54 protein-coding genes (1 of these 54 running past the window's edge) are annotated in these 56456 nt (G+C 64.1%); 19 read left to right on the top strand and 35 right to left on the bottom strand.

The window, feature by feature from the left end:
- The 9 genes from DFK10_RS12510 to DFK10_RS12470 all read right to left on the bottom strand — a co-directional run.
- On the bottom strand, positions 1 to 393 hold the beginning of the coding sequence (locus DFK10_RS12510; protein WP_109389372.1) for a DNA recombination protein RmuC. The gene continues 783 nt to the left of window position 1, outside the view; only the first 393 of its 1176 coding nucleotides appear in the window; the start codon lies at positions 391 to 393; the stop codon falls past the left edge of the window.
- Complete coding sequence (gene mutL, locus DFK10_RS12505; RefSeq protein WP_109389371.1) at positions 390 to 2225, bottom strand: DNA mismatch repair endonuclease MutL; 1836 nt, start codon at positions 2223 to 2225, stop codon at positions 390 to 392. The genes DFK10_RS12510 and mutL overlap by 4 nt, the downstream gene beginning before the upstream one ends.
- Before the next feature lie 66 nt (positions 2226 to 2291).
- Positions 2292 to 3593 carry a M16 family metallopeptidase gene (locus tag DFK10_RS12500; RefSeq protein WP_109389370.1) on the bottom strand — a complete coding sequence of 434 codons (1302 nt, stop codon included), beginning with the start codon at positions 3591 to 3593 and terminating at the stop codon, positions 2292 to 2294.
- Positions 3590 to 4921 (bottom strand): M16 family metallopeptidase, encoded by a 1332-nt coding sequence (locus tag DFK10_RS12495; RefSeq protein ID WP_109389369.1) that lies wholly within the window; start codon positions 4919 to 4921, stop codon positions 3590 to 3592. Before DFK10_RS12495 ends, DFK10_RS12500 begins: the two co-directional genes overlap by 4 nt.
- An 87-nt stretch (positions 4922 to 5008) precedes the next feature.
- A complete protein-coding gene (locus DFK10_RS12490; RefSeq protein ID WP_109389368.1) occupies positions 5009 to 5515 on the bottom strand; it encodes a DUF3035 domain-containing protein in 507 nt (168 codons plus the stop codon).
- A 56-nt stretch (positions 5516 to 5571) separates the two neighbouring features.
- Entirely contained in the window at positions 5572 to 6075 is a 504-nt protein-coding gene (locus DFK10_RS12485) for a signal peptidase II (RefSeq protein WP_109389367.1), read from the bottom strand.
- Positions 6076 to 6090: 15 nt separating this feature from the next.
- Positions 6091 to 7680, bottom strand: a complete 1590-nt coding sequence (gene purH / locus DFK10_RS12480) for a bifunctional phosphoribosylaminoimidazolecarboxamide formyltransferase/IMP cyclohydrolase (RefSeq protein ID WP_109389366.1) — start codon at positions 7678 to 7680, stop codon at positions 6091 to 6093.
- A gap of 22 nt (positions 7681 to 7702) precedes the next feature.
- Positions 7703 to 9412 carry a heparinase II/III family protein gene (locus DFK10_RS12475; protein ID WP_109389365.1) on the bottom strand — a complete coding sequence of 570 codons (1710 nt, stop codon included), beginning with the start codon at positions 9410 to 9412 and terminating at the stop codon, positions 7703 to 7705.
- 119 nt (positions 9413 to 9531) lie between these two features.
- A complete protein-coding gene (locus DFK10_RS12470) occupies positions 9532 to 10800 on the bottom strand; it encodes an RsmB/NOP family class I SAM-dependent RNA methyltransferase (protein ID WP_109389364.1) in 1269 nt (422 codons plus the stop codon).
- 68 nt (positions 10801 to 10868) lie between these two features.
- On the opposite strand from DFK10_RS12470, the gene DFK10_RS12465 reads away from it, so the two are divergent.
- Positions 10869 to 11045: a DUF1674 domain-containing protein gene (locus DFK10_RS12465; RefSeq protein WP_109389363.1), complete on the top strand. Its 177-nt coding sequence runs from the start codon at positions 10869 to 10871 to the stop codon at positions 11043 to 11045.
- Between the two features lie 44 nt (positions 11046 to 11089).
- On the opposite strand, the gene DFK10_RS12460 is transcribed toward DFK10_RS12465, so the two are convergent.
- A complete protein-coding gene (locus tag DFK10_RS12460) occupies positions 11090 to 11449 on the bottom strand; it encodes a dihydrodipicolinate reductase (protein WP_109389362.1) in 360 nt (119 codons plus the stop codon).
- A 59-nt stretch (positions 11450 to 11508) separates the two neighbouring features.
- Positions 11509 to 12324, bottom strand: a complete 816-nt coding sequence (gene dapB, locus DFK10_RS12455; RefSeq protein ID WP_109389361.1) for a 4-hydroxy-tetrahydrodipicolinate reductase — start codon at positions 12322 to 12324, stop codon at positions 11509 to 11511.
- Positions 12325 to 12406: 82 nt separating this feature from the next.
- Here dapB and rbfA point away from each other — a divergent pair, with 82 nt between their 5' ends.
- The 8 genes from rbfA (at position 12407) to DFK10_RS12415 (ending at position 19621) form a co-directional block, all read left to right on the top strand.
- Positions 12407 to 12802: a 30S ribosome-binding factor RbfA gene (rbfA, locus tag DFK10_RS12450; protein WP_109389399.1), complete on the top strand. Its 396-nt coding sequence runs from the start codon at positions 12407 to 12409 to the stop codon at positions 12800 to 12802.
- Positions 12802 to 13542: a phosphodiester glycosidase family protein gene (locus DFK10_RS12445; protein ID WP_109389360.1), complete on the top strand. Its 741-nt coding sequence runs from the start codon at positions 12802 to 12804 to the stop codon at positions 13540 to 13542. Before rbfA ends, DFK10_RS12445 begins: the two co-directional genes overlap by 1 nt.
- Positions 13543 to 13575: 33 nt before the next feature.
- On the top strand, positions 13576 to 14481 hold the full coding sequence (gene truB, locus DFK10_RS12440) for a tRNA pseudouridine(55) synthase TruB (protein ID WP_109389359.1): 906 nt from the start codon (positions 13576 to 13578) through the stop codon (positions 14479 to 14481).
- A 102-nt stretch (positions 14482 to 14583) separates the two neighbouring features.
- The gene (locus DFK10_RS12435; protein WP_109389358.1) at positions 14584 to 15090 is read left to right on the top strand and encodes a DUF1643 domain-containing protein; all 507 of its coding nucleotides are present in this window, start codon (positions 14584 to 14586) and stop codon (positions 15088 to 15090) included.
- 126 nt (positions 15091 to 15216) lie between these two features.
- On the top strand, positions 15217 to 16071 hold the full coding sequence (locus DFK10_RS12430) for a calcium-binding protein (RefSeq protein ID WP_109389357.1): 855 nt from the start codon (positions 15217 to 15219) through the stop codon (positions 16069 to 16071).
- A gap of 138 nt (positions 16072 to 16209) precedes the next feature.
- Positions 16210 to 16479 (top strand): 30S ribosomal protein S15, encoded by a 270-nt coding sequence (rpsO, locus tag DFK10_RS12425; protein WP_109389356.1) that lies wholly within the window; start codon positions 16210 to 16212, stop codon positions 16477 to 16479.
- A 259-nt stretch (positions 16480 to 16738) separates the two neighbouring features.
- Positions 16739 to 18874 (top strand): polyribonucleotide nucleotidyltransferase, encoded by a 2136-nt coding sequence (gene pnp, locus DFK10_RS12420; protein ID WP_109389355.1) that lies wholly within the window; start codon positions 16739 to 16741, stop codon positions 18872 to 18874.
- 75 nt (positions 18875 to 18949) lie between these two features.
- Positions 18950 to 19621, top strand: coding sequence for a L,D-transpeptidase (locus tag DFK10_RS12415; RefSeq protein WP_235866836.1), 672 nt, complete (start codon positions 18950 to 18952; stop codon positions 19619 to 19621).
- A gap of 53 nt (positions 19622 to 19674) precedes the next feature.
- Here DFK10_RS12415 and DFK10_RS12410 read toward each other — a convergent pair whose 3' ends face one another.
- Positions 19675 to 20328 carry a peroxiredoxin gene (locus tag DFK10_RS12410; RefSeq protein WP_109389354.1) on the bottom strand — a complete coding sequence of 218 codons (654 nt, stop codon included), beginning with the start codon at positions 20326 to 20328 and terminating at the stop codon, positions 19675 to 19677.
- A gap of 131 nt (positions 20329 to 20459) precedes the next feature.
- Between DFK10_RS12410 and DFK10_RS12405 the strand changes: the two genes are divergently transcribed.
- The gene (locus DFK10_RS12405) at positions 20460 to 21893 is read left to right on the top strand and encodes an aldehyde dehydrogenase family protein (protein WP_109389353.1); all 1434 of its coding nucleotides are present in this window, start codon (positions 20460 to 20462) and stop codon (positions 21891 to 21893) included.
- A gap of 57 nt (positions 21894 to 21950) precedes the next feature.
- On the opposite strand, the gene DFK10_RS12400 is transcribed toward DFK10_RS12405, so the two are convergent.
- The 9 genes from DFK10_RS12400 to DFK10_RS12360 all read right to left on the bottom strand — a co-directional run bounded on the left by DFK10_RS12400 (position 21951) and on the right by DFK10_RS12360 (position 32290).
- Positions 21951 to 22598, bottom strand: a complete 648-nt coding sequence (locus DFK10_RS12400) for an RluA family pseudouridine synthase (RefSeq protein WP_109389352.1) — start codon at positions 22596 to 22598, stop codon at positions 21951 to 21953.
- Positions 22599 to 22636: 38 nt separating this feature from the next.
- Entirely contained in the window at positions 22637 to 23530 is an 894-nt protein-coding gene (gene rarD, locus DFK10_RS12395; protein WP_109389397.1) for an EamA family transporter RarD, read from the bottom strand.
- Between the two features lie 143 nt (positions 23531 to 23673).
- Positions 23674 to 26115, bottom strand: coding sequence for a GcvT family protein (locus tag DFK10_RS12390; RefSeq protein ID WP_109389351.1), 2442 nt, complete (start codon positions 26113 to 26115; stop codon positions 23674 to 23676).
- A 112-nt stretch (positions 26116 to 26227) separates the two neighbouring features.
- On the bottom strand, positions 26228 to 27115 hold the full coding sequence (locus tag DFK10_RS12385) for a homocysteine S-methyltransferase family protein (protein ID WP_109389350.1): 888 nt from the start codon (positions 27113 to 27115) through the stop codon (positions 26228 to 26230).
- Positions 27112 to 27567: a pyridoxamine 5'-phosphate oxidase family protein gene (locus DFK10_RS12380; RefSeq protein WP_109389349.1), complete on the bottom strand. Its 456-nt coding sequence runs from the start codon at positions 27565 to 27567 to the stop codon at positions 27112 to 27114. Before DFK10_RS12380 ends, DFK10_RS12385 begins: the two co-directional genes overlap by 4 nt.
- Positions 27564 to 30002 carry a GcvT family protein gene (locus tag DFK10_RS12375; RefSeq protein WP_109389348.1) on the bottom strand — a complete coding sequence of 813 codons (2439 nt, stop codon included), beginning with the start codon at positions 30000 to 30002 and terminating at the stop codon, positions 27564 to 27566. Before DFK10_RS12375 ends, DFK10_RS12380 begins: the two co-directional genes overlap by 4 nt.
- Positions 30003 to 30012: 10 nt before the next feature.
- Complete coding sequence (locus tag DFK10_RS12370) at positions 30013 to 30582, bottom strand: helix-turn-helix domain-containing protein (protein ID WP_109389347.1); 570 nt, start codon at positions 30580 to 30582, stop codon at positions 30013 to 30015.
- A 98-nt stretch (positions 30583 to 30680) separates the two neighbouring features.
- A complete protein-coding gene (locus DFK10_RS12365; protein ID WP_109389346.1) occupies positions 30681 to 31133 on the bottom strand; it encodes a GAF domain-containing protein in 453 nt (150 codons plus the stop codon).
- Positions 31130 to 32290, bottom strand: coding sequence for an acetyl-CoA C-acyltransferase (locus DFK10_RS12360; protein WP_109389345.1), 1161 nt, complete (start codon positions 32288 to 32290; stop codon positions 31130 to 31132). The genes DFK10_RS12365 and DFK10_RS12360 overlap by 4 nt, the downstream gene beginning before the upstream one ends.
- A 218-nt stretch (positions 32291 to 32508) precedes the next feature.
- Here DFK10_RS12360 and DFK10_RS12355 point away from each other — a divergent pair, with 218 nt between their 5' ends.
- Complete coding sequence (locus tag DFK10_RS12355) at positions 32509 to 34083, top strand: gamma-glutamyltransferase family protein (RefSeq protein WP_109389344.1); 1575 nt, start codon at positions 32509 to 32511, stop codon at positions 34081 to 34083.
- Between the two features lie 4 nt (positions 34084 to 34087).
- Here the strand turns inward: DFK10_RS12355 and hspQ are convergent, their stop codons facing one another.
- Positions 34088 to 34414, bottom strand: coding sequence for a heat shock protein HspQ (gene hspQ, locus DFK10_RS12350; protein ID WP_109389396.1), 327 nt, complete (start codon positions 34412 to 34414; stop codon positions 34088 to 34090).
- Positions 34415 to 34647: 233 nt separating this feature from the next.
- On the opposite strand from hspQ, the gene DFK10_RS12345 reads away from it, so the two are divergent.
- Positions 34648 to 35235, top strand: coding sequence for a transglycosylase SLT domain-containing protein (locus DFK10_RS12345; protein WP_109389343.1), 588 nt, complete (start codon positions 34648 to 34650; stop codon positions 35233 to 35235).
- 36 nt (positions 35236 to 35271) lie between these two features.
- On the opposite strand, the gene DFK10_RS12340 is transcribed toward DFK10_RS12345, so the two are convergent.
- From DFK10_RS12340 to DFK10_RS12325, 4 genes are all read right to left on the bottom strand, one after another.
- Positions 35272 to 35889, bottom strand: a complete 618-nt coding sequence (locus DFK10_RS12340; RefSeq protein WP_109389342.1) for a LolA family protein — start codon at positions 35887 to 35889, stop codon at positions 35272 to 35274.
- A gap of 171 nt (positions 35890 to 36060) precedes the next feature.
- Positions 36061 to 39003 (bottom strand): DNA translocase FtsK, encoded by a 2943-nt coding sequence (locus DFK10_RS12335; RefSeq protein ID WP_109389341.1) that lies wholly within the window; start codon positions 39001 to 39003, stop codon positions 36061 to 36063.
- A gap of 8 nt (positions 39004 to 39011) precedes the next feature.
- Positions 39012 to 40196 (bottom strand): aminotransferase class I/II-fold pyridoxal phosphate-dependent enzyme, encoded by a 1185-nt coding sequence (locus DFK10_RS12330; protein WP_109389340.1) that lies wholly within the window; start codon positions 40194 to 40196, stop codon positions 39012 to 39014.
- A gap of 124 nt (positions 40197 to 40320) precedes the next feature.
- Entirely contained in the window at positions 40321 to 41649 is a 1329-nt protein-coding gene (locus DFK10_RS12325) for an amidase (protein WP_109389339.1), read from the bottom strand.
- 54 nt (positions 41650 to 41703) lie between these two features.
- Here DFK10_RS12325 and DFK10_RS12320 point away from each other — a divergent pair, with 54 nt between their 5' ends.
- Positions 41704 to 42957, top strand: coding sequence for a UbiH/UbiF/VisC/COQ6 family ubiquinone biosynthesis hydroxylase (locus DFK10_RS12320; RefSeq protein ID WP_109389338.1), 1254 nt, complete (start codon positions 41704 to 41706; stop codon positions 42955 to 42957).
- Between the two features lies 1 nt (position 42958).
- Here DFK10_RS12320 and DFK10_RS12315 read toward each other — a convergent pair whose 3' ends face one another.
- From DFK10_RS12315 to trxA, 3 genes are read right to left on the bottom strand one after another with little or no spacing between them, the layout of a single operon-like run.
- Positions 42959 to 43147, bottom strand: coding sequence for a Trm112 family protein (locus tag DFK10_RS12315; RefSeq protein WP_109389337.1), 189 nt, complete (start codon positions 43145 to 43147; stop codon positions 42959 to 42961).
- Positions 43144 to 43782, bottom strand: coding sequence for an LON peptidase substrate-binding domain-containing protein (locus tag DFK10_RS12310; protein ID WP_109389336.1), 639 nt, complete (start codon positions 43780 to 43782; stop codon positions 43144 to 43146). Before DFK10_RS12310 ends, DFK10_RS12315 begins: the two co-directional genes overlap by 4 nt.
- 41 nt (positions 43783 to 43823) lie before the next feature.
- Positions 43824 to 44738: a thioredoxin gene (gene trxA, locus DFK10_RS12305; RefSeq protein WP_109389335.1), complete on the bottom strand. Its 915-nt coding sequence runs from the start codon at positions 44736 to 44738 to the stop codon at positions 43824 to 43826.
- 121 nt (positions 44739 to 44859) lie between these two features.
- Here trxA and DFK10_RS12300 point away from each other — a divergent pair, with 121 nt between their 5' ends.
- A complete protein-coding gene (locus tag DFK10_RS12300) occupies positions 44860 to 45495 on the top strand; it encodes an SGNH/GDSL hydrolase family protein (protein WP_109389334.1) in 636 nt (211 codons plus the stop codon).
- Here DFK10_RS12300 and DFK10_RS12295 read toward each other — a convergent pair.
- Both DFK10_RS12295 and DFK10_RS12290 read right to left on the bottom strand, forming a co-directional pair.
- Entirely contained in the window at positions 45492 to 46280 is a 789-nt protein-coding gene (locus tag DFK10_RS12295) for an exodeoxyribonuclease III (RefSeq protein WP_109389333.1), read from the bottom strand. The genes DFK10_RS12300 and DFK10_RS12295 overlap by 4 nt on opposite strands.
- A 12-nt stretch (positions 46281 to 46292) precedes the next feature.
- Positions 46293 to 47405, bottom strand: a complete 1113-nt coding sequence (locus DFK10_RS12290; protein WP_109389332.1) for an aminotransferase — start codon at positions 47403 to 47405, stop codon at positions 46293 to 46295.
- An 89-nt stretch (positions 47406 to 47494) separates the two neighbouring features.
- Here DFK10_RS12290 and DFK10_RS12285 point away from each other — a divergent pair, with 89 nt between their 5' ends.
- Positions 47495 to 48889, top strand: coding sequence for a pyridoxal phosphate-dependent decarboxylase family protein (locus tag DFK10_RS12285; protein ID WP_235866835.1), 1395 nt, complete (start codon positions 47495 to 47497; stop codon positions 48887 to 48889).
- A gap of 154 nt (positions 48890 to 49043) precedes the next feature.
- Here the strand turns inward: DFK10_RS12285 and DFK10_RS12280 are convergent, their stop codons facing one another.
- Together DFK10_RS12280 and DFK10_RS12275 are read right to left on the bottom strand one after the other, a co-directional pair.
- Positions 49044 to 50153 carry a THUMP domain-containing class I SAM-dependent RNA methyltransferase gene (locus DFK10_RS12280; RefSeq protein ID WP_109389331.1) on the bottom strand — a complete coding sequence of 370 codons (1110 nt, stop codon included), beginning with the start codon at positions 50151 to 50153 and terminating at the stop codon, positions 49044 to 49046.
- Positions 50154 to 50351: 198 nt separating this feature from the next.
- Positions 50352 to 51038, bottom strand: a complete 687-nt coding sequence (locus DFK10_RS12275; RefSeq protein ID WP_109389330.1) for a response regulator transcription factor — start codon at positions 51036 to 51038, stop codon at positions 50352 to 50354.
- Between the two features lie 160 nt (positions 51039 to 51198).
- Between DFK10_RS12275 and ribA the strand changes: the two genes are divergently transcribed.
- The 3 genes from ribA (at position 51199) to DFK10_RS12260 (ending at position 53600) form a co-directional block, all read left to right on the top strand.
- Positions 51199 to 52281, top strand: coding sequence for a GTP cyclohydrolase II (ribA, locus tag DFK10_RS12270; RefSeq protein WP_109389329.1), 1083 nt, complete (start codon positions 51199 to 51201; stop codon positions 52279 to 52281).
- Positions 52282 to 52345: 64 nt separating this feature from the next.
- Positions 52346 to 53074: a sterol desaturase family protein gene (locus tag DFK10_RS12265; protein WP_109389328.1), complete on the top strand. Its 729-nt coding sequence runs from the start codon at positions 52346 to 52348 to the stop codon at positions 53072 to 53074.
- A gap of 31 nt (positions 53075 to 53105) precedes the next feature.
- Positions 53106 to 53600 (top strand): L,D-transpeptidase family protein, encoded by a 495-nt coding sequence (locus DFK10_RS12260; protein WP_109389327.1) that lies wholly within the window; start codon positions 53106 to 53108, stop codon positions 53598 to 53600.
- Positions 53601 to 53651: 51 nt separating this feature from the next.
- Here the strand turns inward: DFK10_RS12260 and DFK10_RS12255 are convergent, their stop codons facing one another.
- Positions 53652 to 54305 (bottom strand): YggS family pyridoxal phosphate-dependent enzyme, encoded by a 654-nt coding sequence (locus DFK10_RS12255; RefSeq protein ID WP_109389326.1) that lies wholly within the window; start codon positions 54303 to 54305, stop codon positions 53652 to 53654.
- Between the two features lie 236 nt (positions 54306 to 54541).
- Here DFK10_RS12255 and DFK10_RS12250 point away from each other — a divergent pair, with 236 nt between their 5' ends.
- Positions 54542 to 55504 (top strand): porin, encoded by a 963-nt coding sequence (locus DFK10_RS12250; protein ID WP_109389325.1) that lies wholly within the window; start codon positions 54542 to 54544, stop codon positions 55502 to 55504.
- Between the two features lie 288 nt (positions 55505 to 55792).
- On the opposite strand, the gene DFK10_RS12245 is transcribed toward DFK10_RS12250, so the two are convergent.
- Positions 55793 to 56320, bottom strand: coding sequence for a tyrosine-type recombinase/integrase (locus DFK10_RS12245; protein WP_328589376.1), 528 nt, complete (start codon positions 56318 to 56320; stop codon positions 55793 to 55795).
- Positions 56321 to 56456: the final 136 nt, after the last annotated feature.

Raw genomic sequence — 56456 nt, 5'->3', positions numbered from 1 at the left:
CTTGTCGATGGTCTGCAACCGCTGCTGCAATTCGCCGAGGGATTGCGCCGTGTTGCGGGCGGAGTTGGACAGGTTTTGATTCATCGCCTCGGTCACGGCGGCCAGGCGCTGTTCCATAAGGTGCAGGGTCTTCTGCTGTTGCACGGCCTGCGCCTCGGACACTGAGTTGAGCCCGCCGAAAAGCTGCTGCTGCCCGTCGGACAGCGATTGCACGCGCTGGTTCACGCCGCCCATCTGCATCGCCAGGTCGGCCGCCGTGCGCGCGGCCTGCCCGGTGCGCCGCACAGCCGCGATCAGCAGCCATAGCACCAGAAGCACGATGACGGCGCCCGCGATGGCCAGCATCACCGCCGGGTCGCTCAGGGCATAGCTGTTTTCCCCGATCTGGATCATGAGCGTCCGAACAGCCTCTCGATATCGGCCAGTTTCAGCTCCACATAGGTGGGCCGGCCATGGTTGCATTGGCCCGACAGGGGTGTGGCCTCCATCTCGCGCAACAGCGCGTTCATCTCTTCGGCCTGCATCCGGCGGCCGGACCGGATCGAGCCATGGCACGCCACACGCGACAGGATGGCTTCGACCCTGGATTGCACAAGATCGCTGCTCCCCTGGTCGGCCAACTCATCCAGAATGTCTTCGAGCAGCGCCTTGCAATTGACCTCCCCCAGGAGCGCCGGGGTTTCGCGAACGGCAACCGCGCCGCCACCGAAGGGCTCCAGCGTCAGGCCGAACCGGGCGAAGGTCTCGGCATGATCGAGAAGCATCCGCGCGTCGCCCTCGGACATCTCGACGATTTCGGGAATCAACAGGGCCTGCGCGGCCACGCCGTTTTCGGCCATTTGGCGTTTCAGCTTTTCATAGACCAGCCGTTCATGGGCGGCGTGCTGATCGACGATGACCATGCCGGTCTCAGTCTGGGCGATGATGTAGTTTTCATGCACCTGCGCCCGCGCCGCGCCAAGGGGGCGGTCCTGCGGCTCCGCACCGGTCTCATCCTCGACGACTGGCTCGACCCGGGCGGAATAGTCCTGCGCCATGTCGGCGAAACCGGGGCTTTGAGCCGCGTAGCTCGCCGTGCGCGCAGCGGGGGACGGGCGATCCATCTGGTAGATGCGTGGTTCGGTTGGCTCTGGGCGGAACGCGCCCAGGGTCGCCCCCGCCACGGTCGAAGAGGACCGGTGCCCCGCCTCTGCCAGTGCATGCCGCAGGCCGGACACGATCAGCCCGCGCACCGTGCCGGGATCGCGGAACCGCACCTCGGATTTGGCCGGATGCACGTTCACGTCCACGCGGGTCGGATCGACCTCGATGAACAGGCAGGCCGCCGGGTGCCGGTCACGGCTGAGCGTATCCATGTAAGCCGCCCGCAGCGCCCCGATCAGAAGCTTGTCGCGCACCGGGCGCCCGTTGACGAACAGGAATTGCTGCACCGCCGAACCGCGCGAATAGGTCGGCAGGGCGGCATAACCGGTCAGGTGCACACCCTCGCGTTCCGCGTCTATCGGGATGGCGTTCTCGGTGAAGTCCTTGCCCAGGACACTGCGCAATCGTCCCGACAGCGCGTCGAACAGGTCACCGGTCTGGGCATCGGCGCGGAAGCTCACACGATCCTTTCCGGCCGAGACATCACGCAGGATGAATGTGACATAGGGCTCGGACATGGCCAGCCTTTTGACCACGTCGCTGATCGCTTGCATTTCGGCCCGGTCGGTCCGCAGGAATTTCAGCCGCGCGGGCGTGGCGAAGAACAGATCGCGCAGCTCGACCACCGTGCCGCCGGTCAGGGCCGCGGGGCGGACCTGCTGGGCGGCGCCCCCGGACACCGACAGTTCGGCCCCGGCATGACCCGCCGCGCGGCTGCGTATCGTCAGTCGCCCGACCGCCGCCAGCGAGGGCAGCGCCTCGCCGCGGAAACCGAAGGAATGGATATTCAGAAGGTCAGACCCGTCGATCTTCGAAGTGGCATGCCGTGCCAGCGCAAGCGGCAAATCGGCTTCGCTCATACCGACACCGTTATCTGTCACGCGGATCAGCGTCTTGCCACCATCGGCGATCTCGATCTCGATCCGGGTCGCTTGTGCATCGAGCGCGTTCTCGACCAGTTCCTTGACCGCCGAGGCGGGCCGCTCCACGACCTCACCCGCCGCGATCCGGTTGATCGCGGCCTCGTCCAACTGTCGGATCACCGGATGATCGTCGCTTATCTTGCGGTCAAAGGCGGCCATACCGCTAGGGATAGCATAGGCGGCGTCGATTCTGACAGGGGCAAATCACGCCACCGCCCGGTCGGATCAGTCCAGCCCTTCCGGTTGACCCACCACCACGAAATGCAGTCCCTCGGGGTTCAGCAATTCGCCCGCCACGCGGTTGATGTCATCCAGCGTCACTGCTTCGACATAGGCATTGCGGTTTTCCACGTAGTCCGGTGGCAACCCGGTGGCCTGCATGCCCGCAAGTATCCCCGCGATCGCCGCATTGCCGTCGAAACGCAGCGGATAGGCCCCGGTCAGGTAGGTCTTTGCGGCCTCCAACTCCTCGGCGGTGACGCCCTCTTGGGCCATGCGCGCCCATTCGTCCCGGATCACGGCGATGGCCTGTGCGATCCGGTCATTTGCCGACGCGACGGACCCAAGGTAAAGCGCCGCATAGTCCTTGGGCACGAGGTAGGAATAGACGCCATAGGTCAGGCCGCGTTTCTCGCGCACCTCTTCCATCAGACGGCTTTGCACGCCGCGTCCCCCCAGGATTTCATTCAGGATATAGGCCGCGAAGAAATCCTCGTCGTCACGCTCCAGACCCTCGTGGCCGAACAGCGCCACGGATTGCGGGGTTTCGAAATCGATCACGGTGGTGCCGCCATCCAGCCCGAAGGCGACCGGCCCCGGCAGGTCCGGGCCCTCTTCGGGAAGGGCGCCAAGCAGGTCGTCGAGCAAAATGCCAAGCTCCTGGGCGCTGATATCGCCGGCCGCACCGACATGGACACGCGACCGCACCAGCGCGTTGCGATGGGCGGTGATGATGTCCGCGCGGGTCAGGGCAGACACGCTTTCGGCGGTGCCGTTGATGTCCGACCCGTAGGGATGATCACCAAAAGCCGCCGCGTCGAAGGCTGCCCCGGCAATCGCATTCGGGTCGGTTGAATCGCTGCGGATGATAGATTGCACCTGCGCGCGCACACGGTCCAGCGCGTCCTGGTCGAAACGCGGCTCGGTCAGGGCCTTGCGCAGAAGCTCCACCGCCTGATCCCGGTTTTCCGTCAAGAATCTGGCGGTGATCACCACGCTGTCGTCATAGGCGTCGAACCCATAGCTGGCAGCCAGACCTTCCCGCGCGGTCTGGAAAGCACGCGCATCCATGTCGCCCGCGCCCTCTTCCAGAAGGCCCATCATCAGGTTCGTGGCACCCCGTTTGCCAGGTTCGTCCAGCGACGCGCCCCCGTCGATGATGATCTCCAGCGCGGCGAAGGGAATGGATTGCTCTTCGACCAGCCACGCGTCGATGCCGCCGGGCGAGGTCACCTCCTGTATCTCGATCTCGGCGCGTGCGACGAGGGGCGCAACCATCAGGAACAGGGCCAGAATCAAGAGTTTCATTGCAGCACCTCCCGGCTGGGCACGACCCATCCGGTGACGGATCGATCGGGGTCCAGCACCTCGCGCGCCACGGCGAGGATGTCCTCTTCGGTCACCGCTTGCAGAATGTCGGGCCAGGCTTGCACATCCTCTACCGTCAACCCCTGGGTCAGAGCCGCGCCATAGCGCCGCGCCAGTCCCTGCACGTTGTCACGGGCATAGATCTCACCGGCCCGCAGCTGGGTGCGCAACCGCTCCAGCTGGTCCGGGTCGATCCCCTCGGACAGGAACTCCGAGATGGCGTCATCCATCGCCGCCTCGGCCTCTTGCAGGGTCACGCCGTCGGCCGGCACCACGGTCAGGCCGAAGGTCGTGTCGTCAAGCGACTGGCCACCGTAATAGGCCGAGGTATAGACCGCCAGCTGGCTGTCGAATTGCAGCGCCACGCCCAGCGCCGACGTAAAGGGAGAGCCGCCCAGAAGCTCGGCCAGGTAGGTCAACGCCGCCGCCTTTTCCTGTGCACCGCTGTCGCGTTCCGGGGCAATGTAACTGCGCGTGAGATAGGGCTGCGAGACGCGCGCATCCTCGAAGATCATGCGACGTTCGGCTGTCTGGGGCGGCTCCTGCGACCGGACCCGCTCGGGCAACTCGGGTTCGGCCGGGATAGGGCCATAATGTTCGCGGGCCAGCGCGATGACCTCGTCGGGTTCCACATCGCCGGCCACCACCAGAACGGCATTGTTGGGCGAATAGTAGAGGTCGTAGAAGGCCAGCGCATCGGCCATGTCCAGCGTCTCCATCTCGTGTTTCCAGCCGATGATGGGCACGCCGTAGCGGTGGTTGAGGTATTGCGCCGCGCGCATCTGCTCGCGGGCCAGTGCATTCGGTGAATTCTCGACCCGCTGGTTGCGTTCCTCAAGGATAACGCCGCGCTCGGTGACGATGTCCTCTTCGGTGAGGCGCAGGTTGTTCATCCGATCCGCCTCCATCCGCATCATCAGCGGCAGGCGGTCGGCGGCAACCCGTTGGAAATAGCCGGTGTAATCGTAGCTGGTAAAGGCGTTGTCGCTGCCACCATTGGCGGCCACGATGTCGCTGAATTCGCCTGATGCAAGCGTGTCTGTCGCCTTGAACAACAGGTGTTCGAGGAAATGCGCCACCCCGGACGAGCCGACAGGTTCATCCGCCGACCCGGCGCGATACCACAGCATGTGGACGACGACAGGCGCGCGGTGATCCTCGATGACCACAACCTCTAGCCCGTTGTCGAGCGTGGCGGTCGTGACCTCTTCGGCGGCGGACGACGTCGCCAGCCCGACCCACAGCGCCAGAACGAATAAAACCCGCATGAACCCCTCCTCGGATCAGGACGTTACAGGAAAGTTACGTCTCCACCCGGTGGCTTCAAGAGCACAAACGCGGTTGTGAGGAACGTCCTATTCGACAGGTGGGGCGCTGGGCACGGCAACCCCGGCCTCGCGAAAGCGGAGCAACTCGGCATAGGCGTCAAGTGCCTGGTTGGCATAGGCGCGGAAATAGCGGTCGCGCCCCGAGAACAAGCCCCCGATCCGTGCACGCCGATCGCGGAACCGTTCATCGGCGGCCGCGAGCGTGGCGCGAATGTTCGGGTCCACCCCGTTGCGGGTGGCATAGGTGACAAGCGCGCTATCGTTCGCCGGGATGCCGCCAGCGACGCTGGCACCGGGATTGCCGCCCAGCGCCACGACGGCCTCGCCGACGGGATTGGGATCGGTCCGGTTCGTCCCGCCGGGCGTCGGCGCGGGCAGCGTCGCCAGCGTCTCGGGCATCTCTAGCGGGGCGACCGGCATGACGGCAAATTCATCGGGGCCTTCTCCGCCCGCTTGCAGGTTGTGCAGGCCCCGGTCTCCGCCACAGGCGGCAACGGCACTCAGCGCGAGAATGGCAATGATCGTCCTGGCCATGATGTCGTTCCCAAATCACCCTTTGAACAGGTTTGTAACGCAGGCCGCGCCCCGCGTCACGCCGTCTTGTTGTCGGGGCTGAACAGGACCAACCCCACCGCACCGACGAAGATGGCGATATCGGCCACGTTGAACGCATAGGGGTTGACGATCCCGCAACACGACATGTTGAGGAAATCCGACACGGCACCATAAAGCACCCGGTCCAGCGCATTGCCCAGCGCTCCGCCCACCAGAAGGCCCGCGCCGAACAACGCGAGGCGGCCGGGCTTTTCCTTGCGCACCCACCACAGAACGAAAATCGATACCGCAACGGCGATTCCGACCAGCACCCAGCGCAGGTCGGCCCCACCGAAGAGGCCGAAATTGATGCCCCGGTTCCAGGCCATCGTCAGAACCAGGTAGGGCTCGAACACGTCGACACGGGGAGGATAGGGCAAGCGGTCGGGATCACCCGTGACCTGGCCCCAACGCAGCCCGAAGACGCGGAACATGACCAGCGCCTTGATCGCCTGGTCCACCAGGAAGGTCGCGATGGCGGTGATGGCCAGAAGCCGCATGGCAGATCCTTTTCCTCAGTGCCGGAAATGGCGCATGCCGGTAAAGACCATCGCCAGGCCGGCCTCGTCGGCGGCGGCGATCACCTCGTCATCCCGCATGGAGCCACCCGGCTGGATCACTGTTGTGGCCCCTGCCGCCACGGCCTCCATCAGGCCGTCCGCAAAGGGAAAGAACGCATCCGAGGCGACGGCGGACCCTTTGGTCAACGGCTCGGGCAGGCCCAGCGCCTCGGCCATACGTTCGGCCTTTTTCGCGGCGATCAGGGCGCTGTCCAGGCGGCTCATCTGCCCCGCACCGATGCCCACGGTGGCACCGTCCTTCACATAGACGATGGCGTTGGACTTCACATGCTTGGCCACGGTCCAGGCAAAGCGTAGGTCACCCATTTCATCAGCCGTGGGCGCCCGCTTGGTCGCGGTCTTCAGATCTTCCACAGGCACGTGGCCATTGTCCCGGTCCTGCACCAGAATGCCGCCGGCCACCTGCTTGAAGGCCACCCCGCCCGATGTCGGGTTGGGCAGGCCTTCGGTGGTCAGAAGGCGCAGATTCTTCTTGGCGGCGAAAACGGCCTTGGCGGCGTCGGTCGCGGCGGGGGCGATCACCACCTCGGTAAAGATGCCCGTGATGGCCTGCGCGGTTTCCTCGTCCAGTTCCATGTTCAGCGCGACGATCCCGCCAAAGGCACTGGTGCGGTCGCAGTCAAACGCCTTCTGGTAGGCCTCCAGCAACGTCGCGCCCCGCGCCACACCGCACGGATTGGCATGCTTGATGATCGCACAGGCGGGTCCATCGGCCGGGTCGAATTCAGCGACCAGCTCAAAGGCCGCGTCGGTGTCGTTGATGTTGTTGTAGGACAGCTCCTTGCCCTGGTGCTGCACGGCGGTGGCAACGCCGGGGCGACCCGACCCATCGGTATAGAAGGCCGCGTTCTGGTGCGGGTTCTCGCCATAGCGCATGGTCTGGGCCAATTGCCCGGCAAAGGCACGGCGGCGCGGTGTGTTCTCGCCGATCGCGCCGGCCATCCAGGTGCTGACCGCGGCGTCATAGGCCGCCGTCCGGGCATAGGCAGTCTGCGCAAAGCGCTGGCGGAAGGCATATGAGGTCTGGCCGTCATTGGCCTCCAGTTCGGCCAGCAGGGCGTCGTAATCCTCGACATCCACCACTGTCGTGACAAAAGCATGGTTCTTGGCCGCGGCGCGGATCATGGCCGGCCCGCCAATATCGATATTCTCGATCATCTCGTCATAGCCCGCACCACGTGCCAGCGCCGCCTCGAACGGGTAGAGGTTGACCACGAGCAGGTCGATCCCGCCGATCTTGTGCTCCTCCATCGCCGCCACATGCGCATCGTTATCCCGCAGGGCCAGCAGCCCGCCATGCACCATCGGGTGCAGGGTCTTGACCCGGCCATCCATCATTTCGGGGAAACCGGTTACCTCGGCCACATCGCGCACGGTCAAACCGGCCTCGCGCAGGGTCTTGGCGGACCCGCCGGTTGACAGCAATTCCACGCCGCGCGCGGCCAACGCCTGGCCCAGATCGACCAGTCCGGTCTTGTCGGATACGGAGAGAAGCGCGCGGCGCACAGGGTGAAGGTCGGTCATGCAGGTAGTCCCCCGGGGATTTCTATTCGGTTCCGTCCGCGAAGGTGCCGGGCAGCCGGTCTTCGAGGTCCCGAACGGCCAGCGGCGTGTCCTGCGCCTTGGCCAGGGACCAGCGGATGCGCGTCGAATAGGACATTGTGCGTCCGGATAAAACCACCTGTTGTGTCGCACGCGGGCGCAACCGCCCGTATTCGAGGTAAACCGAGGGCTTGAGCTCTAGCTTCTCTGCCCCATCCTGCCGAAAGACCCAGATTTCACCTGACTTGAGCGTCAGCGAAACCGCCGCCCCGCCAAGGTCGATTTCGGCCACGACTTCGGGGTGCAGGTGGAAATGCAGCGTCCAGGGGATACCCTGCAGGCTGCACCTGTCCAGCGCGGCATCGAACAGCGGCTGGTCCCGATCTTCGAGAATTGTCAGCAGGTCTTCACCCGCGAGTCCCCGGCCATCTGCGCTCAGATCCAGGGTCCGGACGTGAGTCAGGCCATGACTGCGATGATAGCCGTCATGTGCAGCGGCGAGGCGCTCCCCGTCGGCCAGCGTGGTGAAGTCGGATCTCACATCCTGCGGAACATCGTCCAGCCGTTCTATCCCGTTTCCTTCGGGCTTCAGGATCCGCGATGACGACAGCCCTTCCAGCACCAGCGTCGAATGGCTGGGCGTGGCCCGTCCGGCCCGTCTCCAATCCGGCCCGAAACTGCGACCCGACCCGCAATTGACGATGATCGGACGACGACCCGATGCAAGTTCGAAGGCGAGCGTCGACGCATGCGCATCGACGGACGCAGCACCCGCGGGCGGGCTGTCGGCATCCATCACGACCGTGGTCCGGCCGGCAGCAAGCCGACCATACCCCATGTAGAGCCTTTGTTCGGGCTGGTCGCGGTTGCGCGACGCGGCCAACGCCTGATCCAGCCAGCCATCCAGACCCCGCCCACCGCCATGGAACCGCGCCAACCCGCCATCGGCGTGGCGCAGCGCCCGCAGGGTGGGTGCGATCCTGGAAATGGCCGACAACAGGGTTTCCGGGGGCGACTTGTCGGCGCTGATGAGGGCGGATTCAACCCAGGTCAGCAGGGACAGGATGTGCAGCAATTCCTCGGGGTTGCGCGACGGAATGCCCCCATCGACCCCGATCTGAACCTTGCAATCATGGGCCAGCGCGGAGACGGCCGGGGCCACGCGGTCTTCCATCCCCTCTAGCGACAGGCCGGCGTGGATCAATCCGGCCAGCGCCTCGAAGCGCGGCAGGCCGGGCCGGGCCGCCCTCCAGCGCCGCGACAGAAAAATGGTCTGGCGCGCAGCGGATCGGAAATAAGCCTCGGACGCGTCCTTGTCCTGACCGCGCAACAGAAAAAGCCCATGGGTGATCCAGCGGATCATGCGCCGGCCCGCAAGGTCCGGCGTCCAGCCCGGGCCTGTGCCGTTGCCGAACCGTGCGATCCACTCGGCCAGCCATGTCTGGGCCGTGGCCCGGGCCTTGGTGTCCCCCACGGCGGCCAGGTCGTCCAGCCATGTGAAACCTTGCGCAAGATGCGCGCCCATCTCGACCTGTTCGGCGGCGTCCCAGATCGACTGGCCCTTGGCCTCGACCAGCTCACCACGGATCAGGAAGTTGCCCGCAAGCAATTGCCGCCCGCGCGCGTAATGGCCGATCACCTTGGGTTCGGGCGACGAGACGAAGCCGGTTGCAGGGCGCGCCCGCGTTGCCAGCCGGGCGTGCAGCCTGTCCATGAAGGTGACATAGCCCGAACGGGTGCTAGGGGTCCTGCTCGCCAATTCTGCTGCCTCGAAAGCCCGGTGCGTTTCGCATCTCTTCTTGCCCGGGCTTATACAGGGCGGCAGGGCTCAAGTCACGTAGGCTTTCGCAGGCTGGCGATGTAGAACCCGTCCATCCCACCCCGATCCGCCCAGTAATCAGGGCGCAGGCGCACCCCGCCATCCTCGCTGCGCCATGCAGGTTCGAGGCCCGGCACGTCGGCCGGGAGCACCTGCAAACCCGGATGCCGGGCCAGTGCCTCTTCGACCTGAACTTCGCCCTCGTCCGGCAACAGGCTGCAGGTGCAATAGACCAGCCGCCCCCCCGGTTTCAGAAGCGCCAGCGCCTTGTCGATCAGGGCCGATTGCAGCTGGAACAATTGCAGGAAGTCCGACCCGTCCTTGGCATGCGGAAGGTCCGGGTGGCGGCGGATCGTGCCTGTTGCGGAACAGGGGGCATCCAGAAGGATGGCATCGAATGGGGCGGCCTCATAGCCGAGGGCATCTGCCACCACGATCTCGGCCTTCAGCCCCACCCGTTTGAGGTTCTGACGCACACGCTCCATGCGTCCGTCCGAGATATCCAGGGCGGTCACATCGGCGCCGGACGCGGCCAGCTGCATCGTCTTGCCCCCCGGTGCGGCGCAGAGGTCCAGCACCCGTTCGCCCGGCTGCGCCGACAGCAACCGCGCCGGGATGGCCGCAGCGGCATCCTGCACCCACCAGTTGCCCGCCTCGAACCCCGGCAGGCTGGACACCTGTCGGCCCACCGGCAAACGGACCGTCCCCGTCGGCAGGACCGTGCCCCCGACGGCCTCTGCCACGGCCTGCGGATCGGTCTTGGCCGTGAGGTCCAGCGGCGCGCCTTCGAAATGCACGCGTTCGATATTGGCCACGACCTGCGGGCCATAGGCGTCTTTCAAAGGATCGCGCAGCCATTTCGGCAGGCGCGGCACGGCGATCTTGTCCCAACCTTCGGGCAGGTCGGCGGCGACCTTTCGCAGCACGGCATTGACCAGCCCCTTCATGCTGGCGGTGCGCTTGTTCAACCCGACCATGGCAACGGCTGCATTGACGACGCCATGCGCGGCCTCGCCCCCGGCCAGCTCGATCGCGGACAGGCGCAGGATATTGCGCACATGTAGCGGCGGCGTCTTCTGCAGGAAACGGGCCAGCAGCCGGTCCGCGCGGGGCAGGCCGCGCAGGGTCTCTGTCGCAAGGCGCTGGGCCCGGGCCCGGTCTTCGGGTTCCAGATGGTTCAGGGCACCATCGGCCAACAATTCCGACAGTAAGCGCTTTTCGCCAGTCACCTGATCGAGAAGATAGAGCGCCGCGCGGCGCGGCTGCAAACCCTGCTGAGACATGGCGTCCTCTTGGCTGTTGGATCGCTGCGGCCTATATCACCCGTGATCGCCGCACAAGGACAGCCGCCATGAGCGACACACCCAAAAACCTTCCCCCCGCCGCACAGCGCGCATTGGCCGAGGCCGAGGAACGCCGCAAGGCCGCCAAGGACAAGGATATGCCAACGGAACTGGGGGGGCGCGACGGGCCGGAACCCGTGCGATACGGGGATTGGGAAAAGAAGGGCATCGCAATCGACTTCTGAGCCCCGCCCGTCCAGCAAATGCGGCGCGCGTCCGGACCAGATTCCTAGCGAAGGTTGAAGGTTGCCCCCATGCCCTCGCCGCGATTGACCGTAAAGCGTAGTTTTTCCCCGCCACGCTCTTCGACCAGTTGGCAATCATAGGAGATCGGGGTGCCGGACCAGTCCATCTCGCGGCAGAAATAGCCGTCTCGCCAGTCCCAGGTTCCCGTGACATCCCAACCCTGGGCGGAGCCGTTGATCGTGCCGTCAGGGCTGACCTGCAAGGTGATACCAAACAGGCCAAGCCGCAAATCCCGGCCATCGATCAGTGATACGAAACGGTCACGTTCATCGACGCGATCGAACGCCATGGCCGGACCAGCAAGAAGGGCAAGTCCCAGCGTGATCAGGAAAACGCGTTTCATTTCGACACCCCGTCTCATTGGCGGTTTGTCGAGTCTTACGGGCCGAGGCCAAGATCGGATCAGTCGGACAGGCCCAGCACGTCGATCATGTCATATTCCCCCGGCTTGCGATCCTGCCCCCAAAGCGCAGCCCGCAAGGCACCTTTGGCAAAGAGCTTCCGGTCGCTTGCGACGTGTCGCAGGATGATCCGTTCGCCCGGCCCGGCGAACAGCACATCATGTTCCCCCACGATGTCACCGCCCCGGATGGCGGTGAAGCCGATATCGCCCTTCTTGCGCGCTCCGGTGATCCCGTCCCGGCCACGGTCGGAAACGTCGGCCAGATCCACGCCCCGCCCCTCGGCGGCGGCTTCGCCAAGCATCAGGGCGGTGCCCGATGGCGCGTCGACCTTCTGGTTGTGATGCGCCTCGATCACCTCGATGTCGAACTCGTCGTCCAGGGCCGCCGCGACCCGCTTGGTCAGTTGAACCAGAAGGTTCACACCCAGCGACATGTTGCCGGCCCGCACGATCACTGCATGGCGGGCGGCGGTCTTGAGCTTGCCAAGGTCGTCGTCGGACAGCCCTGTTGTGCCGATCACGTGCACCGCCCTTGCCTGGGCGGCCAGTTCCGCGAATTCGACCGTTGCGGCCGGGGCGGTGAAGTCGATCACCGCCTGCGCCTTGGCAAATGCGGACACCGCGTCGTCACTGACCGTAACGCCCAGCGGCTGCCCCCCCATGGCGGCGCCGACGTCCTGCCCGATCCAGTCATGGCCGGGCCGCTCCAGCGCGCCCACAAGGTCGCAGGCGTCAGAGGCGACGACCGTCTCGATCAGCATCCTGCCCATGCGACCCGATGCGCCCGTAATCACGATTCCCGGCTTGTCTGTCATTTATCTTGCCCTTCCGTCACGTTTCCGCCCAGCGTGGACCGCAATGCTTGGCATCCCTACCCGGACCCCTTACATGGGCGTCATGGCAAAGAACAGGTTCCAAGGCAAATCCGGCCCCTCGCAACGCCAGTTGCGCGTCGGTGAACTGATCCGCCGGACGATGTCCGAGGTGCTGATGCGTGGCGAATTGCACGACCCCGACCTGTCGCGCATGTCGATCACCGTGGGCGAAGTGCGGGTCAGCCCCGATCTGCGCATCGCCACCGCCTACGTCCTGCCGCTGGGCGGCGAGGGGGCGGAAGAGGCCGTGCAGCGCCTGGCCCAGCACCAGGGCGAGTTGCGGCATATCCTGGGCCGCGAAATCAAGCTCAAGCACGTGCCGGAGCTGCGGTTCCGTATCGACGACACATTCGACCGCATGGACAAGACCCGCGCGATGTTCGCGGATGAGAAAGTGCGGCAGGACCTCGACGACTGATGCGCGGGCTCGCTGCCCTGTTGGTGCTGATCGCAGCGCCCGCCGGGGCGGTCGAATGCTCTGACGTGGTCCACCTGGACCAGTCCTTCACGATCTGCGATGTCGATCCGGCCCAGGACGACCTGCGGCTTTTCCTGCGTGACGAAACGGGTGAAATCCTGGGAAGCTTCGGCGCGATCGAAGAGGCGGCTGGGCGGCCGCTCTCTTTCGCGATGAATGCGGGCATGTATCATGAAGATCGCAGCCCGGTCGGCCTTTATATCGAAGACGGCCGGGAAGAGATGCGCGCGATTGCCAGCGACGGGCCGGGAAATTTCGGCCTGCTGCCCAACGGCGTCTTTTGCATTGCCCCGGAGAGGGCCCGCGTCATCGAAACGCGCGCCTATCTCGATGAGGACCCGGAATGCCGCCATGCCACGCAATCCGGCCCCATGCTGGTTGTCGAGGGCGCCCTGCATCCGCGACTGATTCCCGGCGGCACCTCGCGGCATTTCCGCAACGGCGTCGGCACCAGCGCCGAAGGCGACCGGGCAGTTTTCGCGATCTCTAACGACCCGGTCAATTTCCACGATTTCGCGACCTTGTTCCGCGATCATCTGGGCCTTCCCGACGCGCTCTATTTCGATGGCAAGATCAGCCGCCTGCATGCCCCTGAGCTGGGCCGCAGCGATTTCGGCTGGCGCATGGGGCCGATTGTCGGCGTCCTGGCCCCGCTTGACGGACCGGGCGGCACCGACTAACCCGCCGCTTTCTGGAAGCAACGGAGTGCAGGCATGGGGCGCAAGCGCAAGGGACGCGACATTTCCGGCTGGCTGGTGGTCGACAAACCCGCCGGCATCACCTCGACCGCCGTCGTCAACAAGGTGCGTTGGGCGTTCGACGCGAAAAAGGCTGGCCATGCGGGCACGCTGGACCCCGAGGCGACCGGCGTTCTCGCCGTCGCGCTGGGCGAGGCGACCAAGACCGTTCCCTACATCACCGATGCGCTCAAGGCCTATACGTTCACCGTGCGGTTCGGGCAGGCCACCAATACCGACGACGCCGAGGGCGAAGTCATCGCCGAGAGTGAGGCCCGCCCGACGGATGACGAGATCAAGCAGGCGCTGGGCCGGTTCGTGGGCGAGATCATGCAGGTGCCGCCGGCGTATTCCGCGGTGAAGATCGACGGCGAACGCGCCTACAAGCGCGCCCGCGACGGCGAGGATTTCGAGATCGCCGCGCGACCGCTCTGGGTCGAGGAATTACTGCTTGTGGACCGCCCCGACGCAGATCACGCCGTTCTGGAAATGACCTGCGGCAAGGGCGGATATGTCCGTGCCATCGCCCGGGACCTTGGTGAGGCGCTGGGCTGCCACGGCCATGTCAAGGAGCTGCGCCGGATCTGGTCGGGGCCCTTCACGGCCGAGGACGGCGTCACGCTCGACCTGCTGGACGAGAAGGCCAAGTCGCCCGAGCTGGACCAATACCTGCACCCGCTGGAAGACGGCCTCGATGAACTGCCCCGCGTCCATTGCCCCGAGGCCAGCATCGCCCGCCTGCGCAACGGCAACCCGGCTCTGGTCATCGGCGACGTGGAGTATGGCGACGAGTGTTGGGCCGCCCATGGTGACGAGGCCATCGCGGTCGGCATCTTCAAGGCCGGTGAACTGCACCCCAGCCGGGTCTTCGTGCGCAGCTGACGGGACGGCGGGTGGGGCGTCTTTGCCGGGCGCGCCCGGAAAACAGCGTCCACCCGGCGGCGCACCCTTCAAATCCGCGCCGCAGTTGGGCAAAAGAACACCATGATCACCCGCACCCATACCAAGGGCGACGCACCCTCGACCGCGATCTATTCCGATTGCGAACGCTATCGTTACGCGTTGACCCGCATCTGGGACCCGAGCGGGAAGAAGGCGCTGTTCGTCATGCTCAACCCATCGACGGCCACCGAGGTTCAGAACGACCCCACCGTCGAACGCTGCGAACGCCGTGCCCGGGCGTTGGGCTTCGGCGCCTTCCGCGTCACCAACATTTTCGCCTGGCGCGACACCGACCCCAAGAAGATGCGCGCCGCCGCCGATCCGGTCGGGGCAGAGAATGACGCGGCCATTCGCGACGGTGCCGAATGGGCCGACCGCGTCATCTGTGCATGGGGCAGCCACGGCGCACACCTGGATCGTGGGCGCGCGGTCGAAACCCTGCTGCGCGACACCGGCGCGCCCCTGTTCCACCTGGGCCTGACCAAACACGGGCATCCCAAGCATCCGTTGTATATTTCATACACCCGAACGCCTGAACCCTGGGATTAACCACTGATTCATTTTGTTCGCGCCCAAGTTGTCTAAAACTGTTATAAGACTTTCGAAGATTGTGGCCTGACCTCTTTCAGGTTGCCGGTCTTCGATTGATTTTCGGTGTGTTGAAGGGGAATTGGTATGTTTCCACTGCTTGGCCTTCTGGGTCTTGCCCTTGCCGGCTCCGCGCTCGTCGACGCCTCTTGGTGGATGGAAGAAGACGAAGACGCCCTGGACCAGACCACGGAAACCAATGAAACGATTGCCCCGACCTCGCCCACGATCGAAGGCGATGACGCGGCGGACGAGCTTTACGGCGGTATCGGGTCCGACGAAATATCGAGCTGGGGTGGCGACGACTACATTGATGGCCGTCAGGGGGACGACACCCTTTATGGCGGCGCCGGGGCGGACGAACTGCATGGGCATGATGGCGACGACGCGATCTGGGGTGGAGCGGAGGACGATACGCTCTTCGGATCCCTGGGCGATGACATGCTGGATGGCGGCGACGGCAACGATCAACTCGCAGGCGGCGCGGGCGAAGACATGTTGTCCGGCGGCGCGGGTGCAGATTCGCTTTTGGGCGGGTTCGGCAATGATGTCCTGATCGGCAGTGCCGGCGAGGATGTTCTGCACGGCGGAAACGAGGACGATCTTGTCGATGGCCATTCCGGCGAAGAGATCGCTGCGCGCGACTTTCTCAATGGCGGGTCCGGGTCCGACCATATCATTGGTGGTCCCGGAGACGTGTTCGACGGTGGCAGCGGTGCCGACACGTTCGAAGTCATGGGGGCGGATGTCACGATCATGGATTACAACCCGGCCGAGGACCGCCTGATCCTGCATACCGACGGGCCGGACACCGTGCTGACCAGTGCGTTGACCGAGGACGGTGTGATCGTGATGGCCGATGGCGAGGCCATGGCCCTTCTGCGCGGCCTTTCGGCGCTCGACCTCTCGACGATCGAGGTGCAGCCGGCCGATCAGGGCTGAAGAAACCCTTTGCAACGCCGCGCGATTCTTCCTATACGCGCGCATCCGTCTCGCCTTCGGGCGAACGGTCAACCTCCATGGGCCTTGTCTGGACGACATCCCGGCTTGCGCCTTGACCCTTTAGAACAGGAGACCCCGATGTCGATCACAGCTGAAGAAAAAAGCCGCCTGATGAAGGAATTCGCGACCAAGGACGGCGATACCGGTTCGCCGGAAGTCCAGGTTGCCATCCTGACCTCGCGCATCAACACCCTGACCGAGCATTTCAAGACCCACAAGAAGGACAACCACGGTCGCCGTGGCCTTCTGAAGATGGTTGCCCAGCGTCGCAAGCTGCTGGACTATCTGCGCGGCAAGGAAGAGGCCCGCTACAAGGACCTCATCAAGAAGCTCGGCATCCGCCGCTGAACGCTTCGCCAGAGTATTCCGCAACGCCCGTGCAGAAATGCGCGGGCGTTTTTCGTTGCAGTCGCCAAAGACCTGCCGCGCGCCACGGCCCACCTTGCCTCTTTCCCCATTGCCGCTTTTCCTGTATGGCCCCCTCCATCTGAAACGTGACGCTCTGGACCCCGGCGCATGAGATGATGAGAGGGGTCGGCGGCAATGGGGCCGCCAATGACACGAGGGACCCGGAAGGCCGGGAGTGCCCTCAGACAGGAAACGATAGATGTTCAACGAAGTGAAAAAATCGATCCAGTGGGGCGAAGAAACGCTGACACTGGAAACGGGCAAGATTGCCCGCCAGGCCGATGGCTGCGTCATCGCCACCTATGGTGAAACCTCGGTCATGGCCGCGGTCACCTATGCCAAGCAACCCAAGCCCGGGCAGGACTTCTTCCCGCTGACGGTTCACTACCAGGAAAAATACTACGCCGCCGGTAAAGTGCCGGGCGGCTTCTTCAAGCGCGAGGCCCGTCCGACCGAGAAGGAAACGTTGACCGCGCGCCTGATCGACCGTCCGATCCGCCCGCTTTTCGTGCCCGGCTTCAAGAACGAAGTGCTGGTGATGTGCACGGTTCTGTCCCACGACCTGGTCAACGACCCGGACATGGTCGCGATGATCGCCGCCAGCGCCGCGCTGACCATTTCCGGCGCGCCCTTCATGGGCCCCATCGCCGGCTGCCGCGTGGGCTACGAGGATGGCGAATACATCCTGAACCCGGAAATCGAAGACATGCACAAGCTGCGGGACAACCCCGATCAGCGTCTGGACCTTGTCGTCGCCGGCACCAAGGATGCCGTGATGATGGTCGAGTCCGAGGCCTACGAGCTGACCGAGGACGAGATGCTGGGCGCCGTGACCTTCGCGCATGAACAGATCCAGCCGGTGATCGATTGCATCATCGACCTGGCCGAGGATGCCGCGAAAGAGCCGTTCGATTTCACCCCGCCGGATTACTCTGACCTCTATGCCATCGTGGCCGCCGCTGGCGAAGCCAAGATGCGCGAGGCCTACGCGATCCTCGACAAGCAGGAACGGACCGCAGCCGTTTCCGCCGTCAAGTCCGAGATCATCGAAGGCCTGTCGGAAGAGCAGCAGGAAGATCCGAACCTTGGCGCTGCCCTGAAGAAGCTGGAATCCACGGTCCTGCGCGGATCGGTGGTCAAGGAAGGCAAGCGGATCGACGGCCGTGCCCTCGACGAGGTCCGCGACATCGTCTGCGAAACCGGCCTGCTGCCCCGGACCCACGGCTCGGCCCTGTTCACCCGTGGTGAAACGCAAGGCCTGGTCGTGACCACGCTGGGCACCGGCGATGACGAACAGATGATCGACGCGCTGGAAGGGACCTACAAGTCCAACTTCCTGCTGCACTACAACTTCCCGCCCTACTCGGTCGGCGAAGCGGGCCGCGTCGGCCCTCCGGGTCGTCGTGAAATCGGTCACGGCAAGCTGGCCTGGCGCGCGCTTCAGGCCGTGCTGCCCGCTGCCACCGACTTCCCCTACACGATCCGCCTCGTCTCCGAGATCACCGAGTCGAACGGCTCCTCCTCCATGGCCTCGGTCTGTGGCGGGTCGCTGTCGATGATGGATGCAGGCGTGCCGCTCAAGGCGCCGGTTGCCGGTGTCGCGATGGGCCTCGTTCTGGAAGAGGACGGCGACTATGCCGTTCTGACCGACATCCTGGGCGACGAAGACCACCTCGGCGACATGGACTTCAAGGTTGCCGGGACCGAGAACGGCATCACCAGCCTCCAGATGGACATCAAGGTCGCGGGCATCACCCCCGAGATCATGAAGAAAGCGCTGGACCAGGCCAAACAGGGCCGGATGCACATCCTGGGTGAAATGGGCAAGGCCCTGACCGAAGCCAGCGATTTCTCGATCCACGCGCCGCGCATCGAGACCATGCAGATCCCGACCGACAAGATCCGTGAAGTCATCGGCTCGGGCGGCAAGGTCATCCGGGAAATCGTCGAAGTGTCGGGTGCCAAGGTCGACATCAACGACGAAGGCATCATCAAGATCGCCTCGCCCAACGGCGAAGCCATCCAGAAGGCCTATGACATGATCCACGCGATCGTGGCCGAGCCGGAAGAAGGCGCGATCTACAAGGGCACGGTCGTCAAGATCGTGGACTTCGGCGCCTTCGTGAACTTCTTCGGCAAGCGCGATGGCCTGGTGCACGTGTCCCAGATCGAAAACCGCCGCCTGAACCATCCCTCGGATGTGCTCAAGGAAGGCCAGGAAGTCTGGGTCAAGTTGATGGGCTTCGATGATCGCGGCAAGGTCCGCCTGTCGATGAAGGTCGTCGACCAGGAGACCGGAGAAGAGGTCAAGAAGGAAAAGGAAGACGCCGAATAAGCGTCCTTCGCACGACCCTGAAAAGCCCCGGCTGCAAAGCCGGGGCTTTTTTCATGCCTGCATTGTCGCGCGGCCATGATGCGCGTAGCATTCGACATCACCGGAATCCTTGGCCCCGCGCCAGCACTGAACAGGAGAACGCAGCCCATGATCAGCCGCCGATCCATGCTGTGGATGACCGGGGCCGGGCTGATAGCCAACCTGGGCGGGCAGGCCCTGGCCTTCGATGATCGCGATCTGCCAGGCGGTCTCGATATGGGCTACGAGATCCCACCGGAATTGCAGGCGGGTGTCGTGCCGATCACACCGGGCCATGATCCCGGGGAAATCCATGTCGTGACCAATAGGCGCTGGCTGTATCTGACGCTCTATGATGGGGCGGCGATCCGCTATCCGATCGCGGTCGGCGCCGCTGGCCTCAGCTTTCGCGGCGCGGCCTATATCGGCGACAAACGCCATTGGCCGCGATGGCAACCGACTCGCAACATGATCCGCCGGGAACCCGAGAAATACGGCCCCTACGCCGCGGGTATCCCCGGCGGGCCGCAGAATCCGTTGGGCGCTCGGGCTCTCTATCTTTATAGAAACGGGCGCGACACGCTCTATCGCATCCACGGCACGTCCCAACCCTGGAGCATCGGCCGCGCCGGGTCATCGGGCTGCATCCGCATGTTCAACAGTCACGTGGCGCACCTGTTCGAACAGGTGCATATCGGCACACGCGTGGTCGCGCATGACAATGTCTAGAACGCGAAAGGCCCCGCACTGGGCGGGGCCTTGGCAATCGGTGAGGGACAGGATCAGCCGGGTTCCTTGACCCAACGCAGGTAGGGCAGTTCCACCCGCATTTCTCCGAACTTTTCCTTCGCCTGGGCATCATCCAGCGACAGGGCCGCGATGACGTCCTGGCCCTTTTCCCAGTTGGCCGGCGTGGCGATGGGCGTGCCGTAGGTGGCCTGCAAACCGTCCAGCGCCCGCAGCACCTCGGCAAAGTTGCGGCCCACGGACATCGGGTAGGTCATCATCAGCTGCACTTTCTTGTCCGGGCTGATGATGAAGACCGACCGCACCGAGGCCGTATCGGCCGGGGTTCGGCCATCGGGCAGGTAGGCCTCGGCCGGTAGCATGTCGAACGCCTTGGACAGTTCAAGATCCACGTCCGCCACGATCGGGAAACCGGCCTTGGCCTTGGCATGGCCTTCGATATCGGCCTTCCATTCCTTGTGCTCGGCCACGGCATCGACCGAGACGCCCAGAACCTTGGTGCCGCGCTTTTCCCATTCATCGGCCAGCTGGGCCACGGCACCGAATTCGGTGGTGCAGACCGGCGTGAAGTCCTTGGGATGCGAGAAGATGATGCCCCAGCTGTCACCGAAGTAGTCATGCAGCGCAAAGCTGCCGAGGTCGGTTTCGACCGTGAGGTTGGGGATCGTGTCATTGATGCGCAGGGCCATGTCGGACTCCTTTCATTGGCGTTTCAAATCATTACGACTTCTAGATATATAATCATTCTAGATTTGCCAGTGCCCGCTTGTGGATCATCGGGCCCAGTGACAAGGTGTCGCAAAAATCCGGGAGTCCCTACATGCTCGACAAGCGCGAATTCTACATAAACGGCGAATGGGTCAGCCCCGCCGAAGCCAATGATCACGCTGTTCTCAACCCCGCGACCGAGGAGCCCTGCGCGACGATATCGCTAGGCGGTCAGGCCGATACGGATGCCGCCGTCCGGGCAGGGCTGGAGGCTTTCGAGGGCTGGGCCGCCACGCCGGTGGCCGAGCGGGTGCGCTATGTCAAGGCGATCCTCGAGCAATACGAGGCTCGCAAAGAAGACCTCGCCCAGGCCATCAGCCTGGAAATGGGCGCCCCCATCGACCTGGCCCGCAACAGCCAGGCGCCCTGCCTGCCATGGCATGCCAACGGGTTTCTCAAGGCGATCGAAGAGTTCGAATGGGAACGCCCCCTTGGCGACCATGCCCCCAATGACCGCATCTTGATGGACCCGATCGGGGTTGTCGGGCTGATCACGCCCTGGAACTGGCCGATCAACCAGATCAGCCTCAAGGTTATCCCGGCCCTTCTGGCGGGCTGTCCCTCGGTGCTCAAACCCTCGGAAGAATCGCCGCTTTCGGCCATGATCTTCGCCGAATTCGTGCACGATGCGGGGGTGCCCAAGGGCGTGTTCAACCTGGTGAACGGCGATGGCGCGGGCGTCGGCACGCAGCTGTCGACCCATGAGGACATCCAGATGATCTCGTTCACAGGGTCCACGCGGGCCGGGCGCGCCATATCTCGCAACGCAGCGGAAACGCTCAAGCGCGTGACGCTGGAACTGGGCGGCAAAGGCGCGAACCTGATTTTCGCCGATGCCGACGAAAAGGCCGTCAAGCGCGGTGTATTGCACTGCATGAACAATACCGGGCAGTCCTGCAACGCACCGACGCGGATGCTGGTGGAACGGTCCATCTATGACGACACGGTCGAGGCCGCGACCGAAATCGCCGCCAAGGTGCAGGTCGGTCATCCGGCGGAAACGGGCAACCATATCGGCCCCGTGGTGAACAAGGCCCAATGGGACAAGATCCAGGGACTGATCCAGGCCGGAATCGATGAAGGCGCGCGCCTGACCACGGGCGGCACCGGCCTGCCCGAGGGGATGAACCGAGGGTATTATGTGCGGCCAACGGTCTTTGCGGATGTGAATAACGACATGACCATCGCCCGAGAGGAAATCTTCGGCCCGGTCCTGTCGATCATCCCCTTCGAGGACGAAGCAGACGCGATCCGCATTGCCAATGACACGCCCTACGGTCTGACCAATTACGTCCAGAGCCAAGACGGCGAGAGGCGGAACCGCGTGGCGCGACAGCTGCGCTCGGGCATGGTCGAAATGAACGGCCAGAGCCGTGGGCTGGGCAGCCCCTTTGGCGGGGTCAAGCAATCGGGCCGTGCCCGCGAAGGTGGCCATTGGGGGATCGAGGAATTCCTTGAGGCAAAGGCGGTCAGCGGCTGGGGCTGAAACGACATTCCAGAATTTCGTTGAGCACGGTGAATTTCAGGAAATTCGGCAGCGCCGTCAGAATGGGCATTTCGCGGTGAAGCGGACGCCTTTTCCGCCGTCCGGATGGCGAAGCTGCAAGGTCTCGGAATGCAGCATCAGGCGCGGGTGATCCCGCGCCGTCCCGCTGGCATAGAACGGATCGCCCAGGATCGGATGCCCGATCGCCAGCATATGCACGCGCAGCTGGTGGCTTCGGCCTGTCCTGGGCATCAGCCGCACCCGGCTCTCCACATCGTTTGCCCGCACGACCCGCCAATCCGTCACGGCCGGCTTGCCGGTTTCATGATCGACCTTCTGGCGCGGCCGGTTCGGCCAATCGACGATCAACGGCAGATCGACAGTCCCTGTCTTGGGCGCCAACCGCCCGGAGACCCGCGCGACATAGGTTTTGCGCGTCTGCCGCTTCTCGAACTGCAACCCGAGATGCCGCTGGGCATGGGGTGTCAGGGCGAACACCATGATCCCCGACGTGTCCCGATCCAACCGGTGCACCAGCAACGCCTGTGGAAAGACCTCTTGCACCCGGCTGAGCAGGCAATCTGCCAACTCCGGCCCCTTGCCCGGAACCGACAGCAGCCCCGCAGGCTTATCGACCAGCAGGATCTCGTGATCGTCATGGACGATCTCCAGCGGCGTGTCGGGGGGCTCGTAGATATCGCTCATCCGCCCCTCTTGGCGCAGGCGCGTTTTGGCTGCAAGGGTCAGGTGCGGCGGCGCATCCGTCGCACCATCGGGACGGTATAGATCACCAGCGCGGCCCAGATCAGCGGAAAGGCGATCATGCGGGCACGGCCCATTTCCTCGCCGAAGAGAAAAACGGCGATGACGAAGACCATCGTGGGCACGATGTATTGCAGGATTGCGATCGTCGAAAGCCGAAGCCGTTTGGCCCCGTTGCCGTAGAACAGCAAAGGCACCGCAGTGATGACGCCGCAGCCCAGCAACAAGGCCGTATCCGCCCCGGTCAGCAGAAAGTGGCTTTGCCCCTGCGCGGTGAGCCAGGCCAGATAGACCAACGCCAAGGGCAACAGCATCAGCACCTCGAGGAAAAAGCCCTGGTTCGGCCCGACCGGCAGGGATTTCTTGAAATAGGCGTAGAAGCCCCAGCTGACCGTCAGCCCCAGTGCAATCCAGGGCGGGCGCGAGGCATCAAGAAACAGGATGACCACCGCCAGCGCGGCCAGACCCACCGCGATCAACTGCGAGCCGCGCAACCGTTCGCCCAAAAGCAATGCGCCCAGCAACATGGAGAACAGCGGGTTTACGTAATAGCCCAGCGCCGCATCCAAAGCCCGGTCCGTGGCGATGGCAAAGACATAGACGCCCCAATTGACCGACAGCACCAACGCGGTCAGCAGCGCCATCAGCACCGTGCGCCGATCCGACAGCGCGGCGCGCAAATCGGCGGTGCGCCCGGTCACGATCAGAAGCGCCCCTGCGATGGGCAGCGCCCAGATGATGCGATGCGTAATGACCTCGGTCACGGGAATATGCGCCACCAGCTTGAGGTAGAGCGGAAGGAACCCCCAGAGCACATAGGCCGTGCCCGCAAGGGCCAAGCCCTCGGGCGTGTCTTCGTTCGGGCGGTTTGCGATATCGGCCACGGTGGTCTCTCCTGCCCACCATAGGCGCATGGGCCGGCCGGTTTGAAAAGCCGCCCGGCCATTCATTTTCGAGATGGACGGGACGTGAAATCGTGATGGATCTCCGGCCCTGAATCTGGTCGGGGCCGGGGCTGCTAGGCCCTGACCCGTTCCGACTTGGGATCGTAGAGCGGCTTGAGCGATGCCTCGGCCGGTACGCGCACCCCGGCCACGTCGATCTCGTAGCGCGAGGCCAGAACCTCCGTCGCGCTTTCCCCGGCACACGGGACATAGCCCAGGCCAATGGCACCACCCAGATGGTGCCCATAGGCGCCCGACGACAAATAGCCCACGATCTCGCCATCCCGCAGGATCGGCTCGTTGTGATAGAGCAGCGGCTCGGGGTCTTTCAGGTGGAATTGCAGCATCCGCGCAGTCAGCCCCTCGTCCCGTTTGCGCAGCACGGCATCACGGCCAATGAAGTTGGGCTTCTCTGATTTGACCGCGAACCCCAACCCGGCCTCGAGCACGTGGTCCTCGCAGGTGATGTCATGGCCGAAATGGCGAAAGCCTTTTTCGATCCGGGCGCAATCCATCATGTGCATCCCGCAAAGCCTCAGCCCGTGATCCTGCCCGGCCTGCCAGAGCGTCTCGAAGGCATGGGCCGCCATGTCGGCGCTGACATAGACTTCCCAGCCCAGCTCACCCACGTAGGAAACACGATGCACCCGGGCCAGCCCCATGCCCAGCTCGATCTCTTGCGCGGTGCCGAAGGGGTTGGAGCTATTGCCGAAATCATTGGGCGACACCGCCTGCATCACGTCGCGCGCCCTTGGCCCCATTACCGCAAGCACCCCTTCGGCGGGGGTCATGTCGGTGATGATGACGCGCTCGTCGCTCAGGTGACGGCGCAACCAAGTTTCATCCGCCAGCCGGGTCGCGCCGGGGGTCACGACAAGAAACGCAGTCTCGGCCAGGCGGGTGACGGTCACGTCCGCCTCGATCCCGCCCCGGTCGTTCAGGAACTGGGTATAGACGATCCTGCCCACCGGCACGGCCACCTGTGCCCCGCAGACGCGATTGAGGAAGATCTCCGCATCAGGCCCTTCGACCCGCAGCTTGCCGAAGGACGACATGTCATACATGCCAACGCCTGTGCGGATCGCCGCGACCTCTTCGGCCACGTTGTCGAAGAAATTCTGCCGCTTCCAGCTGTAGCGATAGGCGGCATCCTGACCGTCCCGGGCGAACCAGTTCGCCCGTTCCCAGCCCGCCAGTTCCCCGAAGACCGCACCACGCTCCGCCAGGTGCGCGTGGAATGGCGAGCGGCGCACACCGCGCGCCGTGGCCTTCTGCCGATAGGGGAAGTGATCGGCATAGAGCAGGCCCAATGTTTCGGCGGATCGGTCAAAAAGGTATGTTTTGTTTCCCTGAAATGGCTGCATACGGCAAATATCCACATCTCCGAGGTCAAAGGGCTTGGCGCCGTCCTGCATCCATTGGGCCAGTGCCATGCCCGCCCCGCCGGCCGACTGGATACCGATGGAGTTGAACCCTGCGGCCACCCAGACATTGTCCATCTCGGGGCATTGGCCAAGGTGATAGGCATCGTCCGGCGTGAAGCTTTCCGGCCCGTTGAAGAAGGTGTGAATGCCAGCCTCGGCCAGCATCGGCATGCGGGTCACGGCCTGTTCCAGGATCGGTTCGAAATGGTCGAAATCCTCGGGCAGCTGGTCAAACTCGAAGTCCTCGGGGATCGGCCCCCAGGGTTTGCTGACCGGTTCGAAGGCACCCAGCATGATCTTGCCGGCATCTTCCTTGTAATAGGCGCATTCGTCGGGGACGCGCAGCACCGGCATCTGCGTCAATCCTTCGATGGGTTCCGAGACGATGTAGAAATGCTCACAGGCCTGCAGGGGCACGTTGGTGTTCAGCATGCGGCCGACCTCGCGGCCCCACATGCCGGCGCAGTTGACCACGTGATCGCTTGCGATGTGCCCATGGCAGCCATCTTCCGAGGCCCAATCCACCCCGGTGATGCGGCGCCCGTCGCGGGCAACACCGGTGGCCTTGACCCTTTCCTTGATGAGCGCGCCCCGCTGGCGCGCGCCCTTGGCCAAAGCGAGGGCGATATTCGCCGGGTCGCCCTGCCCGTCCCTTGGCAAGTAAACGCCGCCGGTCACACCGTCGATGTTGAGATGCTCGTAGCGGGCCTTGATCTCGGCCGGGTCGATTTCCTCGATCTCGACACCGAAGGCGCGGGCCATGGCGGCAGACCGATGGAGTTCCTCGCGCCGCTCGTCAGTCAGGGCCACCGTGATGGAACCCACGCGTTTGAACCCCGTGGCGACGCCGGTTTCGGTCTCCAGATCGCCATAGAGTTCCTGACTGTATTTCGCGAGCCGGGTCATGTTCGCGGTGGCCCGCAGCTGGGCGATCAGCCCCGCCGCGTGCCAGGTCGTGCCCGAGGTCAACCGCTTGCGTTCCAGCAACACGATGTCGGTCCAGCCGAGTTTCGCCAGGTGATAGGCGACGGAACAGCCGATGACGCCGCCGCCGATGATGACGACGCAAGCCTGGGTTGGAAGGTCAGGCATGGTGGATCCTTTTCATGTTTCGGACGCATTCGCGTCCGACCGGGTGGGGGCTCTGCCCCCGTCGGCCGCTGGCCGACTCCCCCGCGGTATTTTTGACCCAAAGAAGCATGGGTCAGGTGATGTCATGCCCGGCCGTGCGCAGGCGGCGGGCGATTTCGCCGATATGGGCAGGGCCCGTTTCGCAGCACCCGCCCAGTATCGTGGCCCCGTGATCCAGCCAGGACAGCGCATGGTCGGCATAGGCATCCGGGCCCATGTCGCGGCGGGCCTGGAGCGCATCGGCCGTGGGGCTGTCCTGAAGGAAGGCCTTGGTGATCTGGGTGAAGGCATTGGCATAGGCCCCGCAGGGCAGCCCGGTCGGGGTCATCGCGTCCAGGGCGGCGGGCATGGCTTCGGGCGCGGAGCAATTGGCCAGGATCGCAGCGGCCCCGCCCTCGACCATGGCGCGCGCCGCCTCGGCCACCGGCTCGCCCGAGCGCAGACGGCTGCCATCCTCGTCATCCACGGTGAAGCTGACCCAGACCGGCCGGCCCGCCGCCAACGCACCGTCGAGCACGGCGCGGGCATGAGTGAACGAAGCCACGGTTTCGCACAGGATCAGGTCGACCTGATCAGCCATCAGTCGGGCGACCTCGGCATATTGGGGGACAGCGTCGGCATGGGTCGGGTGGGTTTCCGGGCGATATGTCGCCACCAGCGGACCTATGGCCCCGGCAACACGGCCCCGACCCTCGGCGGCCTTGCGGGCCTCTGAGAGGGCGGCCGATTGCAGCGCCTCGAAGCGGTCCTCGATCCCCTCTTTCACCAGCCGGTCGCGCAGGATCGCGTAGGTGTTCGCCGTGGCGATCGTCGCACCCGCATCGAAATAGTCGGCATGGACGGATTGCAGCAGACCGGGGTGGTCCATCATCGCCTGCGTGGACCAAAGGGGCTTGGGCCTGTCACCCGCGCGCTTGATCATTTCCTGGCCGATACCGCCATCGAGAAGCGTGATCTTCATGTATACATCCCCGCGAGTTTCGCCTTGTAGGCGGCGATCATCTCTTCCTCGGTCGCGCCGTCGTCATAGGGCGGTGTGGTCAGTGGGCGCACCTCTTCCACGTCGATCAGAACGAGCGTCGATATGCGGTCGGCCAGGTCCCCCCAGACCTCGCGCCACTTCCCGATCAGCCCCGCGAAATCCACCGTGCCTTGCCGCAGCATCCGCGCCCTACCGCGCAGGCGGGCGCCCTTGCGGGTCAGGATGTTGACGAAATTGACCTCGCATTCCGGGTTGGCGGTCAGGTTCGTCAGGGTGCCGGGCGACCGGATCTCTCCGAAGGCGATGGTGGTGGAGTCGAGCACGAGGAACGTCCCCTTGGGCGACACGGCAGGCCGCCCACCGGGCGTGACCGTCGCCACGAAACCCAGAGGAAACCGGTCTATCGTGTCGCGGACATGGGCGTTGATCATGCCTTGAGCCTTTCATTCTCCGGGTCCCAAAGGGGCGCATCGGGTTGCACGGTGGCGCGGCAGCGCTGGCCAAAGATGTCGATCTCGACCTCTGTTCCCGGTTCGGCCAAGTCGGGCCGGATCATGCCCAGCGCGATCGAGGCGCCGACCCGGTAGCCCCATCCACCAGACGTGACCTCGCCCACAACCTCGCCATCTTTCCAGATGGTCGCCATGTAGGGGGCGTCGCAATCGCTCGTTTCGACCGTCATCGTGCAGAAGCGCTTGGTCAAGCCCTGCTGGCGCTCGGCCTCCAGCGCGGGTTTGCCCTTGAAGTCCTTGTCCCAGCGGATGAAGCGATCCAGCCCGCCTTGCAGCAAGGTGTAGTCGGTCGAAAGGTCGCCCTTCCAGGCGCGATAGCCTTTTTCGAGTCGCAGGGAATTAAGAGCGAACATCCCGAAGGGCTTGGCCCCGCCCGCGATCAGTGCGTCATAGACCGGTGCGGTGTCGCCCGTCTTCGTGTGGACCTCCCAGCCCAGCTCACCGGCAAAGCTGACGCGGACAAGCTGTGCCCATTGCCCCGCGACCTGGGCAGATTGATGTGTGAGCCATGGCTGTGTCAGGTCGGCCTCGGTCAGGCCCGACAGCAACTCTCGGGATTTCGGTCCGGTGACGATCTGGCAGGAGAACTCGCCGGACACGTCGGCCAGAGCAAAGCCGGGATCGGCAGGCAAATGGGACTGAAGCCATTCCAGGTCATGCCATTGCGCGGCCGCAGCGGTGATCAGGAAAAAGAAATCCTCTTCCAGCCGCATGGCCGACATTTCCGTGACGATCCGGCCCCTGTCATCAGCGAAATAGAGCAGCGCGATACGACCGACCTTTGGCAGGCGGCTGGCGGTCAGCCCGTCCAGCCAATCCGCGGCGCCCGGCCCTTGCAGCCGATAGCGCGAGAACCCGGGCAGGTCGAGCACGCCGACGCCGTCGCGCACCGCCTCGCATTCCTCTTGAATACGGGGCTGCCAAGGGCCGTTGCGGCTCCAGGTCTGCGTCGCAGCCTCCGACGTGTCGTCGCCGGGCTTGGCGAACCAGTTCGCCCGTTCCCAGCCATTATAATCGCCCATCTGGCCGCCCATCTCGACAATCCTGTCATGGACCGGCGACAGTTTTCTGTCGGCTCCGGCCGGCCAGCGATGGTAGGGGAAATGCATCGCGTATTCGTGGCCATAGACCTCGATTGCCTTGGCGTTGCAGTAGTCCTGATCGGTGTAATCGGTGTAGCGGCGCGGATCGCAGGACCACATGTCCCACTCGGTCTGGCCCTCGGTCACCCATTCGGCCAGCACCTTGCCCGCGCCACCGCCCTGCGTGATCCCGAAGGTAAAGACGCAAGCCTCAAAGGCATTGGGCACGCCGGGCATCGGCCCAAGCAGGGGCAGCCCATCGGGGGCATAGGGGATCGGGCCGTTGATGTTGCGGCCCACCCCGCCCTCGGCCAGCAAGGGCACGCGGGCCATCGCGTCCTCGATATGCCATTCGAGGCGCTCCAGATCATCCGGGTAGAGCTGAAAGCTGAAATCCTCGGGCATCGGATCATCGGGCGTCATCCAGGCCCCCCGGCAATTGTTCTCGTAGGGGCCGAGGTTGAAGCCGTATTTTTCCTGCCGCAGGTAATAGCTGGAATCCACGTCGCGCAGCAGCGGCAGCTTGCCGTTCTCTTGTGACCATTCCTTCAGCGCCGGGATCTCCTCGGTCAGGAAGAACTGGTGCGACATGACGGCCATGGGCACGGTGCGCCCGCCAAAGGGTTTGAACCATTCGCCGACGCGCTGCGCATAGTAACCGGCGGCGTTCACGACCTTTTCGCATCGAATGTCGCCCTTTTCGGTATGAACGATCCATTCACCGTTTTCGCGGCTGACCCCGGTGGCCGGGCAGAACCGCTCGATCCGGGCCCCGTTCATGCGGGCGCCCTTGGCCAGCGCCTGGGTGAGCTGGGCCGGGTCGATATCGCCGTCATCGGGATCGTAGAGCGCGCCGGCCAGATCGTGAGTCTCAAGAAACGGATAGCGATCCTTGAGGTCCGAAACCTGCAGCATCTCCAGGTTCATGCCCTGGTACTGTCCCATGCCGCGCGCGCGCTCGAATTCCATCATCCGTTCTCGGGAATGGCCCAGCCGGATCGACCCGGTGACATGGTAGTTCATCGGGTAATCGACTTCTTCGGCCAGCGTCCGATAGAGTTCCAGCGAATAGCGCTGCATGTTCATCACCGCCCAGCTGGTCGAAAAGGACGGGCAATTGCCCGCCGCGTGCCAGGTGCTGCCCGCTGTCAGCTCGTTCTTTTCCAAAAGCACGCAATCCCAGCCCGCCTTGGCAATGTGATAGGCGCAGGACGCGCCCACAACGCCGCCGCCGATGATGACCACGCGGGCTTGTGTCGGAAAATCTGCCATTGGGGTCTCCTCAATAGACGGGTGGGGCGATCACCCAGATCGCAACGCAGGGGGTTGCTGTTCGGTTGTGCCAGCGGAAGGGCTCGCCCCGGATCCGGAAACTGTCGCCGGGGCCAAGGTCGAACGCCTGATCGCCGATCTCAAGGTAGAGGCGGCCGCTGACGACATAGCCAACCTCCTGTGTCGGACGGCTTACGGGCGCGGGCAGGCTCGCGCCGGGTTCAAACGTGGAATGGACCACTTCGAAATCATCCGTCAGGTCAGGTGACAACAGGGCCTCGACCAGACCCGCGGCGCGATTGCCGATCGGGCGGCGGCGATTGGCGCGCACGATAAGGCCCTCTTCGCCCGGTGACGATGACACCCGGAAGAGGCTGGAAATGGAAACATCCAGAACCTGCGCCATATCTCGCAAGTCGTCGATGGACGGGTCGGACAGGTCGCGCTCAACCTGGCTCAGCCACCCGACAGATCGCCCCAGACGCCCCGCCATATCGGCCAAAGTGAGACCCCGCGCCTTTCGCAAGGCCCGAAGATCGGCCCCGAGGGTTCTGGCATCCGCTGGAAGATCGTGCAGCACTATCGCCCCATGAAATTCTGATCTCAAATTTCATGTTGCCGCGAGTCGGTGAAATCTCAAAGTGTTTTTTCACATGCCCATGACCAATCGCCGGGTCATCAAATCCGGCCGAAAACGCTTTCCAGAATGGCGGCGAGTTCGCGGGCGTCGGTCTCGTTGAAGGCTTCAGGCTGGTTACTGTCGATATCCAGCACCGCAATGACCTCTCCCGCCCCATCAAAGACCGGCAGCACCAATTCCGAACGGGTCGAGCTGGCGCAGGCGATGTGCCCCGGAAAGGCATCGACATCCGGCACCAGTTGCACCTCGCCTGTGCTTGCCGCAGCACCGCAAACCCCCCGGTCGAACGGGATTTGCAGGCAGCCATGTCCACCTTGATAGGGCCCAATCTTGAGAAGGCCCGGTTCGGTCACGCGATAGAAGCCGGTCCAGTCGAACCGGTCATCGGCGTGGTGGATTTCGCAGGCCAGGGTCGCCATCAGGGCCACCTGGTCGGTCTCAGCTTCGGTCAGGGCCGCGATGGTGCGGGCCAGCATCGGGTAGTCGGTCATGGCAGCTCGATCGCGATGGCCGTGCCCTCGCCCCCTCCAATGCAGATCGCGGCGACACCCCGCTTGAGGCCGCGCGCCTCCAGCGCGTGCAGAAGCGTCACGATGATCCGCGCACCCGAGGCCCCGATGGGGTGGCCCAAGGCACAGGCCCCGCCGTTGACGTTCACGATGTCCGGCGACAGGCCCAATTCCTGCATGAAGGCCATGGGCACGACCGCGAATGCCTCGTTCACTTCCCACAGGTCCACGTCTTCGACCGACCAACCGATCCGTTGCAGAAGCTTCTGCGCCGCGGGGACCGGCGCCGTGGTGAACCAGCCGGGGGCCTGCGCATGGCTGGCATGGCCCAGCACCCGCGCGCGCACCGGCAGGCCGCTCTCCTCGGTCGTCATGACCAGCGCCGCCGCCCCGTCCGAGATCGAGGACGCGTTGGCTGGCGTCACGGTGCCGTCGGCGCGAAACGCGGGCTTCAGATGCGGGATCTTGTCAGGCCGCGCCGTCCGGGTCTGTTCATCCTCCGCGATGACGACCTCGCCCTTTCGGGTGGTCAGCGTCACCGGCGCGATCTCGGCGGCGAAGACCCCGGATTGCTGCGCTTCGGTCGCCCGCGACAACGACCGCAGGGCATATTCGTCCTGCGCCTCGCGGCTGAAATGGTAGTGATCGGCACAGTCCTCGGCGAAGGTGCCCATCAGGCGGCCCTTTGCATAGGCGTCCTCCAGGCCGTCCAGGAACATGTGGTCGATGACCTCGCCATGACCGATCCGCGCGCCACCGCGCATCTTGGGCAGCAGGTAGGGGGCGTTGGTCATGCTTTCCATGCCGCCCGCGATCATGCTCTCCACTTGGCCCAGGGCGATCTGGTCAAAGGCACACATCGCCGCCTTCATTCCCGATCCGCACATTTTGTTGAGCGTTGTCGCCGGCACGTCTTCGCCCAACCCACCGGCAAAACCGGCTTGCCGCGCCGGAGCCTGACCTTGGCCGGCAGGCAGCACGCAGCCCATCAGCACCTCGTCGACCGAGGCGCAGCCGGCCCCGTCCAGTGCCCTGCGAATTGCAACGCCCCCCAGCTGCGCTGCACTGGCGCCCGAAAGCTCGCCTTGGAACCCGCCCATTGGCGTGCGCGACGCGCCCGAGATGATGACCGACCGCATGATGCTCTCCCTCTGGTTGATGCGAACGGAAATACCGCAAAAGGGCCGCATTTCCACCAAGCAGATGCCGCGAATCCCGGCAACATAAGTCCCCGTAGCTGCATAGGCTTCCCTCGGCGCCGTGTGAACAGCCCCCACCCAGTACGCGGCGCCGAGGTCTTCCCCTTTTCCTGCGCCCAATGCTATCCAATCCGGGAAACCGGAACCAGAGACATTCCATGCGCAATTTCCAAGCCCCGGGCAGGTCCGCTGTTCTCGCAGAGAACGGGATCTGCGCCACCTCTCATCCGCTTGCCGCAAAGGTCGCCATCGACATTCTCGAACGCGGTGGCAACGCGATGGATGCGGCGATTGCCGGTGCAGTTCTGTTGGGTATCTGCGAGCCGCAATCGACGGGCATCGGCGGGGATGCCTTTTGCCTGTTCTCCCTGCCCGGATCAGACGAGGTTCGGGCGCTGAACGCGTCGGGCCGCGCACCGGCAGGCTTCGATGCCGAAGCAGCGCGCAGCAAAGGCGCCAACATTGGATTGCAATCGGTTGACGCCATCACCCTGCCCGGCGCTATTGACGGCTTCTGCAGGCTCTCTGAAGATCACGGACGTCTCGGCCTGCCCGATATCCTCGCCCCCGCCATCCATTACGCAGAGGAAGGTGTGCCCGTCGCCCCCCGCGTGGCCTTCGACTATGCCCGCGCGGCGGGAACGTTGTGGGGCGCAGGCGAGCAGCATTACCTGATCAACGGCACCCCCCTGACGGTCGGGCAGAAATTCCGCTCGCCCGGCCAGGCCGAGGTTCTGCGGCAGGTGGCCAAACACGGTCGCGCCGGGTTCTACGGTGGCGAGGTGGCCCGCGACATGGTGCAAAGTCTCACGGCCCTTGGCGGCCTGCACAGTTTGGAGGATTTCTCGAACGTGCGGTGTGACTACACCGACCCGGTAAGCGGCACCTACGGGCCTGTCGAGCTGCTGGAACATCCGCCCAACGGCCAGGGCGCCACCGCGATCCTGATGCTCAACATCCTGTCGCAATTCGACCTGGCTGCGATGGACCCTCTGGGCGCGGACCGGGCCCATATCGAGGCTGAGGTGGCCAAGCTGGCCTATGATGCGCGCGACCGCTTCATCGCGGACCCGGCCTACATGACGGAACCGGATCGCATGTTGTCGATGGACACCGCAAAGGCACTGGCGGCCCTGATCGACCCGGCCCGTGCTTTGCCCCCGTCGCTGCCCGGCGCCGCGGCCGTCCACAAGGACACCGTCTATATCACCGTCGTCGACAAGGACCGTATGTGCGTGTCGATGATCTATTCGATCTTCCACAGTTTCGGGTCTGGCCTCGCCTCCGAGAAATACGGGATCCTGTTCCAGAACCGAGGCGCGGGCTTCACGCTTGAAAAGGGGCACCCGAACGAGGCCGCACCGGGCAAGCGCCCGATGCATACGATCATTCCCGGCATGGTCCGGCGCAACGGCCGGGTTGAAATGCCCTTTGGGGTCATGGGCGGCGCCTACCAACCCAATGGTCATGCGCGTTTGCTGACCAACATGGAGGTCTTCGGCATGGATGCGCAAAGCGCCATCGACGCCCCCCGCGCCTTCCCCGAGGACGGGACGCTGCGGCTGGAGACCGGCTATAGTCAGAAGGTCGCACAGAACCTGGCGAACAGGGGCCATGACCTGCAGTGGTCGGATAGCCCGATCGGCGGGGCGCAGGCGATTCGAATTCGCGGCGATGGCGTTCTCGAAGGCGCGTCCGACCCGCGCAAGGACGGGATCGCACTGGGCTACTGAGCCGTCAGTTCAGTTGGAAATGCAGCGGGTAATACCCATCCTCGAACGGGCCGAACAATTCGCCCAGGTCGGGATGGTCGACCGGTTCGCCTGAATAGTCGGCGATCAGGTTCTGTTCCGAGACATAGGCAACGTAGTAGGACTGATCGTTCTCGGCGAGGAGGTGATAGAAAGGCTGATCCTTGGCCGGGCGCGCCTCTTCGGGGATGGACTCATACCATTCCTCGGTATTGGCGAATTCCGGGTCCACATCGAAAACAACGCCGCGAAACGGGTGTTTGCGGTGACGGACCACTTGTCCAAGATAGTATTTGGCGCGCGTTTTCAGCATCATCGTTCAGCCCCTTGGCCGTTACTAGACAATTTCGGCGCCCGATGTCCATGAACGCGGGCAAAAATCATGGGAAACAGTCTGTGAACAGTGCACTGACGGTCAGAGGGTTCCGGCGCCCGTCTCGTGATGCGCAGATCCCCGCAGGACTGACCATGAGCGCCACATGACCGGTTCCCAGACGGCCGCGGATCGGCTACACTCGCCCCAATAAAACAAAAAGCGAGAGGCAGATGAGCAGACTCTTTCGCGTCGGATTGGTCTTGTTGATCCTTGGCAGCTGTGGCGCCCGGGACAGCAGTGCGCCGCGCAATCTTGACAACGCCTGTTCGATCCTGACGGAACGGCCGCATTATTCCCGCGCCTTCCGTGACGCCGAACGCAACTGGGGCGTGGAAACCCATGTGCTGATGGCCATGATCTACCAGGAAAGCAAATTCATTGCCGACAACCGGCCGCCGCATGTCTATGCGCTTGGCGTCATTCCGACCGGCAGGCAATCCTCGGCCCTCGGCTACAGCCAGGCCCTGGACGGCACCTGGCAGGAATATCAGCGCGACCGCGGCGGGCGCGGCTCACGGCGCACGGATATTCGCGACGCCGCGGATTTCATGGGCTGGTACATGACCGCGACCGTCAAGGAGACCGGCGTCGCCCTGAATGACACCCGCAACCAGTACCTCGCCTATCACGAGGGCCGCACCGGGTTTAACCGGGGCAGCTACCGCGCGAAGTCTTGGCTGATGCGGATCTCAGACGAGGTGGCGCAGCGCGCCGTGATGTACGAGGCGCAACTGCGCAATTGCCGCGCACACCGTTGAACACGCCAGCGCGCCGTTGCCGTGGTAAAGGGCCGGTCAGTTCGGCCAGTCACGCATCTCGGCCTGGATATTGAACAGGATATTCGGCACCCGTCCCCCCTTTGCGAGGTCACCCAGTACTACCGTGGTCTGATTGCCCACATCATCGGTGATCACCCATTGCCGCAATTCAACCGGATCGCCGGTGAAAACCAGTTGGATATTGCCGTATTCCGGGTTGTCGGGGTCCTGCGCCGTCACGCTGGTGGTTGTTCCATCACTCGTATGGGCCGTGACCATGTTCGTGCGGGACAGGTCCACGTTGCGTTCCAGGATGATCTTGAGCGGCGTTTCCGACAGGGGGTAGCGGTCCGGCCCGGTATTGGAGCGCGGATCAAACACCGCGAGTTGCCCGCCACCGGCGATGACCATCGCCGCTTCGGGGGGATTGTATTCGAACCGCACGCGGCCGGGACGCTTGATGAAAATCTTGCCGGTCGAGATCGTCCCGTCGGGATTGACCTGAGTGAACTCCCCCTCGGCGGTTTCGAAGGAATTCAGGTACGCTGAAATCTCGTTCAGCGACAATTGCTGGGCCTGCCCTGGGCTAGCAGCCAGCCCGGCCATGACCAACGGGGCGGCCAGAAGAAGAAGGCGTCGTGTGATATTGCTCATGTGTCCTACCTAGTGTGGCGCGGGCGAGGTTTCACCCGTCAGATAGGGTGAAAACTGCGCTATCGGCCGCTGTTAAGCGATTTCATGCCCGTGGCTATCGGATAACCTCGGGCTGATTGACCCCGGCGCGGCATTCGCCGGCAAATAGCACAGGCGCAGCCCGGCTAGACGCTACCCCTGCTCGGGCACCAGGATCTCGCGCTTGCCGACGTGGTTGGCTGCCGAAACAACACCTTCATCTTCCATCTGCTCGACCAGCCGCGCGGCTTTGTTGTAGCCGATGGCCAGCTTGCGCTGGATATAGGAGGTGGAGCATTTGCGGTCCTTCGCGACGATGGCCACGGCCTGATCGTAAAGCGCGTCTTCGCCGGTGGTATTGCCACCCAGCCCCAGAACCGCGTCGATATTGGCCTCTTTCTCGTCATCGGGGCCTTCGACGACTCCCGCCTTGTATTCGGGCGGACCAAAGGCCTTGAGGTAATTGACGATCTCCTCGACCTCTTCATCGGAACAGAACGGCCCGTGCACGCGGGTGATCTTGGACCCGCCCGCCATGTAGAGCATATCGCCCATGCCCAGAAGCTGCTCGGCCCCCTGTTCGCCAAGGATGGTCCGGCTGTCGACCTTGGAGGTCACCTGGAAGGAAATCCGGGTGGGGAAGTTGGCCTTGATCGTGCCGGTGATCACGTCCACCGAGGGGCGCTGCGTGGCCATGATCAGATGAATCCCCGAGGCCCGGGCCATCTGCGCAAGGCGCTGGATGCAGGCTTCGATCTCCTTGCCCGCAACCATCATCAGGTCGGCCATCTCGTCGACGATGACGACGATATAGGGCATCTTCTCGGGCGCCATTTCCTCGGTTTCGAAGACCGGTTCGCCGGTCTCATCGTCGAAGCCGGTCTGAACCGTGCGGCTGAACATTTCGCCCTTGGCCAGCGCATCGGCGACGCGGCCATTATAGCCCTCGATGTTGCGCACGCCCATCTTGGACATCTTGCGGTAGCGCTCTTCCATTTCGGCCACGACCCATTTCAGGGCGACAACCGCCTTTTTCGGGTCGGTCACAACCGGCGACAACAGGTGCGGGATGCCGTCATACACCGACAATTCCAGCATCTTCGGGTCGATCATGATAAGGCGGCAATCCTCGGGCGACAGCTTGTAGAGCAGCGACAGGATCATCGTGTTGATCGCCACGGACTTGCCCGACCCGGTGGTCCCCGCGATCAAAAGGTGGGGCATCTTGGCAAGGTTGGCGACAATCGGATCGCCCCCGATATCCTTGCCCAGCGCCAGCGGCAGGCGGTGGTTGCCATCGCCGTAGTCGCGCGTGGACAGAATCTCGCGGAACGACACCATCTCGCGGTTCTCATTGGGCAGTTCGATGCCAATGACACTGCGACCCGGCACGGTGCTGACACGGGCCGAGAGCGCCGACATCGACCGGGCGATATCGTCGGCCAGGCCGATCACGCGGCTGGCCTTGAGACCCGGTGCCGGTTCCAGTTCATACATGGTGACAACTGGGCCGGGGCGGACGCTGACGATCTCGCCCTTGACGCCGTAGTCATCAAGGACCGTCTCCAGCATCCGGGCGTTTTCCTCCAGCGCCTCATCGGACAGGTGATGGCGCGTGATCTCGTCGGGCGAGGCCAGCAGATTCAATGGCGGCGTTTCATAGGCCGGGCGTGTGTCGTCGAATTTCAGGCTGGGTTGAGCCTCGGCGCGGGCCTGTGTCGAAGGCTGAACCGGCTTTTTGACAGGGTGCTGCACGACCTTGCGCGGTTCAGTCCCCGTTTGTTGGGGCGCCCTCGGCGCCTCGGTGTCGAAAAGCGGCTCTGCGGTCAGTGCCCGGGTGGCTTCGGTCTCGGCTTCAGGCTGCATTTCGGGTGCAGAGTGGAGCGGTGGTTCTGGCGGCAGGTCGAGCCCCTGCGTCTGGTTCGCCCCCAATGTCAGAGGCAGCGGCCCGCTCGGCTGAGAAATCTGCGGTTCGCGGCGGTTCGCGATGGCGGCGGTGACGGCAGGATTGACACCGGGCTTGGGGGTGACAGGATCTGCCCCGCCGCTGCGGGCCCGGATGGCATCGCTGATACGGGCACGAATCCGGTCATCATCGGCGATGGGCAGATTACCGGACGGGACGCTGCGCTCCACGAGCTCGGGTTCGGGCATCGGGTCGGACGACCGCTTGAGCAGCGACGGCATCCGCGCGAAAAGCCCGCCGCCGGTTTCCGGCGTGGTGTTTTGCGGTTCGTCGTCGATCGGGTCGAATTCCTCGTAGCGGCGCCCCATAGGTGGGTTGGCGCGCACCACGGGGGTCTCACGACCGGCCTGTTGCCGCGGCTCGGGGACCGCGCGGGCGGCAGCCATTTCAGCCTCGTATTCGGCACGCTCGGCGCGGGATTGGTGCCGGCGCTCTTGCATGGTCGAGCGCAGCGCCTGTGCGCCGCGAAAGGATGCGCTGGCCCCACGGCCAAGCGCGCGCAGAAGAAAGCTGTAGGCCAGGATGAGGCCGATCAGAAGGAACCGGCCCAGGGCCTTGATCTCTCGCCAGGTGAAGCCGAGCACATAGGCCCCCAGCGCCAGAACACCCAGACCCGCGACAAGCGACATCAGCTTGATGCCCCAGCTGGGCGACATGGGCAGGATGGTCAGGACAATGGACAGCACCGTATCGCCGAACAGCCCGCCAAGGCCGAAACTATGCACCCAATCCGGCCCGGTGGTCAGGGTCGAGGCATATATCGCCAAGAGCGCCACGGCGATGGGTGCAAACACGAGGCGGCCAAGCGCCCGCACCGGCATCCTGTGAAAGACCATCCGCAGCCCCCAGGCGGCGACCAGTGCCGCGATACCCCAGGACGCCCAGCCGATGATCATGAAGACCGGCGCGGCAATCATCGCACCGAAACGACCCAGCCAGTTCTGCACCGGTGCATCCGTGGCAGCCATGAAGCTGGGATCGTCCGGCGAGTAAGAGCCGAACATCATCCCCACGAGCACGCCAAGAACCACAAGGCCGATACCGAGCAACTCCTTGCCGCGCTTTTCCAGCGCCGCCTGCATGTTGCTGTCCAGTAGCGGATCACGTTGCCGGGTCTGATAGGACGCCATGTTCTTCCTCATGCTCGATCATACAGGCAGGCGCGAATCTGGATGAGTCCGCGCTCTACATCTTGTTTCGGGGCCACCATCGCGACCCGGATGAATCCATTGCCGGGATCCCCGTCCGGGCCGGGACGGCTCAGGTATTTGCCGGGCAGGACGCGCACCCCGGTTTCGGTCCATAGCTTCAGGGCCGCCGCTTCGCTGTCCTCGACGGGCAACCACAAGAAGAACCCTGCCTCAGGCCCCTCATAGCCCGGCACGTCGCCCAGGATCTTGTCGGCAAGGGCATACTTCTCGCGGTAGAGCGTGCGGTTTTCCTCGACATGCTCTTCATCGGACCAGACCCGCTCGGCGACCCGCTGGAGGGGCAACGGCAGGGGCGCGCCCGCATAGGCGCGCAGCTGGCGGATGCGGCGGATGTTCTCGGGCCCCGAGGCCACGAAACCCGACCGCAGGCCCGGCAGGTTCGACCGCTTGGACAAGGAGTGGAACACCACGACCCGCTCGGGATCGGCGCCGGTATCGGCAACCGCCTCGAGTATGCCGGGTGGCGGCGCATCGCGGTAGATCTCCGAATAGCATTCATCCGCGAAAACACGGAAATCGTGTTTTTCGGCCAGCTCCAGCAGCGCGCCCCAATAGGCGCGGCTGGCAATGGCCCCCTGCGGATTGGCTGGGCTGCAGACATAGGCGATCGCGGTGCGATCCAGAACATCGGGTGCAAGACGCGCGAAATCGGGCAAGTGCCCGCTCTGGGCCGTGGCGGGCACGAAAACCGGCTCTGCCCCGACCGACAGGGCCGCGACGGCGTAGACCTGATAAAACGGGTTGGGTGTCAGGACTACAGGCTGCTTGCCGTTCTTGGTTTCCGGACAAAGCGCCATCGCAGCATTGTACAGGCCCTCTCGGGTGCCGTTCAGGGCCATGACACGGTCCGGTGTGACCGTCACGGAATAACGGCGCTGTAGCCAGCCGGTAATCGCGGCCAGCAATTCGGGGGCGCCGTCATTGGGGGGATATTTCGCAAAACCCGACAGGTTCTCGGCAAGAATGTCTCCGACAAAAGCCGGGAAAGGGTGCTGCGGCTCGCCAATGGTCATGGCGAGGGGCTCGCCGCCCGCCTCATGCGGGTCGAGCAGGCTCCGCAAACGCGGAAACGCATATGCCGGTAGGTTCGAAAACCGCTCGGGGTACACCATATCTGCCTCAAGACGCGGCCTCATTGGCGGGCCGCTTTCCATCAAAATAGACGCCTCGCCGCTGTCTTGTCCAGAAATATGGCCGATTTTTCGGGGGTTGGACCGGAAACCTGTTGCTTTTCTGTCAGGCCAGCGCGGCTTCGGCCGCCGTTGCAATGCCCAGCAGCCGTCGGTCTTGCCCGGGCAGGGCGTTGAACATGATCCCGCAGGATGGCTCACCTGTGGGCAAGGTGATGGAACACAACCCCATCATGTTGCCAATCCGCGTGTTGCGCAGGCCGAGGATGTTCTCGGATGCAAACAACTCGGCATCGGCCAGCAAGTCCGCCGTTTTGGGGGGCGTGGTCGGCACCGAGGGGAAAATCACCGCGTCAAAGCCTGCCACCGCCACGGCGAAGTCCCGGCGAAACGCGTCCAGCCGCTGCCAGGCTGCCACGTAGTCGGCCGCACCATGCGCCTTGCCCGCCTCGAAACGCTCGCGCACGGGGGCATACATCTTTTCCGGGTCCGCCTCGATCGCCGCACCCCAGGTGCCGTAGCATTCCGAGGTGTAGAGGATCCCGGCCATGTCCAGCGCCTCGGCCACCGCGGGAATGGTTCGGCGGCTGATCTGCGCCCCCGCCTGTTCCAGCTTCGGCACGGCACCTTCAAAGGCTTGAGCGGGTGCATCGCGCACGTCTTCGCATGCAACGGTTTCCAGAACCAGAAGGCGCACGCCAGACAGGGAAGCCCCCCGCAAGTCGGGCGCCGACTGCCCCTGCATCGCGGCATACAGGTGCGCGGCGTCCTCGGTGGTGCGGGCCAACGGGCCGACCGTGTCAAAGCGCGCAGCCAAGGGCACCACACCGGCAAGCGAAAGGGCATTGTGCGTGGGCTTGAACCCCACAAGGTCATTCCAGGCGGCCGGCAGACGCACCGAGCCGCCGGTGTCGGACCCGACCCCGGCTGCAGCCAAGCCATACGCCGTGGAACTGGCCGCGCCGGACGACGACCCCCCCGGTGCGGCATCGGGGTCGTGGACATTTGGCGGCGTCGCCGTGACCGGGTTCACGCCAAGGCCGGAAAAGGCCAGCTCGGTCATATGGGTCTTGCCAAGGCAGACCAGCCCCTGCGCCGTGGCATTGCGCAAGACCACGCCATCGCTCAGGGGCACCCGCCCTGCCAGCAGGGCGCTGCCTGCCTCGGCGGCCACCCCGGCGCTGTCGATATTGTCTTTCCAGCTGATCGGAACGCCATCCAGAAGGGACCGTCGCTGGCCCAGGCGTGCCCGCTCACTTGCCGCGCGGGCCTCGGCCCGGGCCCGGTCTGGCGTTGTGCGGGCAAAGATACGTCCGGCGAACGGGCTGGACGCAATGGCCGATAGGAAGTCTTCCGCCAAATCAACGGGATCGACCTGCCCCGCCCCGATCGCCCGGCCCAGTTCGGACGCGCTCTTGCCTCGCAGATCCTGCATGTTGCGTTTCCTGCCTAACCCCGTTTTGCGGAAACCGTAGCGGCCAAGCGGCGCATGGACAATCCCGCCACGCAGCGCATATTGCGCCCCATGACACCCGACTCGGATATCCTGATCGTCGGCGGCGGGCTCAACGGGCCGGCCCTGGCCCTCGCCCTTGCCCAATCCGGGCTGACCGTCACCGTGATCGACGCTTTGCCCGACACGGCCCGGAAATTGGCCGATTTCGACGGGCGCGGCTACGCGCTGGCGCTGGCCTCGAAACGACTGTTGGCCAGTCTCGGGGTTTGGGAGACGGTCGCAGAGAACAGCCAACCGATGCTGGAAATCAAGGTCACCGACGGGCGCGCGGGCGAAGGTCCGGCCCCGTGGATGCTGCATTTCGACCATGCGGAGATCGAGGAAGGCCCGATGGGCTACATGCTCGAAGACCGCTACCTGCGCATCGCCCTGCTGGACGCGATGGCGAGCGAACCACGCATCACACAGATCAACGGTGAAACCGTTGTAAACCAAAGCGTTGAAATGGATCACGCGACTATCGAGCTGGCCTCGGGCAAGACGATCACCGGCCGTCTTCTGGTCGGCTGTGATGGGCGCGCCAGCGGAACCGCGAGCCGCGCGGGAATCCGCCGCACCGGCTGGGACTATGGCCAGACCGCCATCGTTTGCGCCGTGCGCCATGAAAAGCCCCATGGCGGGATCGCGCACCAGTTCTTCATGCCCAACGGCCCGCTGGCGATCCTTCCGCTGCCCGCAAATCGGTCTTCGATCGTCTGGTCCGAGTCCACCGCCCGTGCAGAAAGCATCATGGCAATGGATGAGGCAGGGTTCCTTGACGCGCTTCGCCCCGCCTTCGGGTCTTTCCTCGGAGAGATCGCGCTGGAGGGCAAACGGTTCTCCTATCCGCTGAAACTGACCATTGCCAATGCCTTCGTCGGCGACAGGCTGGCGCTGGTCGGCGATGCAGCCCATGGCATGCACCCGATTGCCGGGCAGGGTCTGAATGCCGGATTGCGCGATGTGGCCGCCTTGGCCGAGGTCCTGACCGAGGCCAGAGAACGCGGCGAAGACATCGCAAGCCCGCAGGTCCTGGCCCGCTACCAGCAATGGCGCCGCTTCGACACGGCGACCCTCGCGCTTGCGACCGATACGTTCAACAAGCTGTTTTCAAACGACAACCCGCTGCTGCGGACGGTCCGAGATTTCGGCATGGGGGCCGTCAATGCGATGCCGGGCCTGCGCCGCGGCTTCATCCGCGAAGCGGCAGGCCTGACCGGCGACCTGCCCAGATCCATGCGCGGTTAAGCTAGTCCAGCGGACGCGCTTCGTCGATCAACAGCACCGGTATGCCATCGCGGATCGGGAAGGCCAAGTGGGCCGCTTTGCTGATCAGCTCCTGGCGGTCCGCATCATAGGTCAGCAGGCCATGAGTCTGCGGACAAACCAGCGCCTCCAGCATCTTGCGGTCGAATTGTGCCGCGGGAATTTCGGTCATTGCATCATCTCGTCATTGCCGCCGCGCAGGGCGTATTCGATCAGGGTCACCAGCGTCTCACGACGTGTGGACAGGCACGGCGCCTCAAGAAGCGCCTGCTTGTCCTCGGGGTCTAAGGGCAGGAGCATGGACAGCGAATTGATCAGCAATTCCGGCTCGGCCTCTTTCAGGCTGTCCCAATCGGTGCTCAGCCCGGTTTCGGTGAAATAGCGATCGAGCAGCGCGAACAGGCCGTCCCGGTCGAAGCCCGCATCCGGTTCGGGTTGGCCGCGATCGGCTTCGAAGCCGGACCAGTCCACCTCACAGCGCCGATAGGGGGTGAAGCCCTCGACCTCTTGACGGATACGAAAGCGCGACCGTCCGGACAGGGTGATCATGTAGCGCCCGTCATGGGTTTCGGAAAAGGCAGTAACACGTCCCGCGCAGCCAATGCTGTGCAGGCGTGGCCCGTCATGTGCGCCACTACAGGGCTGGACCATGCCAATCAGGCGTTCCGGAGTCTTCAGCGCATCTTCGAGCATGGCCAGATAGCGCGGCTCGAAGATGTGCAGCGGCAATTGCGCGCGCGGCAACAGCAGGGCCCCCGGCAACGGGAAGACGGGGATGGTCCGGGGCAGGTCAGGGAGGTTCGCCATGACGCTCAAGTTAGACCGAAGCCTGTCTCGGGCAAACGCCCTCAGGCAAATATCATCGAGCTGAGCTTGCGGCGCCCGTTCAGAACAACCGGATCGTTGGGCTTGAGCGCCTCGAAGATCGTGAACAGCTGCGTCTTGGCCGCCCCGTCATTCCATTCGCGGTCGCGGCGGAACAGGTCCAGAAGCTCGTTCACTGCGCCCTCGGCGTCGCCCGTGGCATGCAGCGCGGTAGCCAGATCGAAACGCGCCTGATGGTCGTCGGGATTTGCTTCGACCTTGGCGCGCAATTCGTCGAGAGGGCCAGCCTTCTCGGCCTGGCGCGCCAAGTCGATCGCGGCGCGGGCAGCCTCGATTTCCGGGGCATCAGCGATTTCGGCAGGCACGCCGTTGATCACGGCCTCGGCCTGTTCAGCCTGATCCATGGCCAGGTAAGCGCGGGCCATGCCCCCGAAAGCGGCAGCATTCTGGGGGTCTTCTTGCGCAATGGCGGCAAAGGTCTGAGCGGCATCCGCGGCGGCGCCATCGGCCAACATCTGCTCGGCCGCTTCAAGCGCCTCGGCCATGCCGCCGTCATCCTCGCCCCCGGCCAGCGCGACGAGCTTGCTCACGAATTCGTCGATCTGGCTTTGCGGCAGCGCGCCCTGGAACCCATCGACGGGCTGCCCCTTGTGAAAGGCATAGACGGTCGGGATCGACTGCACGCGGAGCTGCCCGGCGATCTGCTGGTTTTCGTCCACGTTCACCTTGACCATCTTCACCTTGCCACCGGCAGCGGTGACAGCCGCCTCCAATGCCGGGCCAAGCTGTTTGCATGGGCCGCACCAGGGCGCCCAGAAATCGACGATAACGGGCACTTCCTGGCTCGCTTCGACCACGTCGGCCATGAAGGTCGCGTCGCCCCCGTCCTTGATCAGATCGCCCGCCGGGGCCGCGTTGCCTTGTCCAAGTTCAAGCATGTCTTTTCTCCGCTTCTCTGGAGTGTCGCGCTCTATATGGGGGGGAATGGCGCAAAGGGAAAGGGGCGGGTTTCGTCCGCGCGCAATCCGGGGCAGTCTGGCAAGCGAACAGGAGGACCAGATGCCCACGATCCTGACCTTTGGCGACAGCAACACCCACGGCACAACACCAATGCCAAGCCGGGACCATAACGCTCGTTTCGGTTTCGGCACGCGCTGGCCGACGGTGATGGCCGAACATCTCGGCCCCGACTGGCACGTGGTGGAAGACGGCCTGCCCGGCCGCACCACGCAGCATGACGATCCGGTGATGTGGCCGAACATGAACGGGCAAACGGGGCTGCGCATGGCGCTGGCCAGCCATCAGCCGCTGGACGTGGTCGCGATCATGCTGGGCACCAACGACCTCAAGACCCGGTTTGCGCCCTCGGTCGAAAAGATCACCGCCGGGGCGGCGGGTCTTCTGGACATCGCCCTGACCGACGACCTTCAGGCGCGCCACGGACCCTATCGTGTTCTTTTGATCTGCCCGCCACCGGTTGTTGAAACCGGCCCGATCAGGGGCGAATTCACCGGCGTCGGGGCCATCGCCCCGAACCTGGCCCGGGCCTATGCCGACCTTGCCCATGCCCGTGGCGCGGCCTTCCTGGACGCCGGCACGGTGATCTCGGTGAGCGACACCGACGGTGTCCATTTCGACGCGCCCGCCCACCGCGCGCTGGGCGAAGCCGTGGCCGAGGCGGTGCGCAGCCTTTAAAGATCGAAGGTCGCGAAGACCGGGGCGTGGTCGCTGGGCTGCTCCCAGCCGCGCACGTCGCGGCGGATGCGGCTGGAATGGGCGGCGTTGGAAATGTCGGGCGTAGCCCAGACGTGATCCAGCCTGCGGCCCTTGTCTGCGGCGTCCCAATCCCTGGCCCGGTAGGACCACCAGCTGTAGAGCTGGCCATCGGGAATGTCCTGCCGGGTGATATCGACCCAATTCCCGGCCTCTTGCGTCTGGCCAAGGTGTTCCACCTCGATGGGCGTGTGGCTGACCACCTTCAGCAGCTGCTTGTGCGACCACACGTCATCCTCGCGCGGGGCGATGTTCAAATCGCCCACGAGGATGGATTTCTCTGGCCGGTCGTCATGGAACCAGTCCCGCATCTCGGTCAGGTAGTCCAGCTTCTGGCCGAATTTCTCGTTGATCGCCCTATCGGGTTTATCCCCCCCGGCGGGCACGTAGAAATTGTGGATCGTGACACCGTTTTCCAGCTGGCCGGCGATGTGGCGGGCATGGCCGAGGGCCGCGAAATCCTGGCTACCGACCTCTTGCATGGGCAGCTTCGACAGGATCGCGACGCCGTTATAACCCTTCTGCCCCCGCGCAACCATGTGGGTGTAGCCAAGCGCCTGAAACTGATCCATCGGGATCTTCTCGACCGGCGACTTGCACTCCTGAAGGCACAGCACATCGGGCGTCTCTTCACGCATCAGGCGGGCGACCAGCCCCTCGCGCAGGCGGACCGAATTGATGTTCCAGGTGGCAAGGGTGAAGGGCATGTATCTCTCCTGTTATCGGCGGCTTAGCCAGTCGGAGACGCGCCCCAGACCGGCACGCAGCACCTCCGTCTCGCAGGCATAGCCGATCCGGATATAACCCTCCATCCCCATTACCGCGCCGGGAGTGAACATGACGCCGGTATCTCGCAGTATTCGCTCACACAGTTCATAGCTGGGCATGCCCGTGTCAAAGGCGATCAGCGCCGTGGTGCCCGCGTTGGGCGGAACCATCCGGGCGCGGGGTTCACCGGCCACCCAATCAATCAGGATCGCCAGATTGCGCCTCACGATCTCTTGCGACCGGGCAAGGATCGTATCGGCGTTTTCGAGGGCCATGGTCGCGAAACAATCATCCACCATACCCACGCTGATGGTCGTATAGTCTCGATGAATCTCGGCCTGCTCCAACAGCTCTGTCGGCCCCACGATCCAGCCCAGCCGCAGCCCCGCCAGAGAGAACGCTTTCGATGTCGACCCGGTGCTGATCCCCTTGTCATGGAGGTCGGCGATCGACGGCATCGTGTCGCCCTGTTCGGTGCCGCGATAAACCTCGTCGCACAGGATCCAGGCATCGCTGTCGCGGGCGATCCGAACCAGTCCCTCCAGCTGTTCACGATCCAGCAAGGCCCCGGTGGGGTTATTGGGGTTGGTCAGGGCAATCAGGCGGGTATCGGGCCGCATCGCGGCGCGCAGGGCATCAAGGGTCAGCTGCCAATCGTCCACCTCGCGCAGCGACACCTCGGTCACCTCGGCACCGATTGACCGGGGGATCGCCGTATGCTGCTGGTAGGTGGGGGTGATCGCCACGACATGATCGCCACGTTCCACAAGCGTTTGGTAGACCATGTGATTGGCCCCGATCGTGCCATGGGTGATCAGCACATTCTCCGGCGCCTGATCGGTGAAAAGGGACGCCACCGCCCGGCGCAGGCCGTCGGACCCGGTGGTCGCGCCATAGGTCATCTTCATTTCGGCAAGGTCGGAGGGCATCGACTGGGTCTTGCCCGCGATCTGCATGAGTTCGGCCAGGGTCAGACTGGCGACGCAGGTTTCCGCCAGATTGAGATCACAGCGGGTCTCCCACTTGTTCATCCATTGCTCGACGCCGAACGGTTCTATCCGCATCTCCAAACCCCGCTTTCCACAATTGTGAACCGCAGTTGACCGCAGCCAGAGGGCAACGTCTAGTCGGGGCCACAAGACGGAGGCGAAAGATGCAAGGATACAGGCTGGACCCGCAGGATTGGGATCGCTTCGGGCAAGAGATGCACAAGCTGCTGGATGCCTGCCTCGACCGGATGGCTGGCTATCGCGACCTGCCCTGGCAACCGCCCGGCCAGATGGACATCGGCCTTGGCAAGGCTTCGGAACGGCAGCCCGAAGGCACGGTTTTCGACGTCATGGCGCAGACGATCATGCCCACGGCCACTGGAAACACCCATCCGGCTTTCTGGGGGTGGGTTCATGGCGGCGGCATCCCCGCCAGCATCGGGGCCGAACTTGTTGCCGCGACCATGAATTCCAACTGCGGCGGCCGCGACCATGGTGCGGCACACGTGGAGGCCGAGGTGATCCGCTGGCTCTGCGCTACGGCCGGGATGGCCCGCGATGCTTTCGGCGTGATGACGACCGGCACAAGCCAGGCGACGATCCTGGCGCTGATGGCCGCACGGGTTCGACGCTTTGGCGAGGGCGTGCGCGAAACCGGCATCCGCGACCTGCCCCCGGTCGCGGTCTATGCCTCGGACGGGGCCCATGCCTGCATCGCGCAGGCGCTGGAGGTCATGGGACATGGCCGCGCCGCCCTGCGTGGCATCGCTACGGACGCGCGAGGGGCCATGCAACTGGAGGCCCTTCAAGACGCCATCGACAAGGACCGCGCCGAGGGGGTCGAGCCGCTGGCCATTGTCGGTACCGCCGGATCCGTCGGTGTCGGCGCCTTCGACGATCTGACCGGGGTGGCGGACCTGGCCGGGTCAGAAGGGATCTGGTTGCATATCGACGCCGCGTTCGGGTTCTGGACCCGACTGGCCGACAATCCGTGGCACGCCCTGTCCGACGGGATCAGACGAGCCGACAGCATCGCGCTGGACGCCCATAAATGGCCCGGCGTGCAATACGATTGCGGCGCTTGCCTGATCGCCGACCGCGACCTGCACCGCGCGACCTTCGCCAGCCGTCCCGCCTATCTGGAGAGTGCCGCCGAGGGGCTGGCCGGGGGCGACACCTGGTTCACGGATTACGGGCTGGAACTGTCGCGGGGGTTTCGCGCGCTCAAGCTGTGGGCGGCAATCCAGACCTGCGGCACGCGGGCATTGGGCGCCGCGATCACGGACAATTGCCGGCAGGCGGCGTTGATGGGCGAAATGGTTGAAGGCTCGCCGGTCCTCAAGCTTGCCCATCCTGTGATCTCGAATGTCTGCTGTTTCGCGGTCGAAAAGGGCGACGTGTCCCGGATCGCGGCCGATCTGCAGCTGGCCGGGCAGGCGGTCTTTTCGACCATCACGCTGAACGGAACCCCATGCCTGCGCGCGGCCATCGTCAATCATCGCACCACCGAGGATGATCTGCGCCGCGCCATCGCCGCCGTCGAGGCAACGCAGCACTGAAGAAAAAAAGCCCCGGCGCAAGGGCCGGGGGCAAGTCCTACAGGGAGGTGGTGACGAAAACGTCGCCACCGAGGAATGCCAAGAAAATACCGCCCCCGTCGCCAAGCCGTCTTGATCTGGATCAAGATGGATAACGGAATCGACATTTTTCCCGTCAGGGCAGCGCATCCGTGCGATAGAGCTTCACCTTCAACCCGCCATGCGCCACCGGCGGGCCGGGCGAATGAAAGGGCAACCCAGTAGCATGGGCCAGTTTGGCCTCGGAGGTGATCAGCCCCACGCGCCAGCCGGAAAACCGCTCCTTGAGAACGGCCCCAAGGCTGCCATGCAAGCCGTAGAGCGGTTTGAGGTTCCCGATGCGCGCACCGTAGGGCGGATTGACGATGACAAGGCCCGGCGGGCCATCGGGGCGGATCAGGTCGCCGACCGGCTTCATCTCGAACCGGGTGACGGCCGCGACACCTGCGCGGTCGGCGTTCGCAGTGCTCATTCGGATCGCGCCCGAATCGCGATCCGACCCGAAAAAGCGGCAGTCGATCTGTCCCGGCACCGCCGCGCTTTTCATGGCCGCCCAGGCCTCTGGGTCGAAACTCGCAAGGTCTTCGAAAGCGAAGCGCCGCGACCGGCCCGGCATAAGGCCCAGCGCCATCTCGGCAGCCTCGATCACGAAGGTGCCCGACCCGCACATCGGATCCAGCACGGGTTCATCTCCGCCATAGCCCATCTGGCGCAGGAACAGGGCCGCCATGGTTTCGCGCATCGGCGCCTTGCCCACGGCCTCCTTGTGGCCGCGCTTGTGCAAGGGCACACCCGAGGTATCGACGGAAAAGGTCACGAGGTTGTCGTCGATCCGCACCTTGAGCGTCAGCGCGGCCTCGTCCGCCAGCGGTGCGCCCAGCGTTTCCGATATGGCGCGCTCGATCCGCTGCTGAGCGGCCTTGGCATGATAGATCTTGGACTTGCGGGTCGTGACTTCGACCCTCAGCGGCACATCGGGGCGCAGCACCTCGGCCCAGGGAAACTTGCGCGCCCGCTTGTCCAGTTGCGCAAGGTGAAAAGCGCGAAAGCTGCCGATCCGCGCCAGCACGCGGCCCGCCCCGCGCAGTTCCAGATTGGCCCTCCAGGCGTCGGGCCAGCCCCCCATGAAGGACACGCCACCGCCATGCACCCTTGGCAGGGGAAACCCCGCCGCACGAACCTCGTCGGCCAAGGGCTGTTCCAGTCCGGGTGGCGCTTGCAGGAAAATTTCGAACGGGGTGGTCATGCGGTTCTCTTAGCGGGGGCGCGGCGCCTGTGCGACGAAAAAGTCGCGATTGCCGCGATCCCCGTACCGCCCGCGCCCGCACGTCTTCCGCCTCTTGTCGGGAATGAACGGCGCGGCACGAAAAAAGGCCCCGGAGAAATCTCCGAGGCCAAGTCCAACAGGGAGGTGACGGCGTGACCCGGCCGCCGGCGGGATTTCTCAGGCCATCAGCCTGTAGCCGCCGCTTTCCGTCACCAGCAGCCGCGCATTCGACGGATCCGGCTCGATCTTCTGGCGCAGGCGGTAGATATGGGTTTCCAGCGTATGCGTCGTTACACCCGCATTGTAGCCCCAGACCTCGTGCAACAGCACATCTCGGGCCACGACACCCTCGGTCGCGCGATAGAGGAACTTGAGGATGTTGGTTTCCTTCTCGGTCAGCCGGATCTTCTTGTCTTCCTCTGTCACCAGCATCTTCTGGGCTGGCTTGAAGGTGTAGGGGCCAAGGTTGAACACGGCGTCTTCGGATTGCTCATGCTGGCGCAACTGGGCCCGGATGCGCGCCAGAAGCACGGGAAACTTGAACGGCTTGGTCACGTAGTCATTCGCCCCGGCATCAAGCCCCAGGATTGTATCACTGTCGCTGTCATGCCCGGTCAGCATGACAACCGGGCACTTCACGCCCTGCTTGCGCATGAGGCGGCACAGCTCACGACCATCGGTATCGGGCAACCCCACATCAAGGATAACGAGGTCGTAAAGACCTTCCTTGGCCTTCTGCATGGCCTCGGCCCCATTGCCAGCCTCGAACACGTCGAAATCCTCGGTCATCAATAGCTGCTCGCCCAGCGCCTCGCGCAGGTCTTCGTCATCGTCCACCAGAAGGATCTTCTTGAGTTGTGCCATCGTTTCGGACTCCTCGCTTGTCTGTGATGTCAGATGCGTCACGGAGCACGACCCGGCAAGGATTGCTGCAAGCCACTCACGCCGTCGTGTCGTGGGTGGCGGAAATGTTTCAATTCCTGTCATTTGCCACTATCTGAACGTCAAGAACGAAAGGAAAGCCATGAGCTTTGCCCCCGACCTGACCGAGATTCTGGCCCGCGCCCGCGCCGATATGCGGCTGGGCGTGCCTGTGGTGCTGTCGGACGGCGCACGGGCGGCGGTGGTCATGGCGGTGGAAACGCTGGGGCCCCAGCGCCTTGCCGATGCGCTGGCCCTTGGACAGGCCGACCTTGCGATCACCGAACACCGCGCCGCGACCCTGAAGACGGCGGCCTATGACGGCGACCTGGTGCGGCTGGCCGTGCCGGACGGGGCGGGGCTGGACTGGGTGCAGGCCGTGGCCGACCCAGCCGATGACCTGCGCGTGCCGATCAAGGGGCCTTTCAAGGCCCGGCGGACAGGCGACGCCGTGCTGCATCGTGCGGGTATCCGCCTGGCCAAAGCCGCGCGCCTGATCCCGGCGGTGCTGGTTGTGCCGATCGCCAACGGGGCAGCGCTGGCCGGCGAACACGGCCTGACGCTGATCGGGGCCGCGCAGGCCATGACAACCGACCTGTCCCCTTTGGCCCCCGTGATCCATGCCAAGGTGCCATTGGAAGTGTCCGAAGCCGGCCGCCTGCACATTTTCCGCCCCGAGGATGGCGCGGAAGAGCACTACGCGGTCGAGATCGGCAGTCCCGACAGGTCGAAGCCGGTCTTGGCCCGCCTGCATTCGGCCTGTTTCACCGGCGACCTGCTGGGCAGCCTGAAATGCGATTGCGGCCCCCAACTGCGCGGGGCGCTGTCCCAGATGGGCGCGGCGGGCGAGGGAGTTCTGCTCTATCTCAACCAGGAAGGGCGCGGCATCGGTCTGGCCAACAAGATGCGGGCCTACTCGCTGCAGGACCAAGGCTTCGACACGGTCGAGGCGAACCACCGTCTGGGCTTCGAGGATGATGAGCGCGATTTCCGCATCGGGGCGGAGCTTCTGCGCAAGATGGGGTTTTCAAAGGTCCGACTGCTGACCAACAACCCTGCCAAGGTCGAGCGGCTGGAGCATTGCGGGATCGAGGTGGTGGAGCGGGTTCCGCTGAAGGTCGGCGAGAACCGGTTCAACCATCACTACCTTGCGACCAAGGCGAAGAAGTCCGGGCATATTCTCTGACGTCGCGTCCGGCTTGAGGGACAGACCCCCCGTTTGGCAGTATGTCCGACAAGGAGGACCCGCCATGATTCCGACGCTTCGAATCCTGATGAACATGGGCAGCCTGCACCGGCTGTTTCCTTTTTGGCTGGCCGGTGTCATCGCCATGGTGACATGGTTCACGCCCTGGCTACTGTTGGCGCTGGCCTATGGCGTGGTCATGCAGTTCTTCGTGGAATACGTAATGCACCGGTTCCTCTACCACCGGGAGCCGCCCGTCGATCAGCCGACCTTCAACGCACTCTATCGCACTCATATCGGGCACCATGAATTCCCCACGGACCCGGAATTCTTCACCGGCGACGACCATTGGTATGCCGTGCGCTTCGGCGTTGCCTCGGTGGCGCTGCACACGCTGGTTCTGTGGCCGTTCATCGGCATCGGGCCCGCGCTGCTCTTCTCGTCGACCGCGCTGTTCGTCGGATCGGTCAGTGCCTTCGCCTTCTACGAGTACTGCCACACGCTGGCGCATCTGAACGTGCCCAAGGGCTGGTTCGGCAAGCGGGTCACACAGAAACACATGCTGCACCATTTCCACGACCACGAAGCCACTTTCCATGTCAGCTTCGGCATGGGGTGGATAGACCGTCTGTTCGGCACCAAGCATGACCCCGACGCCGCCAAGGCCCGATTCGACCGCCAGACGATCCTGTCCATGGGTATGGACCCCGAGGACCTGCGGCTGGTGACGGCGCGCAAGGCCTTCGGTCTAACGAAATTCCCCAAATGGGCAAAACGGCGCAACACCGCTTGATCCTCGCCCCGGTTGCGGGCCAATTGCGCGGATGACACCGCAAGACCTCGTCCTCACCCCGACCGGGCTGCGCTTTCGCGGGCGCCGCCTGCCCTGTTCCATCGGCAAGGGCGGCCTCAGCGCCCGCAAGCGCGAGGGCGACGGCGCGACCCCCCGCGGCACCCACCGCATCACCGGGATGCTCTATCGCCCCGACCGCATGGCGCGGCCCACCGACTGGGCGGTGCCGATCCGGCCCGGCGACCTGTGGTCCGATGACCCGACGCACGAGGATTACAACCTGATGGTTCGCGTCCCCTACCCGCACAGCCATGAGGCGCTGCGCCGATCCGATCCTCTCTATGATCTGGTGATCCTGACCGACTGGAACTGGCCCTACCCGGTCAAGGGGCGCGGATCGGCCATCTTCATCCACCGTTGGCGGCGGCCCGGCTATCCGACCGAAGGCTGCATCGCCCTGCACCCTGCCCACCTGGTCTGGGTCGCGCGCCATATCACCTACAAGACCCGGCTTGTCGTGCCCTAGACAGGGATGGCGGTTGGCGTGTCGTGGCGGCCGCAAAGGCCGCGACGCATGTCAGCCGTAGTCCCGTTCTCCGAAAATGGCAGAGCCCACGCGCACATGGGTCGCGCCCTGCATCACGGCCTTTTCGAAATCGCCCGACATGCCCATGGACAGCCCCGACAGACCGTTGCGCGCCGCGATCTTCGCCAGAAGCGCGAAATGCAGGCTGGGTTCTTCATCGACCGGAGGGATGCACATCAACCCCGCGACGGGCAGGTCCAGACCGCGGCATTCCGCTACGAATTCATCCGTCTTGGCGGGCAGCACCCCTGCCTTCTGCGGCTCTTCGCCGGTATTCACCTGGATGAACAGGTCCGGGCAGGTGCCCATCTCCTGCGCCAGCCGCGCGAGGGTTCGGGCCAGCTTGGGCCGGTCGACGGAGTGTATGGCCTGTGCCAACTCCATCGCTTGCCGCGCCTTGTTGGTCTGCAAAGGGCCGATCAGGTGCAGCTCGATCCCCACGAACCGCTCCCGGAAACCCGGCCACTTGGCGGCCGCCTCCTGCACGCGGTTCTCACCGAAGACCCGGTGCCCCTCCTGGAGAATCGCCTCGACCCGCGCGTCGGGCTGTTTCTTGGAAACCGCGATCAAACTGACCGACCCGCGAGCGCGTCCGGCCGCATCTTCCGCCTTGTGTAGCTTTTCCGTGATTTCGGCCAGCGACATGTTCAAGCTCCTGTTTCGGCGGAAAAATCACCCTTTTGGACCAAAAGCCAAAGTGTTTGGCAAGCCTGCGCGCCCCCGGCCCCGCTTCCCGGTGTGTGGCACACCTGCATCATTTTCGACAGAGCCACCCCGAACCCCGCCCAATTCCCTTGAGTGTGCACCGCTTTGGGCGCAAAGACACTGGCAATGCTGGGTCAACTGGCATTCTCGGGAATGCAAACACGAGGAATTCAAACATGAAAAGCATCCTTCTTGCTTCGGCTTCGGTCTTCGCCTTCGCTGGCGCCGCCGCTGCTGAAGTCTCCTTCTCCGGTACCGCAAGCGCTGAGTATAACAGCCTGGACGGCTACGCCACAGATACCGATCTGACCGTGACCCTCACCCAGGAACTGGACAACGGTCTGACCGCGTCTGCGTCGCTGAGCTTCGAAGATGACGACATGTCCGACGACATCGAAGGTCTGACCTACGGCGACATCTCGCTGACCTCCGACAACGCTGGCATCACCTTCGGCACCGACCTCGCTGGCGCTGCTTACTCCGCCGTTTCCGACACCATCGGCATCGGCCAAGGTGAAGATGGCCTTGCAGGCATCACCGGTTATTACTCCATTGACGCTACCACTATCTTCGTGTCGATGCCTATTGCTGAAGGCGATACTTCGGTCGACAGCGACGACATCGAGTTTGGTGTGACCAGCGATCTCGGCGGCTGGGAAGTTGGCTTTGGCTATGACAAGGACGCCACCGACACCAACTTCGTCGTCAAGGGCTCCGGCAATGCAGCTGGCCTCGACATCACTGTTGCCGCTGGTAACATTGCCGGCGCAAGCCGTTGGGATGTTGCTGTGGCCTACCCTGTCGGCCCCGTCACGCTGGGCGCTACCGTTGACGACAGCGAAGCTTGGGAAGTGACCTTTGCCTACGCTGAAGGTCCGCTGACCGTCGATGCTGCATTCGACAGCACCGATGACTATTCGCTCGAAGGCTCCTACGACGTTGGTAACGGCCTGGTCGTCTACGCTGGCCTCGAAGACGCAGGCAATGACTACTACCTTGGCGGCGCCTACGACCTGGGCGGCGGTGCATCGTTCACTGCTTCCTTCGTTGAAGATGGTGGCACCGCGAACGCCGACAATGAGATCGGTGCTCAAGACTACGCCGACGGTACCACTGTGGGTGTTTCCTTCGAGTTCTAATCGAACCTGAAGATTTGACTAAAGGAGAGCGGCGCTTCGGCGTCGCTCTTTCTTTTTATGCAAGGCTTTTGTAACCTTGCGCAAAACAACACTTACGTCGAGGCTGAGCCATGAGACCAACTGTAGTGCTGATACTGGCTGCGCTTACATTAAGCGGCTGCGGCACATTGCAAGGACTACTTGAAGGCACAGGTCGCGCCGTGGAAGGCGTTGCGGAAGACCTGCGCAGTGCGAGTGGAATGTTGCGCTGACGTTGCTCAACTCTTGCGCTGTGGACAAGGCCTTGCTTCAAACCAGCTCTACTGCGCGCGTGAGCAAGGCTTCATTTACAGAGATATAGCGTTGCGTGGTGCTGATATGCTTGTGCCCAGCCAACGCTGCCAGCAAGTGCACAGCAACACCCTTGTCTGCCAAACGCGTGATGAAGGTCTTACGGCCGCTGTGTGAGCTGCATCCGTGCAAGCCACAGCTGTGGTAGATGTCCAAGAACAGTTGACTCATCGTGTTAGCGGAAAACGCTGTACCAAAGCGCGTGGCGAACAGTGGCGCATCAGAAGCTCTGTCAGCTACATGTGACCGATACTGCTTTAGAAGGCGCTGCAGCTCAGTATTGAAGTACACTCTGCGTGCGCTGTTGCCTTTAGTCTGTGCGCGATGCAGCAATACACTTGTACGTGGCGCGCCAATATCGTCATAAACTGCACCCACGGTCAGCGCTGCGAGCTCGCACGCTCGCAACCCTGCTAATATGCTGAACTGGACTAATGCTCTGTCACGCACCGCGTGTCTTCGTGTGTTACACTGTGCCAGTGCCAGCTTGATCTCGAGTTATGCCCGAAAGTTGGTGATGGCCTGAAGTAGGCGGCATATCATGGCGGTGTTGAAAGACGCCGTCGATCTCACAGAGAAAGGATATGCCACCATGGCCAAATCTACCGTTGTCCCGTTCGAA

Source organism: Salibaculum griseiflavum (genome assembly GCF_003129565.1).
GTDB lineage: Bacteria > Pseudomonadota > Alphaproteobacteria > Rhodobacterales > Rhodobacteraceae > Salibaculum > Salibaculum griseiflavum.
Note: the sequence above shows the minus strand (reverse complement) of the source record. Positions and strands in the feature narration are given on the sequence as shown.

Coding starts and splice junctions, on each gene's coding strand:
- mutL (WP_109389371.1), bottom strand. CDS start 2,225: ATGGCCGCCTTTGACCGCAAGATAAGCGACGATCATCCGGTGATCCGA.
- DFK10_RS12500 (WP_109389370.1), bottom strand. CDS start 3,593: ATGAAACTCTTGATTCTGGCCCTGTTCCTGATGGTTGCGCCCCTCGTC.
- DFK10_RS12495 (WP_109389369.1), bottom strand. CDS start 4,921: ATGCGGGTTTTATTCGTTCTGGCGCTGTGGGTCGGGCTGGCGACGTCG.
- DFK10_RS12490 (WP_109389368.1), bottom strand. CDS start 5,515: ATGGCCAGGACGATCATTGCCATTCTCGCGCTGAGTGCCGTTGCCGCC.
- DFK10_RS12485 (WP_109389367.1), bottom strand. CDS start 6,075: ATGCGGCTTCTGGCCATCACCGCCATCGCGACCTTCCTGGTGGACCAG.
- purH (WP_109389366.1), bottom strand. CDS start 7,680: ATGACCGACCTTCACCCTGTGCGCCGCGCGCTTCTCTCCGTATCCGAC.
- DFK10_RS12475 (WP_109389365.1), bottom strand. CDS start 9,412: ATGGACAGGCTGCACGCCCGGCTGGCAACGCGGGCGCGCCCTGCAACC.
- DFK10_RS12470 (WP_109389364.1), bottom strand. CDS start 10,800: ATGTCTCAGCAGGGTTTGCAGCCGCGCCGCGCGGCGCTCTATCTTCTC.
- DFK10_RS12465 (WP_109389363.1), top strand. CDS start 10,869: ATGAGCGACACACCCAAAAACCTTCCCCCCGCCGCACAGCGCGCATTG.
- DFK10_RS12460 (WP_109389362.1), bottom strand. CDS start 11,449: ATGAAACGCGTTTTCCTGATCACGCTGGGACTTGCCCTTCTTGCTGGT.
- dapB (WP_109389361.1), bottom strand. CDS start 12,324: ATGACAGACAAGCCGGGAATCGTGATTACGGGCGCATCGGGTCGCATG.
- rbfA (WP_109389399.1), top strand. CDS start 12,407: ATGGCAAAGAACAGGTTCCAAGGCAAATCCGGCCCCTCGCAACGCCAG.
- DFK10_RS12445 (WP_109389360.1), top strand. CDS start 12,802: ATGCGCGGGCTCGCTGCCCTGTTGGTGCTGATCGCAGCGCCCGCCGGG.
- truB (WP_109389359.1), top strand. CDS start 13,576: ATGGGGCGCAAGCGCAAGGGACGCGACATTTCCGGCTGGCTGGTGGTC.
- DFK10_RS12435 (WP_109389358.1), top strand. CDS start 14,584: ATGATCACCCGCACCCATACCAAGGGCGACGCACCCTCGACCGCGATC.
- DFK10_RS12430 (WP_109389357.1), top strand. CDS start 15,217: ATGTTTCCACTGCTTGGCCTTCTGGGTCTTGCCCTTGCCGGCTCCGCG.
- rpsO (WP_109389356.1), top strand. CDS start 16,210: ATGTCGATCACAGCTGAAGAAAAAAGCCGCCTGATGAAGGAATTCGCG.
- pnp (WP_109389355.1), top strand. CDS start 16,739: ATGTTCAACGAAGTGAAAAAATCGATCCAGTGGGGCGAAGAAACGCTG.
- DFK10_RS12415 (WP_235866836.1), top strand. CDS start 18,950: ATGATGCGCGTAGCATTCGACATCACCGGAATCCTTGGCCCCGCGCCA.
- DFK10_RS12410 (WP_109389354.1), bottom strand. CDS start 20,328: ATGGCCCTGCGCATCAATGACACGATCCCCAACCTCACGGTCGAAACC.
- DFK10_RS12405 (WP_109389353.1), top strand. CDS start 20,460: ATGCTCGACAAGCGCGAATTCTACATAAACGGCGAATGGGTCAGCCCC.
- DFK10_RS12400 (WP_109389352.1), bottom strand. CDS start 22,598: ATGAGCGATATCTACGAGCCCCCCGACACGCCGCTGGAGATCGTCCAT.
- DFK10_RS12390 (WP_109389351.1), bottom strand. CDS start 26,115: ATGCCTGACCTTCCAACCCAGGCTTGCGTCGTCATCATCGGCGGCGGC.
- DFK10_RS12385 (WP_109389350.1), bottom strand. CDS start 27,115: ATGAAGATCACGCTTCTCGATGGCGGTATCGGCCAGGAAATGATCAAG.
- DFK10_RS12380 (WP_109389349.1), bottom strand. CDS start 27,567: ATGATCAACGCCCATGTCCGCGACACGATAGACCGGTTTCCTCTGGGT.
- DFK10_RS12375 (WP_109389348.1), bottom strand. CDS start 30,002: ATGGCAGATTTTCCGACACAAGCCCGCGTGGTCATCATCGGCGGCGGC.
- DFK10_RS12365 (WP_109389346.1), bottom strand. CDS start 31,133: ATGACCGACTACCCGATGCTGGCCCGCACCATCGCGGCCCTGACCGAA.
- DFK10_RS12360 (WP_109389345.1), bottom strand. CDS start 32,290: ATGCGGTCGGTCATCATCTCGGGCGCGTCGCGCACGCCAATGGGCGGG.
- DFK10_RS12355 (WP_109389344.1), top strand. CDS start 32,509: ATGCGCAATTTCCAAGCCCCGGGCAGGTCCGCTGTTCTCGCAGAGAAC.
- hspQ (WP_109389396.1), bottom strand. CDS start 34,414: ATGCTGAAAACGCGCGCCAAATACTATCTTGGACAAGTGGTCCGTCAC.
- DFK10_RS12345 (WP_109389343.1), top strand. CDS start 34,648: ATGAGCAGACTCTTTCGCGTCGGATTGGTCTTGTTGATCCTTGGCAGC.
- DFK10_RS12340 (WP_109389342.1), bottom strand. CDS start 35,889: ATGAGCAATATCACACGACGCCTTCTTCTTCTGGCCGCCCCGTTGGTC.
- DFK10_RS12335 (WP_109389341.1), bottom strand. CDS start 39,003: ATGGCGTCCTATCAGACCCGGCAACGTGATCCGCTACTGGACAGCAAC.
- DFK10_RS12330 (WP_109389340.1), bottom strand. CDS start 40,196: ATGGTGTACCCCGAGCGGTTTTCGAACCTACCGGCATATGCGTTTCCG.
- DFK10_RS12325 (WP_109389339.1), bottom strand. CDS start 41,649: ATGCAGGATCTGCGAGGCAAGAGCGCGTCCGAACTGGGCCGGGCGATC.
- DFK10_RS12320 (WP_109389338.1), top strand. CDS start 41,704: ATGGACAATCCCGCCACGCAGCGCATATTGCGCCCCATGACACCCGAC.
- DFK10_RS12315 (WP_109389337.1), bottom strand. CDS start 43,147: ATGACCGAAATTCCCGCGGCACAATTCGACCGCAAGATGCTGGAGGCG.
- DFK10_RS12310 (WP_109389336.1), bottom strand. CDS start 43,782: ATGGCGAACCTCCCTGACCTGCCCCGGACCATCCCCGTCTTCCCGTTG.
- trxA (WP_109389335.1), bottom strand. CDS start 44,738: ATGCTTGAACTTGGACAAGGCAACGCGGCCCCGGCGGGCGATCTGATC.
- DFK10_RS12300 (WP_109389334.1), top strand. CDS start 44,860: ATGCCCACGATCCTGACCTTTGGCGACAGCAACACCCACGGCACAACA.
- DFK10_RS12295 (WP_109389333.1), bottom strand. CDS start 46,280: ATGCCCTTCACCCTTGCCACCTGGAACATCAATTCGGTCCGCCTGCGC.
- DFK10_RS12290 (WP_109389332.1), bottom strand. CDS start 47,405: ATGCGGATAGAACCGTTCGGCGTCGAGCAATGGATGAACAAGTGGGAG.
- DFK10_RS12285 (WP_235866835.1), top strand. CDS start 47,495: ATGCAAGGATACAGGCTGGACCCGCAGGATTGGGATCGCTTCGGGCAA.
- DFK10_RS12280 (WP_109389331.1), bottom strand. CDS start 50,153: ATGACCACCCCGTTCGAAATTTTCCTGCAAGCGCCACCCGGACTGGAA.
- DFK10_RS12275 (WP_109389330.1), bottom strand. CDS start 51,038: ATGGCACAACTCAAGAAGATCCTTCTGGTGGACGATGACGAAGACCTG.
- ribA (WP_109389329.1), top strand. CDS start 51,199: ATGAGCTTTGCCCCCGACCTGACCGAGATTCTGGCCCGCGCCCGCGCC.
- DFK10_RS12265 (WP_109389328.1), top strand. CDS start 52,346: ATGATTCCGACGCTTCGAATCCTGATGAACATGGGCAGCCTGCACCGG.
- DFK10_RS12260 (WP_109389327.1), top strand. CDS start 53,106: ATGACACCGCAAGACCTCGTCCTCACCCCGACCGGGCTGCGCTTTCGC.
- DFK10_RS12255 (WP_109389326.1), bottom strand. CDS start 54,305: ATGTCGCTGGCCGAAATCACGGAAAAGCTACACAAGGCGGAAGATGCG.
- DFK10_RS12250 (WP_109389325.1), top strand. CDS start 54,542: ATGAAAAGCATCCTTCTTGCTTCGGCTTCGGTCTTCGCCTTCGCTGGC.